This window comes from Paenibacillus sp. FSL H7-0331, assembly GCF_001956045.1.
This window is the reverse complement of the sequence record NZ_MRTH01000032.1, coordinates 1-57,237: the sequence shown is the minus strand read 5'-3', so window position 1 is coordinate 57,237 and position 57,237 is coordinate 1. Positions and strand designations below refer to the sequence as shown.

At 44.7% G+C, this 57,237-nt stretch carries 60 protein-coding genes and 6 pseudogenes (1 of these 66 only partly in view); 22 read left to right on the top strand and 44 right to left on the bottom strand.

Annotated elements, in window-relative coordinates; translation table 11 throughout:
* The 3 genes from BK127_RS31550 to BK127_RS31540 all read right to left on the bottom strand — a co-directional run.
* Positions 1-955, bottom strand: partial view of a helix-turn-helix domain-containing protein gene (locus BK127_RS31550; RefSeq protein WP_076236078.1) — the beginning only. The gene continues 1,271 nt to the left of window position 1, outside the view; 955 of the gene's 2,226 nt are visible here — the first part of the coding sequence; the start codon lies at positions 953-955; its stop codon lies off the left edge, out of view.
* Between the two features lie 153 nt (positions 956-1,108).
* Complete coding sequence (locus BK127_RS31545) at positions 1,109-1,351, bottom strand: response regulator (RefSeq protein ID WP_076236077.1); 243 nt, start codon at positions 1,349-1,351, stop codon at positions 1,109-1,111.
* A 234-nt stretch (positions 1,352-1,585) separates the two neighbouring features.
* Positions 1,586-2,626: a sensor histidine kinase gene (locus tag BK127_RS31540; protein ID WP_076236076.1), complete on the bottom strand. Its 1,041-nt coding sequence runs from the start codon at positions 2,624-2,626 to the stop codon at positions 1,586-1,588.
* Positions 2,627-2,685: 59 nt separating this feature from the next.
* Between BK127_RS31540 and BK127_RS31535 the strand changes: the two are divergent.
* Positions 2,686-3,259, top strand: a pseudogene (locus BK127_RS31535) (IS6 family transposase).
* A 3-nt stretch (positions 3,260-3,262) separates the two neighbouring features.
* Here BK127_RS31535 and BK127_RS31525 read toward each other — a convergent pair.
* Positions 3,263-3,844 (bottom strand): TetR/AcrR family transcriptional regulator, encoded by a 582-nt coding sequence (locus tag BK127_RS31525; protein ID WP_256711533.1) that lies wholly within the window; start codon positions 3,842-3,844, stop codon positions 3,263-3,265.
* 109 nt (positions 3,845-3,953) lie between these two features.
* Here BK127_RS31525 and BK127_RS31520 point away from each other — a divergent pair, with 109 nt between their 5' ends.
* On the top strand, positions 3,954-4,496 hold the full coding sequence (locus tag BK127_RS31520; protein ID WP_076236073.1) for a hypothetical protein: 543 nt from the start codon (positions 3,954-3,956) through the stop codon (positions 4,494-4,496).
* A gap of 537 nt (positions 4,497-5,033) precedes the next feature.
* Here BK127_RS31520 and BK127_RS31515 read toward each other — a convergent pair.
* The 5 genes from BK127_RS31515 to BK127_RS31495 form a co-directional block, all read right to left on the bottom strand.
* Positions 5,034-6,569, bottom strand: coding sequence for a type 2 periplasmic-binding domain-containing protein (locus tag BK127_RS31515; protein ID WP_076236072.1), 1,536 nt, complete (start codon positions 6,567-6,569; stop codon positions 5,034-5,036).
* 88 nt (positions 6,570-6,657) lie between these two features.
* Complete coding sequence (locus tag BK127_RS31510) at positions 6,658-7,545, bottom strand: carbohydrate ABC transporter permease (protein WP_076236071.1); 888 nt, start codon at positions 7,543-7,545, stop codon at positions 6,658-6,660.
* Positions 7,546-7,559: 14 nt separating this feature from the next.
* Positions 7,560-8,516, bottom strand: coding sequence for an ABC transporter permease (locus BK127_RS31505; RefSeq protein ID WP_076236070.1), 957 nt, complete (start codon positions 8,514-8,516; stop codon positions 7,560-7,562).
* 145 nt (positions 8,517-8,661) lie between these two features.
* Positions 8,662-10,272, bottom strand: coding sequence for a response regulator transcription factor (locus BK127_RS31500; RefSeq protein WP_076236069.1), 1,611 nt, complete (start codon positions 10,270-10,272; stop codon positions 8,662-8,664).
* Positions 10,273-10,290: 18 nt separating this feature from the next.
* The gene (locus BK127_RS31495) at positions 10,291-12,015 is read right to left on the bottom strand and encodes a cache domain-containing sensor histidine kinase (RefSeq protein WP_076236068.1); all 1,725 of its coding nucleotides are present in this window, start codon (positions 12,013-12,015) and stop codon (positions 10,291-10,293) included.
* 317 nt (positions 12,016-12,332) lie between these two features.
* On the opposite strand from BK127_RS31495, the gene BK127_RS31490 reads away from it, so the two are divergent.
* Positions 12,333-14,144: a C1q-like domain-containing protein gene (locus BK127_RS31490; RefSeq protein ID WP_076236067.1), complete on the top strand. Its 1,812-nt coding sequence runs from the start codon at positions 12,333-12,335 to the stop codon at positions 14,142-14,144.
* 524 nt (positions 14,145-14,668) lie between these two features.
* Here BK127_RS31490 and BK127_RS31485 read toward each other — a convergent pair.
* The gene (locus tag BK127_RS31485; protein ID WP_076236066.1) at positions 14,669-14,863 is read right to left on the bottom strand and encodes a transcription initiation factor TFIIIB; all 195 of its coding nucleotides are present in this window, start codon (positions 14,861-14,863) and stop codon (positions 14,669-14,671) included.
* Between the two features lie 354 nt (positions 14,864-15,217).
* A complete protein-coding gene (locus BK127_RS31480) occupies positions 15,218-15,820 on the bottom strand; it encodes a TetR/AcrR family transcriptional regulator (RefSeq protein WP_076236065.1) in 603 nt (200 codons plus the stop codon).
* Positions 15,821-15,977: 157 nt separating this feature from the next.
* On the opposite strand from BK127_RS31480, the gene BK127_RS45090 reads away from it, so the two are divergent.
* Together BK127_RS45090 and BK127_RS45085 are read left to right on the top strand one after the other, a co-directional pair.
* A complete protein-coding gene (locus BK127_RS45090) occupies positions 15,978-16,646 on the top strand; it encodes an alpha/beta fold hydrolase (protein ID WP_256711532.1) in 669 nt (222 codons plus the stop codon).
* The gene (locus BK127_RS45085) at positions 16,612-16,947 is read left to right on the top strand and encodes an alpha/beta hydrolase (RefSeq protein ID WP_256711531.1); all 336 of its coding nucleotides are present in this window, start codon (positions 16,612-16,614) and stop codon (positions 16,945-16,947) included. Before BK127_RS45090 ends, BK127_RS45085 begins: the two co-directional genes overlap by 35 nt.
* A 311-nt stretch (positions 16,948-17,258) precedes the next feature.
* Here BK127_RS45085 and BK127_RS31470 read toward each other — a convergent pair whose 3' ends face one another.
* The 5 genes and pseudogenes from BK127_RS31470 to BK127_RS45850 all read right to left on the bottom strand — a co-directional run.
* A complete protein-coding gene (locus BK127_RS31470) occupies positions 17,259-17,495 on the bottom strand; it encodes a hypothetical protein (protein WP_076236064.1) in 237 nt (78 codons plus the stop codon).
* 85 nt (positions 17,496-17,580) lie between these two features.
* Positions 17,581-18,540 carry a DUF4179 domain-containing protein gene (locus tag BK127_RS31465; RefSeq protein ID WP_076236063.1) on the bottom strand — a complete coding sequence of 320 codons (960 nt, stop codon included), beginning with the start codon at positions 18,538-18,540 and terminating at the stop codon, positions 17,581-17,583.
* Positions 18,527-19,072, bottom strand: coding sequence for a sigma-70 family RNA polymerase sigma factor (locus BK127_RS31460; RefSeq protein ID WP_076236062.1), 546 nt, complete (start codon positions 19,070-19,072; stop codon positions 18,527-18,529). Before BK127_RS31460 ends, BK127_RS31465 begins: the two co-directional genes overlap by 14 nt.
* A gap of 89 nt (positions 19,073-19,161) precedes the next feature.
* The gene (locus tag BK127_RS31455) at positions 19,162-19,347 is read right to left on the bottom strand and encodes a sensor histidine kinase (RefSeq protein ID WP_076236061.1); all 186 of its coding nucleotides are present in this window, start codon (positions 19,345-19,347) and stop codon (positions 19,162-19,164) included.
* A 9-nt stretch (positions 19,348-19,356) separates the two neighbouring features.
* A pseudogene (locus BK127_RS45850) lies at positions 19,357-19,449 on the bottom strand (hypothetical protein); the annotation flags it as partial.
* A gap of 632 nt (positions 19,450-20,081) precedes the next feature.
* Here BK127_RS45850 and BK127_RS31445 point away from each other — a divergent pair.
* Positions 20,082-20,291 (top strand): hypothetical protein, encoded by a 210-nt coding sequence (locus BK127_RS31445; protein ID WP_076236059.1) that lies wholly within the window; start codon positions 20,082-20,084, stop codon positions 20,289-20,291.
* A 325-nt stretch (positions 20,292-20,616) separates the two neighbouring features.
* On the opposite strand, the gene BK127_RS44065 is transcribed toward BK127_RS31445, so the two are convergent.
* From BK127_RS44065 to BK127_RS31420, 6 genes are all read right to left on the bottom strand, one after another.
* Positions 20,617-20,757 (bottom strand): hypothetical protein, encoded by a 141-nt coding sequence (locus BK127_RS44065; RefSeq protein WP_179097676.1) that lies wholly within the window; start codon positions 20,755-20,757, stop codon positions 20,617-20,619.
* Between the two features lie 101 nt (positions 20,758-20,858).
* On the bottom strand, positions 20,859-21,635 hold the full coding sequence (locus BK127_RS31440; RefSeq protein ID WP_218639058.1) for an ABC transporter permease: 777 nt from the start codon (positions 21,633-21,635) through the stop codon (positions 20,859-20,861).
* A gap of 13 nt (positions 21,636-21,648) precedes the next feature.
* Positions 21,649-22,416, bottom strand: a complete 768-nt coding sequence (locus BK127_RS31435; RefSeq protein ID WP_256711535.1) for an ABC transporter permease — start codon at positions 22,414-22,416, stop codon at positions 21,649-21,651.
* Between the two features lie 4 nt (positions 22,417-22,420).
* Positions 22,421-23,344, bottom strand: coding sequence for an ABC transporter ATP-binding protein (locus BK127_RS31430; RefSeq protein WP_076236056.1), 924 nt, complete (start codon positions 23,342-23,344; stop codon positions 22,421-22,423).
* Positions 23,345-23,494: 150 nt separating this feature from the next.
* Positions 23,495-24,442: a sensor histidine kinase gene (locus BK127_RS31425; RefSeq protein WP_144026624.1), complete on the bottom strand. Its 948-nt coding sequence runs from the start codon at positions 24,440-24,442 to the stop codon at positions 23,495-23,497.
* A gap of 2 nt (positions 24,443-24,444) precedes the next feature.
* Entirely contained in the window at positions 24,445-25,143 is a 699-nt protein-coding gene (locus tag BK127_RS31420) for a response regulator transcription factor (protein WP_076236055.1), read from the bottom strand.
* Positions 25,144-25,528: 385 nt separating this feature from the next.
* Between BK127_RS31420 and BK127_RS44060 the strand changes: the two genes are divergently transcribed.
* Positions 25,529-26,128 (top strand): hypothetical protein, encoded by a 600-nt coding sequence (locus BK127_RS44060; protein ID WP_076236054.1) that lies wholly within the window; start codon positions 25,529-25,531, stop codon positions 26,126-26,128.
* A gap of 85 nt (positions 26,129-26,213) precedes the next feature.
* Here BK127_RS44060 and BK127_RS45845 read toward each other — a convergent pair whose 3' ends face one another.
* Entirely contained in the window at positions 26,214-26,387 is a 174-nt protein-coding gene (locus BK127_RS45845; RefSeq protein ID WP_083689738.1) for an IS3 family transposase, read from the bottom strand.
* Between the two features lie 37 nt (positions 26,388-26,424).
* Complete coding sequence (locus tag BK127_RS44055) at positions 26,425-26,643, bottom strand: DDE-type integrase/transposase/recombinase (RefSeq protein ID WP_076236053.1); 219 nt, start codon at positions 26,641-26,643, stop codon at positions 26,425-26,427.
* A 119-nt stretch (positions 26,644-26,762) separates the two neighbouring features.
* On the opposite strand from BK127_RS44055, the gene BK127_RS31400 reads away from it, so the two are divergent.
* Entirely contained in the window at positions 26,763-27,002 is a 240-nt protein-coding gene (locus tag BK127_RS31400) for a DDE-type integrase/transposase/recombinase (RefSeq protein WP_372237389.1), read from the top strand.
* Positions 27,003-27,177: 175 nt separating this feature from the next.
* On the opposite strand, the gene BK127_RS31395 is transcribed toward BK127_RS31400, so the two are convergent.
* Together BK127_RS31395 and BK127_RS31390 are read right to left on the bottom strand one after the other, a co-directional pair.
* Positions 27,178-27,456 (bottom strand): DUF2651 family protein, encoded by a 279-nt coding sequence (locus BK127_RS31395; protein ID WP_076236051.1) that lies wholly within the window; start codon positions 27,454-27,456, stop codon positions 27,178-27,180.
* A 113-nt stretch (positions 27,457-27,569) separates the two neighbouring features.
* Positions 27,570-27,827, bottom strand: coding sequence for a hypothetical protein (locus BK127_RS31390; RefSeq protein ID WP_076236050.1), 258 nt, complete (start codon positions 27,825-27,827; stop codon positions 27,570-27,572).
* Positions 27,828-27,979: 152 nt separating this feature from the next.
* On the opposite strand from BK127_RS31390, the gene BK127_RS31385 reads away from it, so the two are divergent.
* The 5 genes from BK127_RS31385 to BK127_RS31365 all read left to right on the top strand — a co-directional run bounded on the left by BK127_RS31385 (position 27,980) and on the right by BK127_RS31365 (position 32,267).
* The gene (locus tag BK127_RS31385) at positions 27,980-28,696 is read left to right on the top strand and encodes a response regulator transcription factor (RefSeq protein ID WP_256711530.1); all 717 of its coding nucleotides are present in this window, start codon (positions 27,980-27,982) and stop codon (positions 28,694-28,696) included.
* Positions 28,693-29,781, top strand: a complete 1,089-nt coding sequence (locus BK127_RS31380) for a sensor histidine kinase (RefSeq protein ID WP_076236048.1) — start codon at positions 28,693-28,695, stop codon at positions 29,779-29,781. The genes BK127_RS31385 and BK127_RS31380 overlap by 4 nt, the downstream gene beginning before the upstream one ends.
* Before the next feature lie 128 nt (positions 29,782-29,909).
* Positions 29,910-30,815: an ABC transporter ATP-binding protein gene (locus tag BK127_RS31375; RefSeq protein ID WP_076236047.1), complete on the top strand. Its 906-nt coding sequence runs from the start codon at positions 29,910-29,912 to the stop codon at positions 30,813-30,815.
* Entirely contained in the window at positions 30,812-31,519 is a 708-nt protein-coding gene (locus BK127_RS31370; RefSeq protein ID WP_076236046.1) for an ABC transporter permease, read from the top strand. The genes BK127_RS31375 and BK127_RS31370 overlap by 4 nt, the downstream gene beginning before the upstream one ends.
* Before the next feature lie 13 nt (positions 31,520-31,532).
* Positions 31,533-32,267, top strand: coding sequence for an ABC transporter permease (locus tag BK127_RS31365; protein ID WP_076236097.1), 735 nt, complete (start codon positions 31,533-31,535; stop codon positions 32,265-32,267).
* 269 nt (positions 32,268-32,536) lie between these two features.
* On the opposite strand, the gene BK127_RS44050 is transcribed toward BK127_RS31365, so the two are convergent.
* From BK127_RS44050 to BK127_RS31355, 3 genes are all read right to left on the bottom strand, one after another.
* Complete coding sequence (locus tag BK127_RS44050; RefSeq protein ID WP_179097673.1) at positions 32,537-32,674, bottom strand: hypothetical protein; 138 nt, start codon at positions 32,672-32,674, stop codon at positions 32,537-32,539.
* Complete coding sequence (locus BK127_RS31360) at positions 32,671-32,940, bottom strand: hypothetical protein (RefSeq protein ID WP_076236045.1); 270 nt, start codon at positions 32,938-32,940, stop codon at positions 32,671-32,673. The genes BK127_RS44050 and BK127_RS31360 overlap by 4 nt, the downstream gene beginning before the upstream one ends.
* Positions 32,941-33,011: 71 nt before the next feature.
* On the bottom strand, positions 33,012-33,236 hold the full coding sequence (locus BK127_RS31355; RefSeq protein WP_076236044.1) for a hypothetical protein: 225 nt from the start codon (positions 33,234-33,236) through the stop codon (positions 33,012-33,014).
* Between the two features lie 135 nt (positions 33,237-33,371).
* Between BK127_RS31355 and BK127_RS31350 the strand changes: the two genes are divergently transcribed.
* The 6 genes from BK127_RS31350 to BK127_RS31325 all read left to right on the top strand — a co-directional run bounded on the left by BK127_RS31350 (position 33,372) and on the right by BK127_RS31325 (position 40,699).
* Entirely contained in the window at positions 33,372-34,085 is a 714-nt protein-coding gene (locus BK127_RS31350; RefSeq protein WP_076236043.1) for a response regulator transcription factor, read from the top strand.
* Entirely contained in the window at positions 34,082-35,149 is a 1,068-nt protein-coding gene (locus BK127_RS31345) for a sensor histidine kinase (RefSeq protein ID WP_076236042.1), read from the top strand. Before BK127_RS31350 ends, BK127_RS31345 begins: the two co-directional genes overlap by 4 nt.
* A gap of 135 nt (positions 35,150-35,284) precedes the next feature.
* The gene (locus tag BK127_RS31340; RefSeq protein WP_076236041.1) at positions 35,285-36,070 is read left to right on the top strand and encodes an ABC transporter ATP-binding protein; all 786 of its coding nucleotides are present in this window, start codon (positions 35,285-35,287) and stop codon (positions 36,068-36,070) included.
* Positions 36,045-37,955, top strand: coding sequence for an FtsX-like permease family protein (locus BK127_RS31335; protein WP_076236040.1), 1,911 nt, complete (start codon positions 36,045-36,047; stop codon positions 37,953-37,955). The genes BK127_RS31340 and BK127_RS31335 overlap by 26 nt, the downstream gene beginning before the upstream one ends.
* A 29-nt stretch (positions 37,956-37,984) precedes the next feature.
* The gene (locus BK127_RS31330; RefSeq protein WP_076236039.1) at positions 37,985-39,154 is read left to right on the top strand and encodes a DUF418 domain-containing protein; all 1,170 of its coding nucleotides are present in this window, start codon (positions 37,985-37,987) and stop codon (positions 39,152-39,154) included.
* A 744-nt stretch (positions 39,155-39,898) separates the two neighbouring features.
* Positions 39,899-40,699 carry a M48 family metallopeptidase gene (locus BK127_RS31325; RefSeq protein ID WP_076236038.1) on the top strand — a complete coding sequence of 267 codons (801 nt, stop codon included), beginning with the start codon at positions 39,899-39,901 and terminating at the stop codon, positions 40,697-40,699.
* A 236-nt stretch (positions 40,700-40,935) separates the two neighbouring features.
* Here the strand turns inward: BK127_RS31325 and BK127_RS31320 are convergent.
* Positions 40,936-41,133 (bottom strand): annotated as a pseudogene (locus BK127_RS31320) (MerR family transcriptional regulator); the annotation flags it as partial.
* A 334-nt stretch (positions 41,134-41,467) separates the two neighbouring features.
* Here BK127_RS31320 and BK127_RS45840 point away from each other — a divergent pair.
* Positions 41,468-41,743, top strand: a complete 276-nt coding sequence (locus tag BK127_RS45840) for a hypothetical protein (RefSeq protein ID WP_076236037.1) — start codon at positions 41,468-41,470, stop codon at positions 41,741-41,743.
* Positions 41,740-42,649, top strand: a pseudogene (locus BK127_RS31310) (transposase). Before BK127_RS45840 ends, BK127_RS31310 begins: the two are co-directional and overlap by 4 nt.
* Before the next feature lie 158 nt (positions 42,650-42,807).
* Here the strand turns inward: BK127_RS31310 and BK127_RS31305 are convergent.
* The 5 genes and pseudogenes from BK127_RS31305 to BK127_RS31285 all read right to left on the bottom strand — a co-directional run bounded on the left by BK127_RS31305 (position 42,808) and on the right by BK127_RS31285 (position 46,541).
* Entirely contained in the window at positions 42,808-43,854 is a 1,047-nt protein-coding gene (locus BK127_RS31305) for a DUF1835 domain-containing protein (RefSeq protein WP_179097672.1), read from the bottom strand.
* A gap of 422 nt (positions 43,855-44,276) precedes the next feature.
* Positions 44,277-44,695 (bottom strand): annotated as a pseudogene (locus BK127_RS46105) (transposase); the annotation flags it as partial.
* Between the two features lie 75 nt (positions 44,696-44,770).
* On the bottom strand, positions 44,771-45,097 hold the full coding sequence (locus BK127_RS31295; RefSeq protein WP_076236035.1) for an ATP-binding protein: 327 nt from the start codon (positions 45,095-45,097) through the stop codon (positions 44,771-44,773).
* Positions 45,098-45,130: 33 nt separating this feature from the next.
* Positions 45,131-45,784, bottom strand: a complete 654-nt coding sequence (locus tag BK127_RS31290; protein ID WP_076236034.1) for a histidine kinase dimerization/phospho-acceptor domain-containing protein — start codon at positions 45,782-45,784, stop codon at positions 45,131-45,133.
* Positions 45,785-45,800: 16 nt separating this feature from the next.
* A pseudogene (locus BK127_RS31285) lies at positions 45,801-46,541 on the bottom strand (response regulator transcription factor).
* A gap of 197 nt (positions 46,542-46,738) precedes the next feature.
* Between BK127_RS31285 and BK127_RS44045 the strand changes: the two are divergent.
* Positions 46,739-47,083 carry a M48 family metalloprotease gene (locus BK127_RS44045; RefSeq protein ID WP_179097671.1) on the top strand — a complete coding sequence of 115 codons (345 nt, stop codon included), beginning with the start codon at positions 46,739-46,741 and terminating at the stop codon, positions 47,081-47,083.
* Here the strand turns inward: BK127_RS44045 and BK127_RS31280 are convergent.
* The 9 genes from BK127_RS31280 to BK127_RS31235 form a co-directional block, all read right to left on the bottom strand.
* Positions 47,040-47,297: a BlaI/MecI/CopY family transcriptional regulator gene (locus BK127_RS31280; RefSeq protein WP_076236033.1), complete on the bottom strand. Its 258-nt coding sequence runs from the start codon at positions 47,295-47,297 to the stop codon at positions 47,040-47,042. The two genes, BK127_RS44045 and BK127_RS31280, sit on opposite strands and share 44 nt — an antisense overlap.
* 233 nt (positions 47,298-47,530) lie before the next feature.
* Positions 47,531-48,448, bottom strand: coding sequence for a hypothetical protein (locus BK127_RS31275; protein WP_076236032.1), 918 nt, complete (start codon positions 48,446-48,448; stop codon positions 47,531-47,533).
* A gap of 1,064 nt (positions 48,449-49,512) precedes the next feature.
* On the bottom strand, positions 49,513-50,085 hold the full coding sequence (locus BK127_RS31265; protein ID WP_076236030.1) for a hypothetical protein: 573 nt from the start codon (positions 50,083-50,085) through the stop codon (positions 49,513-49,515).
* Between the two features lie 10 nt (positions 50,086-50,095).
* Positions 50,096-50,500, bottom strand: coding sequence for a hypothetical protein (locus tag BK127_RS31260; protein ID WP_076236029.1), 405 nt, complete (start codon positions 50,498-50,500; stop codon positions 50,096-50,098).
* 428 nt (positions 50,501-50,928) lie between these two features.
* Positions 50,929-53,205: a preprotein translocase subunit SecA gene (locus BK127_RS31255; protein WP_076236028.1), complete on the bottom strand. Its 2,277-nt coding sequence runs from the start codon at positions 53,203-53,205 to the stop codon at positions 50,929-50,931.
* Positions 53,206-53,303: 98 nt separating this feature from the next.
* Positions 53,304-54,014 (bottom strand): ABC transporter permease, encoded by a 711-nt coding sequence (locus BK127_RS31250; RefSeq protein WP_076236027.1) that lies wholly within the window; start codon positions 54,012-54,014, stop codon positions 53,304-53,306.
* Complete coding sequence (locus BK127_RS31245) at positions 54,011-54,856, bottom strand: ABC transporter ATP-binding protein (RefSeq protein ID WP_076236026.1); 846 nt, start codon at positions 54,854-54,856, stop codon at positions 54,011-54,013. Before BK127_RS31245 ends, BK127_RS31250 begins: the two co-directional genes overlap by 4 nt.
* A 133-nt stretch (positions 54,857-54,989) precedes the next feature.
* Positions 54,990-55,925 (bottom strand): LytTR family transcriptional regulator DNA-binding domain-containing protein, encoded by a 936-nt coding sequence (locus BK127_RS31240; protein ID WP_076236025.1) that lies wholly within the window; start codon positions 55,923-55,925, stop codon positions 54,990-54,992.
* 510 nt (positions 55,926-56,435) lie between these two features.
* Positions 56,436-56,789 (bottom strand): hypothetical protein, encoded by a 354-nt coding sequence (locus BK127_RS31235; protein ID WP_076236024.1) that lies wholly within the window; start codon positions 56,787-56,789, stop codon positions 56,436-56,438.
* Between the last annotated feature and the right edge of the window lie 448 nt (positions 56,790-57,237).

Genomic DNA, 57,237 nt, shown 5'->3' with positions numbered 1-57,237 from the left:
GGGCAGATTCAATAAAGTGATAGTCATTGGACGATTTTTTGACCGAGAAGCGACCAATCCGCTCCACAATATGAGCGATGGGGCGATAGTTTCTGCGCGTGATAGCAATTAAGCTCAGGGTTCCAAACACGAAGGTCAATAGTGCGAGTGAAACCCAAATATACGAGAATGTGCTCGTTTTACGTATCAGATTGCCGTTACTTAAGCCGGTTTTGATAGACCAGCCGGTTAATGGCGACGGAACCAGAGCTTCCGTCTCATGGATACGAATAGCATTCTCCATATGTACAGAATTTGATGTAATGACCTTGCCATTGCCGTCTAACAGATGGACATAGCCATTCTCAGACTCATATTTCTTAAGCATCTGCTCCAGCCAATAGACACTAATATTGACAACGATAATCCCCCGGTCACCTGCCAGTATAGGATAAGGTTTCACCAAGGACACCACCTGACGCTCTTCCCCTTGGCTCGAAAACTCCCTGTAGGTGCGTTCATTCGTCCAAGCTACGGGTTGATCGGTATCCAGCCACTGATCAATAAAGGCTTTGTCACCAAAGTCCTCGACATTCTCATAACGGTTGAGACTAAGCACTTTCTTGTCTTTCTTGAGATATACATACATGGAATCAATAAGAGAATTCGATGTAATCGCGTTAAATCGTTGGGATAGCTTGAATAAAGATAAGGAATCCTTCTCCTGCTGATCCGGTATGAAAAACAATTGTGCAATATCTTCCTTCATCATCTCCATTAATACCATCTGCTCGATTCCCCTTAATACATCCTCCATAGCCGTCATCACATATCGGGCAAAGGTATCGTTTACTTGCGCTGCTTGCTTGCGGGATTGCTCTGCGGTTGCAAGGAGAAAGATGGCTACAAGAATGAAGGTAATCATGAAAAATAATGGCAAGTAAGAAAATAACATACGATAAAAACCGTTTTTCATATTCAACCCCCTGGATATCTATATAATCCCTTTATATTAACGGTGAACCCCGGCGACGGCGGCGACGCGGTTCATGACTCTACTATACCTTTCCATGATACCCATTCATTTAGGACATTCGGAGAAAAAACCATGTCAATCGACCGATTTTTTTCATTGATTATTCCTTTTTTTGTAATTTCTGTATTCACTAGGTGTTAACTCTGTCCAGCGCTTGAATATTTTGATGATATCCGATATGACGATATCGGGCTGCTGCTTACCCATAAATTCCAGAGCCTCCAAACCATGTGAAGCCTCGCCAATAATAGTGAATCCGGCTTCTTCCCAATGAATCGCACTGCGAATCGATCTTCGGACAAAGGGCTCGTCCTCAACTAATAGTATGGTCCACATGGGGTTCCTCCTTGTCATAGGGCGTAGACATCAGAAGCGGAATTTGGATTTGAACCTGCATGCCCTGTTCCAGAGGATGAAGCTTGAGTTCTGCCTCTCCCTTATATAGAAGCAGCAATCTTTCCATTAAATTGCCCAGACCGATCCCTTTTCTTTTACGTTCGGAGGAAGTGCCGTTATTCCCCTGACCCTACCCATTATCCTGTACAATCAAATTAAGCTTCCCGCCCTCTCTTACTGCACATATCTTGATTTTTCCCCAGCCTTCATATGCACCAAACCATGATAAATCGCATTCTCTACAAGCGGCTGCAAGCTTAGCTTCGGAACCAGGGCATATGCCAAAACCTCCTCCATCTCATATTCCGTCACAAAGGTATGATCATAACGGAAGGACTGAATATGCACGTAAACCTTGACAAGATCAATCTCATCCTTCAAATGCACCAAATCTACAACAATATTGAGGCTGCATTCCAATAATCTCCCAAGATTTTGGCATAATTCAAAGGTGCCCGTATCGTCATGACTTCTTGCATTCCATTTTACAGTGTTAAGTGTGTTCAGCAAAAAATGCGGATTCATCTGAGACATCAACATCTGGAAGCGAATGGCTTCCTTCTGTCGTTCCTCTACTCTCAAGCGGGAAATCAGGCGACCTATATCATCAATCATCTGATTAAAGGCTTGGGCCAGCAGAAGAATTTCACCTTTATAAGTGCTCTCGGGAATACGAACATCCAGATTGCGTTCAACAAGCTCAGTCATTTTGTTTTGCAATTTACGTAAGGGACGCAAAAGCGTGGAAACGATCGCAAAAGTAATACCGATAAAAATAACTACCGTAATCGACAGAGAAATCATCACCTGATTTTTCATCGAGCGGATATTTCCTGACAAGGCCTCTAGTGGAAACCTATTGACCAAGTACCAATCTGTATTTGGCAAATAAATTCCATTATAAATAAACAAATTCCGAGAATCCCCTACATAAGCCAACGGGTTCATTCTAAACAAAGACAACATCTCTTGAGGCTGAGTATCCGCCCATTGGTCCTGGGTCTTCAGAATCGAATTACCATCCCCGTCCATGATGTAATAGGTTTGTTTAACCTGAAACCCATTTGTAATGGAGGTTAACCAGCCCATGATATCCAAGCTGATGCGTAGATAGGCAAAGGTTTCTCCATCCAAGGTTTGTAATTTAGAGAAATATGAGTATAACCTGGGATGGCGAGTATTATTTTCCAATCCATCAGGCGTATCATGAACCAACCAGACAAAGGAGTCCCCCGATTCAATGAAGCGTTGGAACTGTATGGAAACCAAATTGGATTTATTTAAGATGGTATCTAAAATATAGTTTAAGCTACCGAGACATTGTAGAAATGATGAGCGAGCGGGATTTAAAGATATCCCATACAACGATCATGAGATGGGTCCATGAGTTTGGACCCGAAATAGATAAAGGAACCCGTAGCTATTTGAAACTCTCAAACGATTCGTGGTGCACGGACGAAACCTACATCAAAGTCAAAGGTCAATGGAAGTATTTAAATCGGGCCGTTGATTCTATGGGGAAAACCCGGCATATCCACCTGCCATACAAGAATTAATAAATGAAAAAGCCTTACCAAAAGAAACCTTGATTAGACTGACAAAGGTTCTAAACAACATTGTGGAGCAAGATCATTGATTCATAAAAAAATCACAAAACCGATACTTGGTTTCATATCACTTCTAACTGCAGAACAGACGTTAAAGGGAATCGAGGCCATGCATATGATTAGGAAAGGGCAGGCCGAAAATAATTCGTCTGTCCTCTCTGCTGTTGCCCCCTTCGCCATACGACGAACAGGCGTTTTTTTCCTAATTTTCAGTAGCATAGTATCGCATCGATCCTACTAAAAGCTACTTCATAACGAAGCTATCCAAATGACTAGCGATCACGCGCGATATGTCCTCTCTGGTTAATCTTTCAGGGAAAGCAGTGTGATGTAAAACAAGTCCGTCGACAAGCGCATGCAACCGCTTCGCTTCGAACTCGGCATCAATACTGCTTCTCATCAAATTATGTGTGACGAGCAAATCGATCATCCGACGAAACCCAGCATAAAGCTGGTCATGGGCTTCTTGGCCTAGGGCTTGGATAACGGGGTCGGCAATGGCTTTCCCAGCAAAGGCTAACCATACTTCAGCTTCGACACGCCGTTCTTCATTGAATGGCATAAGTTCTGCAATAACAAGCTCCATATCGTGACGCGGTTCCCCTTTAAAAGTCAGTCGCTGAATACGCATATGGACTCGTTCTGATACAAGCTGCATTGAAAATGTAAGCAGCTCGGCTTGCGTCTCAAAATAATGCCGTAGCGAGCCCAGTGACAACCCCGCCTCGTCCGCGACACGGCGAACCGATAGCCCATCTATCCCTTCCCGCCGTATGACACGCCAAGCTGCTTCCGCTAATGCTTCTTTCCTTTGATTGTGATCCACGATTTTTGGCATAAATTTATTTTAACACACTTGTATTTTAATACAACAGTGCTATAATAACCTTATCTTTTTATAATACATTTGTGCTAAAAAGGAAGTGGATTTTCGCATGATTCTTGCCATTATTATCGGTTGCGAGATTGCGTTCTGGCTCTTCGTGATTGCCGGCTTAGCATGCCGCTATCTGTTAGGACGCAAGAAGATGAGTGTTATTCTATTGTATTGCACCCCCGTAATCGACTGTATACTTCTGATTTCCGCAGTTGTTGATTTAAAAGGGGGCGCACAGGCAAGTTTTTCGCATGGACTTGCAGCGATCTACATTGGTGCTTCAATTGCATTCGGTCATCGTATGATTCGTTGGTTGGACGTCCACTTTGCTCATTGGTTCGCCGGGGGGCCTGCTCCGTTGAAAAAGGTCAAATTTGGCGATAAGCATGCAAGAGAGGAACGAAGCAGTTTTCTGCTTCATTTGTTCGCTTGGGCAATCGGATGCGTCATTTTATATGGGATGATTATCATGGTAAATGAAGGGAGCCGAACGGCCGCTCTGCTTCAAGTGATGCAGATCTGGTCGCTTGTTCTGGCTATAGACTTTCTTATCAGCTTCAGTTACACTCTTTGGCCTCGTAAAAAGAAAGGCACGTCCTAAGTCGTACATAGTCTGCTGTGCCCACGAATTGATGAAGATCAACAGGAGCATACTTTTCGGCGTATGACCAAAGCGATATCTCTATGCACACGTAATAATGAATGAAAATTAATAAACAGAGGTGGGATACAATGATACCAAGTTATACTCTAATAAAAAAGACAATGGAGGGATTCTATGGTATACGAAATATTTGTTGAATGAACCAAGGGCGTGAAGTTTACTGATTTTGAAAAACAAAAGATAATATTTCAAATCGTTAAAAATATTCCAAACATCCAAGTCCTTAATACTGGCGAGTCAGACTCATTCGCATTTCATAAAGTGATACAACCCACCATAAATGGAACGACACTTTCCATATCGTTATCAATCTTGGCGCTGGGGATTACAACGAGTATGGTTCTGCAAGATTTAACGAACTTTTTATTAATTTGTAAGTCTCTTAATTAAATAAAGCCGCTCTTCCTTAGCGTACAGGAAAATCGGCTTTATTTGCTTAACGTACGTTTTTAGCGTTTTGCTGGCGGGCCCCCTTTATGAACGATTTTTGGCGTACTGTTCCTTGAATTCTTTCAGAATTTGCCGGTATGTTTCCGAAGAAGTAACCCCCTGTACGTATTTATCCCATTCCTCGATGGACATCTTGCCCATGACCACCTTATCCCGATTATCGTCCAGATCCTTGATGACTGCGTTCCACTTGCTCATGAAAGTCGGTGACGAAAGATTCCACTGGGGAATTCCCGGTCCTTGCTTCGCAACGGTCTCCTCAGCGAATGTGGAAACGGCCTTCATCTGCTTGTAATTTTCATCGGATAGGCCTGCCAGACGGGCTTCCTCCAGGAAATCTCGGTACACGGCATTCAGCATGCTGCTAAATTGGCCGCGACCGTCGTCCGGAATGTCCGGAATCAGCACCTTCTTGCCGTCCACCACGTTATGATGAACGCCTTCTAGTCCATATTGCACAAAATCCTGAAACTCCTGCGAAGCGAAGTAATCGTAAACCTTGAGCAGTTGCGGCATCTTGGCTTTGTCAAATTTGGTATTTATAACAACCGGATTATTAAAGCCCGGCTGTACAGCTATTGCATAGGCCCGGGGGCCTTGAACCGGCATAATACGCATGACTTCCGCTTCCGCAGGCGCCTCCTTCGCGAACCAGTGATTCATGCTGGTCTGTGCAGCATTCCACCAGACATGGATCATCATGGCCGAGTTGCCTTTACTGAAATTCGAAGCGTTCTGGCCGAGCGAAAATTCTTGTTCGATCACCCTCGCGTCGTACAACTTCTTAACCCAGTTCAGAAAGCCCTTATATTCCGGCATGAACGCTTGGAACATGAAATTACCCTGTTCATCTACACCCCAATCCTGGACACCTGTGTAAGCGACCGCGATCGGCTTCAGGTTGCTGGTATCCAACGTCTTTCCGGTAAATTGAAGACCATACAATTTAGGAGGATCGGACAGTTCGATCAGCGTATCTGCTAATTCATCAACAGTAATCGGCACCTTCAGGCCAGATTTGTCGAACAAGTCTTTTCGCATGATAAACCCGGATAGATTGGCCCGGGGAGTCACTCCCCAGGGAAGACTGTAGATTTTGCCTTTGAATTCCGAATGATCCCATATTTCCTTCGGGTATTTGCCCAGATTAGGATACTTGGCGGCAAAATCGTCCGCTCTCACATATTCTGTAAGGTCCATTAACTGTCCGTTCTCGATTGCTTGGGCAACCGTAGAGGAGAAAAGCTGCCCGGGAATCGTCTTGGTTACGATAAGATCAGGAAGATTGTTCGCGGCAATGGCGACATTAAGCCGCTTCTCCCAATCGCTGACAGGAACCCATGTAATATTCAGCTTCGTGTTGCTGCGCATCTCGACTTCCATCTGGATCTGGCCGCCAGTATCCGGCAGCGCCCCCCCATAGGTCGGGGCAAAGATAGACAGATTAAGCGGCTGGCCTGATACCGGCGGCTCGGTCTCCGATGAACAGCCGATCATTGCGATGACGGTCAGTATGACTGCCGCCGACAAAGCCCATTTTTTTCTTTTCACAATCTTCATTTTGGGGATCTCCTTGTTATATCTTTTTTCATGAGACTTTCTTTTAATCTTAGATCGGCAGCTTGCAACCCTTCGTGATCGAAGAAATTCAACCTTTAACCGAACCAATCAGCACACCTTTGGCAAAATGTTTTTGAAGAAACGGATATACGATCAAAATCGGTAGTGTCACGACGATTACAGCCGCCATCTTGACAACCTCAGGCGGTACGGGACTTTTATTCTGAGTGAGGTTGGCTAGCGTTGCCGGGTCTGCGAACAGTTCCAAGCTTGCGGAGTTGATTACCTGCTGGAGAAACAGCTGAAGCGGCCATTTCTCTACATCGTTGAGATACAGTACCGCATTGAAATACGTATTCCAATAGCCGACCGCGAAAAATAAGGTGAACGCGGCCAAAGGAGCCTTGGAAAGTGGAAGAATAATGTGGAAATAGGTTTGAAGAGGGTTGCATCCGTCCATAATCGCTGCTTCCTCAAGCTCGCCCGGAAGCGATTCGAAGAAGCTCTTCATCACCAGCAGCGTCCAGGCATTCGTAACGCCGGGCAGAATAATCGACCACCAGGTGTCCAGAATGTGAAGTTCCTTGATGAGCAGATAACCCGGTATCAAACCTGGTGAGAATAGAAGTGTAAATACTATCAGATTGAGCATCGTTTTGCGGCCGGGCAAGGATCGCTTGGAAAGCATGTAGGCGAATGAGCTACTGACCGTTACGGCCATTGGCGTTCCAATCAGTGTTATGAACAGCGAAGCCTTCAGCGCGCTTACAATGCCGTGTCCGGAAAGGACAAGCTCGTAAGCCGCAAAAGACCAGCGTTCAGGCCAGAGAATGAAGGTATTGCTGCGATAAACCTCCGGGTCGGTGAAGGAAATCGCAAAAATGTACAGGAACGGTACAAGCATCGTCGCCGCCACAAGAAGCAAGAGTGTACCGATGGACGCCTGATAAAGAGCGGATGACCTGGATATTGGCATGAGAGCCTCCTATTTTACCAAATTCCTTCCCGGCCGAACCGGTTAGCCAATTTATTGGCACCCAACACGAGTACCAGCCCGATAACCGATTTAAACAAGCCTACGGCCGTGCTAAAGCTGAACTGTCCCTGTTGTACGCCCACTTTGAACACATAAGTATCGTATACTTCGGACAAGTGCGTATTGATTGGATTTTGCATGAGATACATCTGCTCGAAATTCACATCCAGCATATTCCCGAGTGACAGGATAAACAGGATGACGACCGTAGCCATGATCGCTGGAATCGTAATGTGCCGGATCTGGTCAAGCTTGCCCGCTCCATCGATCTTGGCTGCTTCATACAGCGATGGATTAACTCCTGCTATAGCCGCAAGGTAGATGATGGTCCCCCAGCCGACGTCCTTCCATAATCCCTGAGAAACAATGAGAGGATAGAAGTAGGAAGTATCGAACAGAAAAGCGATTTTCTCACCGTCCAGAGCCAGGATGAGCTTGTTAATCAAGCCTTGCTCGGAGGAGAAAAACAGATAAGTAAGGCTCATGACGATAACCCAGGATATAAAGTGAGGCAAATAAATGACTGTCTGTATTGCCCTCTTGTAAGCAGCCGAGCGCAGTTCGTTCATAAGCAGGGCGAGAAGAATCGGAGCCGGGAACAGGAAGACCAAGCCAAGGAGGCTGATCAGTACCGTATTGCCGGTAATCATCCAGAAATCGTTTTCCATAAAAAGTCGTTTGAAATGTTCCAAGCCAACCCAATTGCTGCCCCAAACACCTTTAAAAGCATTGTAATCCTGGAAAGCGATCAATACGCCGTACATCGGAATATATTTGAACACAAGAAAAAAAATCATACCCGGAAGACCTAGAAGATACAAATACTTATGCTTTCGGACATTCCGCAGCAAGGTGTTCTCTTTACGACCACGAATGGAAGCGGAAAATGCGGCATCCGGATTTGAGTTCATATTGCTATGCCACCTCCTTTCTGCTTTCATCATAAACAATCAGGAGGTGGGAAAATACGAACAACAGGCACTTTTGTATAACGATTCGTACCCAGACAGACAATGCGGGACGCCCGCCTCCTTACTGGAAACGAACGTCCCGCTGTTAATTGCTCCGATACTGTCTTCGGTACTCTTGCGGTGTTATACCGACTTCCTTTTTGAACATTTTGGTGAAATAAGAGCCGTTCTGAAAACCGACTTGATCAATGATGGCTGTAATTTTCTCGCTGGATTGAGCCAAAAGCTTACGGGCTTTCTCCATGCGCCTTTTCAGAATATAATCCGAAAGAGACATGCCCGATTCTTTCTTAAACAGACGCGCCATATAAGCCGGATTTAGATACACCTGGCTTGCGATCGACTCGCGCGATAGTTCCTCATGAAGGTTCTCTTCGATGTAACGCTTCACTTTGACGGTCTGCATCGTTAAGCAGCGGTCGCCCCGTGTAAGCAGATCAGCTGCGTCGGACAGGCGTTTATGCAGAAATTGGCGAAGATGCTCGACTGAACGCGTGGCACGATCAGCTTCTTCACCGCTTCCGTTCATACCGATCTGCTCTAGTGAGTACCCTTTCCGATTGACCGTGTAATATAGCAAATATACAAAACCATTGTAGAGAGCGATCAAGGTCTCCACCGACACATGTGCATCCTTCCTCAACGAACCGAACAACTCGTCAAACCGTCTCATAACCTCGCCCTTCTCGCCCGTGTCTAGGAGGATGAGCCAATCCGGCAGCCAAGGCATTCCAACCGGTCCCGCAGGCGTGGCGACACTGTCGCGTTCCAGTACGATAGCGTTCGTAAGCGATACGTTTTCTTTCTCCAGCGTCTGAAGACTCCGATGTGCCGAAGTCACACGGTCGATCGGACGATGTTCGGCAATGTAGCAGGATACAAGGCAATGCAAATAGTCCCTGCAACTGATCATGAACGCCTCGCAATCGCACTGAAGTTCCCGCAGCTGTTCGTTATCAAGCGGTTTGCCGTAAATCAAAGCCAGTGTTGTCCCGCTTCGCTCATGAACAATCGTGCCCGGCATTCGATTTAGCAGAAGTTCGCCCGCTGCGTTCCGCAACGCAAACTCTAAAATTTCCTCATCCCGTGAGTTGAATTCGCCCAGCCAATCCTCCGTACTGATTAACACGACCGTGACACCATCACGGGCTTCTTCCGGCAAACGATAAAGAGAGAAAGCCATCTCCAGCTGCTCCGGCGTCATCAATTGCCGTTCGGACAATATATCCTGCCAAAACCTTTCCAGGAGCACAGGTACCTGACGCTCCCATTCCATCGCATAAATCTGGTATCGCTCGCTTATTATCACATGCTCCATCTCTTCCTGATGCTCGATTGCCATAGCAGTGACCGTTTCTTTGAGGTGATTGTAGCGGAACGGTTTCAAAACATATTCATAACACCCAAGCTGAACGGCCCGTCGTGCATACTCGAAATCGGCATGTCCCGTCAGAATGACGGTCTTGACGGCAGGACGGTTATCATTCACCCATTCGAGCAATTCAATGCCGTTTTTGTCCGGCATTTCAATATCGGTAACTAGCAAATCGACAGATTCCCGCTCCATCATATCGATGGCAGACAGCGTATCGTACGCTTCCAGCACCCGGGTCACCGGCGTCTCGCTCCAGTCAATGCCGCGAACGATCCCTTTGACAGCCACCCTCTCATCGTCGACTACAAGCAGCGTACACATCCCGAATTCATCTCCTTGTCATTCTGCTAGGAACGGTAGACGTAGAATAACAACCGCCCCTCCGTGTTCTCCGTTCCCGTAAGTAATGGTTCCTTTGCCTCCATACTTCACCTTGGTCCTCTGGGAAACGTTCCATATGCCCAAGTGAGTACTCGAATCGGCCTCTAGGCGTCCTTCCCGAATGCTATGCAACACATCCTTTTTAAAGCCTGGCCCGTTATCGCGGACGGTGAGCTCAATCAGCTTTTTTTCTCCATCCATTTGAATGGCTGAGGTAACCCGGATATCAAGCGCGTGGGAACCGCCTTTGAAACCGTGAATAATGGCATTTTCAACAAATGGCTGCACGGTTAGGGGTAAAATAGGGAAGTTCAGGGTTTCTTCGTCGGCATCGATCGAAAACGTCAGTTTTGCTTCAAATCGCATTTTCTGAATATGTAAATAGTTCCTTATATGGTTCAACTCCGAGCACAAAGAGATCGGATCAAGATTGGCACGCATCGTGAAGCGGCAATAATCCGCGAGCAGCATGGCGAGCTCTTCAATCGGCTCATACTCCCGTAAAGCGGCATAGCTATTAATGATATTTAATGTGTTCATATAAAAATGAGGATTAATCTGCATCTGCAGTTGCTTAAGCTCCGCTTGATTCGTCCTCAGCTGTTCCTCGTATAGATCGATCTTCAAATTTTCGATTTGAGAAACCATTTTATTGAAATTATACGTCAGAAATATGAGTTCTCCGCTACCCTTCTCCTCGACCTTGACATTAAAGTTTCCCTTCAGCATATCTCGAATGCCACGAACCAGAGATAGAATCGGCTTGAATAGGAGCCGTCTCATCATCAAGATATACAGCAAGAGCACAATAATCGCGGCAAAAGGGATGATATATAGCGCCTGCTGCAGCTCATGGAGGGGTTTCAGGAAATTAGCTTCCGCCATGACAATCCCTAACCGAAGGCCTGCTTTTTCGATGGGCTCCACTACAGCAAGCATGCCTTCGTCTCCATGATCGCCCGCTAGCTCGAACGAGCCCCGCTGCAAACCAACCAGCAGCTCCCGAAGCTCCCCTTCCTGAGGGGATGTAAGTGTAGAGGGCGTAACCGGCACTCCGGTATCATCCATAATATAAGCGCTGCCGCTCACTCCCAAATCAAGCAGATGAAGCGGAACCATCATATTGCGTACGGGAAGAGACATGCCTATCAAGATATCGGGATCGAACTGATTGATTTTCACCAGCATGAGCTCCCCGTTCATTCTGTGAAGCTGCCAGTTCCGCTCATGAATGTTGAGCCTCCAGTGCTTCGCAAGAGATTTATACTCTTCTTCCAGCGTAGAATCTCTGGTATCTTTGTCAATCAGCAGGAAATCCCCATTTGTACGATTGTACATAAACATATATCGCACGATACCCATAAAGGCCATATCATTGCGGATCGTCTCCTGAAGCGAGGCTTTGGCAAGTTTGTAATCGACATGCTCGAAAGGGATGATGCTCAGCGTCAGCAAGTCTGAATTGGTTGCGACAATGTTAATCAAGTAATCTTCCGCCTCGGTCAAGTAGCGGCTGATCTGTTCCGTATAAAGTGTCAGTAAATTCTGAGTGGATTGCGCAGTCTGCAATCGTGTCGCCTTCATCCCACTGAAATTGATATAAAACGTGAGAAAAATTAATGGTGCAATTACGATCAGAAATGACAAAATCGACTTTGTTTGCAAAGATTTGTGATACGGCATGCCTTCATCCTTTCCATGCGGCCGGTTCTGACCGCACATCGTGTTGGATCTGATGCGGATCGTTATACAAATGTACCGATTGTTCGTATCTACTGCTCTTCCGAATGCTTATGATTAAAGCATGTAGGAGGTGGTCGAGAAAAGAGGTTTCCTATCCGATAGCAAAACAATAGCATGATAATACTGAAATATCCAGAAATAGATATTTTTATGATGTCGGTATTATAACGGAGGACAGCTTGTTCACTCATTTTGTAAAGCATTTACATGCAAGGTAGATCTCGCATCTGAAATGATAGGGAAAAGGAGCGAACGCAATGGGAGACGATACTCGTAATGTCAATAATAGCGATAAGCCTGTCGAGAAAGCACCAATCACTCGCAGAAAGTTGCTGATGACCATCGGAGCAGCCGGAACCGCCTTACTGGCTGGAGGCCTGTTGGAGAACAAAGCCTTGGGCATGAGTGTAACAGAGGCGGTATATGATACGGAGAAAAAGAAGAAGCACAAGAATTACGAGACTGAACTGGGCATTGTGGAACGAAAGCTGAACCATGTCTGGATCGATTTGGAGGAGGACTTCCCAATTATTCCTCCTGAGACAGACGATACGGAGCGGTTCAAGCGGGTTATTAAACACATTAACGACAGCGGCACGAATAACAGGAAAATTTATTTGGCCAAAGCGGAGTATACGATCGCCTCGACCATACAAATCGGACAACGCGGGATTCAAATTATAGGGATCCGGCAAGGACGGCCAAATGACCCTTCCGGGAAAACCGAAGGCGGCACTCGTATTAATTTTACGGGTACGGGACCATTGTTCGAGCTCGGCACATCTGGCAACGGGTTCTCCGATGCCGTCCAAGGATTCACGCTTTCACACTTGAATTTAACGTCGGTCGGAGGTATCAGAGCCACGCTGAACAACCCCATGGCAGTGGCCAGTAATCGAGGAACTTACGGTTTGGGTACCTATGCCATTAAGGATAACGGCAACGGTAATGTTGAATTAAGTCATGTTCAAATCGAACGGTTTGAATACGGATTTTGGGGAATGTATAGCGATGTTAACAGCTTCGACACGGTTAATTTGTTTTATAACAAAATCGCTGTTTTTCTTGGTATCGGTTCCAGTCAGAATACCTTGAAGGAGCTGTACTCAATCGGCAACGACACGGTCCTGAAGGTTAAGGGGGGATCAGGTCTGCGGGTAATGGACTCCCAATTTGTCAAGGACGGGAGTGCGACGGACGCGCCTATTATCGTTGAAGATCACCATTCGCCGTATGATTCCGCCTTTTTCCATCGCTGCTGGTTTGAGGTAGGATCGTCTCATAGATTGGATGCTTTCGTAAAGATCTCCTGCGGGGACAATGCGGAGCCCTCCAAAAGCATTATATTTAGAGATTCCTGTCTGGCAATAGGGCAGAAAGTAAACGGGGAGCCGCTGTGCAAGTATTTTGTACGCGTAGGGAACGCCAGCCAGATCCTTATCGACGAAGTAACGGCATTCCCTCATAGTCTCAAGAAGCTTGTCGCCTTCGAAGGCAATTACAGCAGGCAGCGTGTCGTCTTCAAAGGAAGCGTTGACTGGGATTATGGCGACGGGACGCTGCACGATCAACTCGGCACGGGCGAAGGAAAACTGATTGCCCAGAAATATACGAAAGACGGCTTTGAATTCAGCGGCAGTCCGTCTATTTTGCAGCCTAGCTTTATACGCGCCTATGCAGGCGCCCAACAGGCTGTGCCTGCAGCCAGTTGGACCAAGGTTAGCTTTACCGTCGAGGCGACGGATATTACAGGCCAGTACGATCCGGTTAGCTCCGTATTTACAGCCAAGACTGCCGGAATTTATCTGGTGTCCACCTATGTGCAATGGAACCAGCAGACCGATGCCAACCGCACAAGAATGTCGGTCAACCTTAATGGAGATGCGGGGGCTTTCGCATATATAGATGACCGGGTAGTAGGCGGGGCAAATCATTCAATGTCGACCGGTTCTGTTCCGGTTAAATTGAACGCGGGGCAAACGGTCGACATTCGGGTGTGGTCGGAGAATGCGGCATCTCTAAGTCCGGGAGGAGCGAGTACATACTTGACGATACTGAAGCTGGCTTGAGGTCGATTTTAAGTCTGACTACATTTAATTAAGGAGGATGCTCGAAAATGCCATTTGGAAATACCAGTAGCCGACATGGACCAAGCTGGTTATGAGGGCAAGTGTACTGAATGCCTTGGTTTTTATCGTTATCCTCCTCTCTCCTTTCACGTTTAAGTCCATCCCGTCAAATCAATTTAGCCAAATTCATCAAGATGCTGGGAGCCCCTGCTGCAAGAATGATGAGAACATATGCTGAAAGAATTGCCAACGCGAGATAAGTGGATAAGAGAGTGGACCCATGCTTCGTAATCCGGTTCCAATGGCGGTAAACTTACCAATTGAGAACACACTTGGATTTATACCTGCGAAAGCTACAACCAATTCGACATCTTCTGGGGTCAAAATGGATTGAGGATTAGACAAGATCGTAGTGGACTTTTTCATGGAGTCGCCACATTTCGGGAGTTTGTAGGAGTACAAACATTTTACCGATTTAGCGGCTCTTTTTCTACCATTTAGTGGTTATTCCAGAGGTCAGGTAGTTAATTCTCTTCGAATTTTTCAGGATCAATGACAAAGCTCTTGACAATAAATCCACACTTAGTACAAATAACATAAATAATTTCTGATCCCATGGTGAAGAATTTTTTAATGGGATATATTCTGCCATCGCCGTTGGGTCTACCTTTGCCATAACTAAATCCACCACATTCAGGGCATTTTATTTCGTTTCTCATCTCGAACCTCCAACTTATAATATAATGATTCGTACGTATTACCATTTTAAATATTCATATTAGTTACTCAACTATCGAAGAGCAAAAATCGACTTGAATCTTTGTAGCTACTGGATTCCCTAGCGATCAAATAGGCCTCTTGCAAAATAGAAAAACACCGCTTCGTTTGGTAAAGTGAGAGTGACGAGCCAACTACCAAAAGAATTAAAGGTTGCTTTTCAAGAACTGAACGTCATGAAGCATCTGCAGCGAGCCTTATCGCGGTTCCATAGCTAGTTTCAGCATCAGTCAGGGGAAGGCGATACAGTATACAGTCCAGTATCCTATATCCACCGTCTGGGCTATTCGCTTAATTTACTTTTCCGTAAAGGTACATAACGCGGTCAAATGAGATTCAACGATGTATTCCAGCCTTTCAACTGATAGCCGTTTCGGTTGCATAAGTCTGTGCACAGCTAATCCGTCGATGAGCGCGTACAGTTTCTCCGTCTCCAGCTCGATGTCCATGCCGGGTCTGGACAACTTATTCTTGATAAGCTCCTCCACAACGAAACGCGAAGCTTTATATAATCCATCCTGAACAGTCGAGCCTATCCTTCGCAATTCCGTATAGATCAGTGTTTTTGAATGAAAGGCAAACCATACCTCCATTTCTAAAGTTCTCTCGTCATCGACGGGCAAAAACTGCAGCAACAGCCGCTTTAAATCCCACAGCAAAGGCCCTTCAAACTCGAAAGCTTCCAGCCTTTTCTCGACTCGTTCGATAAACAAATTCATACAAAAGGAAAACAGCTCCACCTGCGTAGAGAAATAGTGGCGCATGGAACCGGGGGACAATCCTGCCTCTTCAGCAATTCTGCGCACGGTGGCCTGCTCCAGGCCCGATTGCCGGATCACCCTTAATGCAGCTTCTGCGACTATACGTCTTTGAGTATCATGGTTCACGATTTTAGGCATGGTTATATTATATGTTCTTTTCTTTTTTAATACAACGTGCTAAAATGATTTTTATAATACGTTGTACTAAATAAATGCAAGCGAGAGAGGAACTCTACATGAACACAACCGAAAAGCGAAAGAAGAAGGCTAAATGAAGAAAGCTGAAATATGATCTTTGATCGCATTAGCTAGCATGACCATTGCCATCGGCTCTGGTTTCGCTTATGAAGCCATCGCTTCCAATCAAGGGGCGAGGGATTACCCTCCACCTGGCAAACTGGTGGATGCGGGCGGATATGAACTTCATCTCGTAAAATCCGGAGGCGGCTCCCCCACGATTGTTCTCGAATCGGGAAGCGGAGAAACAAGCTTGTCCTGGCGCGATATCCCAACCGATCTCGCCCCATACGCTACCGTTGTCACTTACGACCGGGCCGGATATGCATGGAGCGAGATGGCGAGCAGCGAACGTACCGGAGAAAACATTGTCCGCGAACTTTATACAGCATTGAAAAAGGAAGGCATACAAGGGCCTTACCTTATGGTCGGCCACTCTTTGGGTGGAATGTATGCCCGGCTATTCGCCCAAACCTACCGGGATGAGGTTATGGGTCTAGTGCTTGTGGATGCCAGACCTGAGAATGAAGCTCAAGATACCAAAACGATTCTGGAGGAGGAGAAATTCGCTGGAAATCCGCCTGCATCCACCCTCAAACTACTCAAGCATTCGGGAATCTTGCGTCTGCTCCAGAACGATTTACTGAAGGGCTTGGTAGCGGAGGAAGACAGAGGGCAATTTATCAATATCATTGCTACCCCAAATTGCTACCCCAAGCTACTTTAATGCGAAGGAAGAAGAGGCAAGATTTGCTTATTCCACCGAAGATGCCATTCGCAGACAAAGTTTAGGCTCGTTGCCAGTACGAATTATTGCGCGAGGCGTTACGCAGGATTACGCCCAAGCGGGAATTTCGGTAGCAGGCGGACGGAAGATCGAGGAGATTTGGCAGTCCGGACAGCAAAAAATGCTCGATATTTCAACCGACAGCCATTTAATCGTTGCCGAAAAAAGCGGCCATATGGTCATTCATGACCAGCCGGAGCTGGTGGTTGATACGATACTCGGTTTATTGCCGGGACGTTAGTCCGTTTAAACCGCCCAGTGATAACACGGTTAATTACACTTATAAATAAAATTAGTCTACCCGTATAGTAATTCCTTTACCTGTTTGTTTATTCTTAAACGGTCTATTAAACTCACTGAAAATGAATTCAATGTTTCTGATAAATAATGTAAGTTGGAGATATGATGTAGTTAAATGATGAATGTCCGAAGGTACAACACCTATTCCGCATCTTCGGTAGGTGTTGTATTTTTTGCTTGGCTATGCTCTTGGTGCCTACCTGAGCAAAGTTCGCCTCGCTTACTTCCTGCTGCCGTAAATGCCCAAGTAAATCATTTATGCTTTGTCGCTATTGATGTATTCATGCTGGTTCTTTTCAAAATTTGTTGCTGAACAATTAGAGGTTTGCTAAAAAACTCATCATCCATACTGAGCTCGATCAGCGCCGTCCTCGTAGCTTCAATGGCAAGATTCTCATTTTGAAGTATATAAAAAGCAATTTGATAAAAATATGTTACAAGCTTCTTTAATGTTTCGACCCTCTCGGCCAAGCCAATCACTGGATTCATATCGCTTATCTCACCTAAAAAAAAGTGTAGCTGCTTTCCCTGAATTTATCTTAATTTCACGCTAACTACTAAGTCGAAGAATTTTTTATTTAACCGGTATCTGCACCGTATCACCCGTTTTCTTTAGGATAAGCTGTAAAGATTGAAGATTTTCCGGGAGGGCATCATACGCCAATGAAAAAGCTCCGGTCTGGGGATGCCATGAGCTGCTGAATAAAGATACCGAATCTCCATTGGCGATCAGATTCATTCCATTCAGAACGGTTTGATTCAGTTGTTCATTTTCCGCTTGAAGTGTGCCTTTAATCAAAGTCATCGTCGGAGTTGCGGTAATTGTGCCGATGGTTATCGTTTGGCCATTAACGGTAACATTTACGGATTGTTTGATCTTGGTAGGCATCGCTTCATCCGGCCGGTAAGGGAACGTAATTTCCCCCTCCCGTAGTTGATAGCTTTCCGGCAGCTTATACCAATACGAAAGCGTTAATTTCTTGGCAAGCGGGCTGACAGGATCGAAAGCCACGTATCCTTTGGTCTCGGTAACCCCTCCGGTTGGCCCAGATGTTGCCCCACCTAGTATATTCTGGGAATCCGTTTGAAAACCTCTAATCCCAATAGGATCAAAACCGTCGCGACTCCGAAGCCCATTCGGGTTGCTCAAGGTATAGTACAAGATAAATTGATTTTCATCCGACATAAGGCCGTTGATGGTAAGCATAGTTCCGTCCTCAAGTTGGAACCGCTCGTTAAGAGCCTGCCCCTTCCCCTGATTGTCTAATTCGCTAAGAGTGTCGTATACGGCTTCTTCAAAGCCGAGCAGCATCTTGCCGTAATAGGCTAACGCATGGTATTGATTACCCGCGAACAGCATAACCGCAAGGACGACTGCCGCGCTTGTCCAACTTCTTTTTACATTCCATTTCGCATTTCTTCTGGGGACTGCGGTGTTTAACGCCTTTCTTAATCTTGCTTCCAACTCTTCTGGGGCGGATAGTTCACTTAACCGCACTTTCTCTTCCAACAACCGATCTTCAATGTTGTTCATCTGTATTCCTCCCGTATAACGCTCTCAGTTTCTGAAGCCCTTGATAAATTCTTGATTTGACCGTTCCCGTCGAAACGCGGGTCATCGCAGCAATCGAACCATAATCCAGATCATGATAATATTTGAGTTGAATGGCTTCGCGTTGGTCAGCGTTTAGATGGGTCAGTAACGCTTGCAGATCCATCTGCTCTTCCACTTGGCGGTAATCGGATATTCCGATAGAGCTGATGTGCCCCTTATTCACATCTGGGTCTCCTAGTGGGATTACCTTATTGTTTCTTTTCAACGAGCGTTTGCATTGATTGACCAGGATGGTCTTGCTCCAGGTGTAAAAGGACTCTTCTTTCTTCAATTGGCCGATCCGCTCATAAAGCCTCACGATCATTTCCTCCAAGACATCCATGGCATCCGCTTCATTCCTCATGTAGGAAAAAGCTAGCCGATAATACGCTTCTTTTTCTGCTAATATCAATTGAAGTAAGGCTTCCTTGTCCCCCTTTTTGGCTTTCTTAACTGCATTAACTACATCCATGTCTTCACCTCTATTACTAAGAGTCTCGAGCAGCTCAAAAGGTTCATTCCATCACAAAAAAATAAAAACCGCTATGCTCGCGGTTTACTTTACTTGATTTTGGGGGTCCATGAACGACTCTGCTTATTTTCGATTGCCAAATAATTAATAATGTTGAGTCTGTTATAAAGAAAATGCGGGTTGAATTGAAAATTCAACGCCTTCAATTCAGCCTCCATCTCCTTCAAATACGTCTCGTAATTTTCCTCGAACAATACTTGGATCTTATCGTTCATCTGATTAAATTTATGAATAATTAGGTTAATTTCGCTAGTTCCGTAAGTTTCAATCCTCGTATTAAAAGTCCCTTCTCCAATCTGTTTAATCCCCCACGTCAGTTTCTTAAGAGCATTGTAATTTTGCTTGAAAAGAAAGAGGCAAGAAAAATGGATAAGACAAGGATCAATACGGTGGAATAGAGCGTGTAGCTGAACATATTTGGCATCGTTTTCAATAGATTATCATATGGAATGAATACCGCGGACAACCAGCCTGTCGTAGCAATCACATCAAAGCAGACGACCAGCTTACAGGTCGGGAACCGGAACGATTAGAAGTTGAAACGACCTCATTGTCCTTCGTCAAAACGTAGTAATAAGATTCCTCAACAACAAGGCTCTCCTTGAAAGCCCAGCTAACCATGGATTCCTGGAAATTAACGAGGAGAATCGGCCTTTCAGCATCTTTATCCATAGATCTCAACAAGTTATTGGAGACAAGCGATAAGTTAATCAACCTGGTAGCTGTAAATACATACTGGTCCTTAGTGCTGGATACCTCAGAAGAGGCGGGAAATCCTAATTTCTGGATCCCGAAAAAGGACTTCTCCGCTTTAGAAGGACCATCATAGGAAACCGAATAGGGAATCGCCAAATTGACCAAAAGAAATATCTGGATTATGAAAACGACAGAAAAATAACTCGGGTCCTACAGAAATATTTTCCTACCTCTGAGGATGGATATCACAAGAATGTCGGTCAACCTTAATGGAGATGCGGGGGCTTACGCATATATAGATGACCGGGTAGTAGGCGGGGCAAATCATTCAATGTCGACCGGCTCTGTTCCGGTTAAATTGAACGCGGGGCAAACGGTTGACATCCGGGTGTGGTCGGAGAATGCGGCATCTCTAAGTCCGGGAGGAGCGAGTACATACTTGACGATACTGAAGCTGGCTTGAGGCCGACTTTAAGTCTGACTACATTTTATTAAGGGGATGATCGAGAATGCCATTTGGAAATATCGGTAGCGGACATGGACCAAGCTGGTTATGAGGGCCAGTGTACTGAATGCCTTGGTTTTTATTGTTATCCTCCTCTCTCCTTGCACGTTTATAAGTCCATCCCGTCAAATCAATTTAGCCAAATTCATCAACATGCTGGGAACACCTGATGCAAGAATGATGAGGACATAAACTGAATGAATTACCAACGCGATGTAGGAAACAGGGTTCTTGCTCTCCTGTTTTTTACTGCATAAAGAGAAAGGCAGAATCCTGCAATTGCCTAGGCCGCATAGACAACCATAAGGGCTTCTGCTAACGGTGATTCCAGCGTGGCGCGAATGAATTTTCTTATAATAAAAATAGTCGGTGTTACAAAACACATCAACAGAGCCGCCAGGCTTTGGTATTTAGGTTGTTTCATAATAGTCATTGCCATCACTTCTCTCTAATCGCTTTTAAAATATCACATGGCCAAGCCCCAGAAATCGAAAAAATTCCTTTCAAGGCACGGGATTCCAGGTGTTACCTGCCCCTTCCCTTATGTTTCTGCCGGGCTGTTCTCTTCTTTGCCTTAGGCTCTTTTATACGATTCCCCATTACCGCGATTAAAGCGACTGAAACTAGGAATACAAGGAACATTGTCAGATAGCACAATGGCAAATTGTATGTGGAGCCCCCTACTTCCTGATAATTAATAATGCCAAGTCCTGCTACAATAGGGTAAACATTTGTAAGGTTGTGCCCTGAAGCGAAAATCCCTACAAAACCATAGAAAAAGGCAAAGCCCACGCCAGCCATAAACCCGTTGGTGCTGCGGCTTGTAAAAACAATGATGGGCAACACCGCCAAATATATACATAAATTCATTCCAATCATCTGGAACAAGGATTGTACCATCACCGCTGCACTCAACCCCGGAAAACCACTCATCAAAAAGACAATAAGGGTCAGAACAAAGCTCACGGCTCCAAATAAAATGGCCAGCATCCCTACAGTTATCAATTTACCGACCAGCAGCCGGCGGAATGTAACAGGGATCGTTAAAATGTTTTTTAGTGTATCGTCCGTTTGCTCGCGGTTGATGATATAACCTGCTATTAATGTAATCGTAGCGGGGAATATCAAGGTAAAGCTGTTCCAGATGGCCGCATTTGAAAAATCCTGAAAAGTATACGTTACTCCGTTATTGGCAGTGGCCTCGAATCGCGTTAGTAGCACTACAAGCAGCATTGCTGCAAATCCAACCCATACCATGGAATAACGCTTTAATTTTGTGATTTCAGATTTAATGATTCTCACCATTTTGCTCACCTCAATCTTCTCGCTTTTTATAAATCTGAACTATTGCCGCATAAGAAACAACCGCGATAACCAGAATGGTCATGACAACCTGAAGTAACGGTAAAATATGAGGCTCTATAATTACATAATAAGATTTCGCTGGAGATACGGACACACCTAAATACCAACGGTATATAAGAGGTACGGGTAAAATGTTGGTCAATAACCTCATGATTGGAACTGTCGATTGAAGCCCTATAGTAACCATTGAAAAGTTGAATATTGCATAAAAGACAGTAAGCAAAACGGAAAAAACATAAGACCGATTAAAGAAAACAATTGCAACAACAACCGGCAATATTCCGGCTGTTAATAACACTCCAATGAGCGAACTTATGCCTAATTTGCTAAAAATGCCATGGATATTCCCAACCCATGCACCGCCAAGCATGGAAGCGACTACTGAGGTCAAAGCGAAAACCAAACCAAGTATAAACAGGACGATTAGCTTCGCGTTAACAATTTGTATGGCCGAAACAGGAATCGTCCGCAAGTTTTTAAGAGTGTCATTGTCTCGTTCCATAAAAAATAACATAGAAGCCACAATGCCCAATATACAGGGAAGCAATAGGGGCTGCCCATAGCTTACTATCAGCCCAAAAAGGCCATCGTAGGCATCAATCGATCCAAGGCTACCCTTTAGAACAAGCATGGTAAAAGGGATTGGGAAAAGAAAGGCCGCCAAAATTACGAACATCACAAATTTTTTCCGTTTCAACTTCGCGAACTCACACTTCACAAGTTTAAGCAATGCCTACACCACCCGTGACCTTTTTGAAATAATCTTCCAATGTATCTTCGCAAATATGTGCTTCTGATACTTCAATGCCATTTTCTATAAACATGCGTATGATGGCGGCAATCGGCAGAGTCGTGTCATGCAGACGCAGACTGTAATTATTTTCCACATAGAAATTTGAGGTGTTGAAATTCTTTTCCAAAAGGCGGACAGCCTGTGCGGTATCAGATACCATAAAGTGAATGTACTTGCTGTTCTTCTGCTCCAGCTCCTTCAAGCTTCCCTCTTCCAGCAGCACGCCCTTATCAATGATGCCAATATCATCGGCCAGCAGAGCAATCTCCGAGAGGATATGGCTGGAAATCAAGATCGTTTTTCCTCTTTCGGTGCAAAGATCGCGAATGAAGCTTCTTACTTCCGCAATACCGATAGGATCGAGTCCGTTAATCGGCTCGTCCAGGATCAGCAGCTCCGGGTCATGCATCACGGCCAGAGCAATCGCCAGGCGCTGTTTCATGCCGAGGGAATATTGAACAAACAGCTTTTTGTCCCGATAGGGAAGCCCTACCAGTTCCAGCGTGTTCTTGATTGCATCCCGACTGGGAATCCCGCGCAAGTCTGCAAAGAGCTTCAGATTTTCTGTTCCTGTCAAATTGGGGTAGAAGCCCGGCGATTCGATTAGACTTCCGATACGGGGAAGTATCTTTTTCTCATTCTTACGAATATCCTTGCCAAAAATACGCACCTCGCCGGACGTAGGCTGGGTAAGGTTCAACAGCATTCTCATGGTGGTGGTTTTACCCGCACCGTTGCGGCCCAGCAGTCCGTAGATACGTCCTTTCTTTACATGGAGATTCAGGTTCGCCACACTTTTCTGTTCACCATATTGTTTGGTCAGATTGTTGGTTTCAATGATATACTCACTCATCATTCATAGCCTCCATTGTTGTTATGTACTTGATCATATCACCCTAACCTAGAGCTAACCTAGAGCCGTCCTAGTGTTAACCTAGAATTTTGGACGAGTAAAAGCCCTTGCACCGGCAAGGACTTTGTGGGGAACGAACAGTTATTAATGTTATTGTTCCAGCAGCGGCAGCCGGAGGCAAAATTCGGTTTTCTTATCCGGTTCGCTGTGGGCGGTAATGCTCCCCTTCATCTTTTTAACAAGCCGCTGTACAATGGACAGCCCCAGTCCGCTTCCTTTCTCCGAACGACTTTTATCGCATTTATAGAGCCGGTCAAAAATGTGGGGCAAATCTTGTTTGGAAATCCCCTTTCCATTATCCGCGACCCTTACATCCACAAGTGTACGTTGGGCAACAACACTGATTTCAATACGGCTTGCGCCGCTATGAGATATGACGTTCTGAATCAGGTTGTTCAGGATCCGGGAGTAAGCATCGATGTCAAACTGAATCATAATTTGCGTCTCCGGAATCGTAATGTCATACTCTATAAGGGAATCCTCGAATACAAACAGCCAATCCTGCAAAATACTGCGGGTCAGCTCTGCCAGCTCCACTTTCTGAATGACAAAGGTTTCCTCATCCGAATTCAGCTTGAACCACTCAAACAGCTTGTTGATATAATCTTTCATGTCGTGAGATTTCAGGCACGCCGTTTCAATATATTCTTCCCTTTCTTTACCGGAAACAATCCCCTTGTTCACCGCATCCAAATAGCCGATAAGAGTAGTCAAGGGAGTGCGTACATCATGGGATAGGCTTGTCATCAACTGCTTGTTCATTTTTTCCGCCCGTTTCAATTCAATTAATTGGTCACGAAAGTCATGGACAATCTCATTGATTTGATAACAGATCGCAGCAGTCACATCATCCGGAGCGGCAAGGATCTTACGGTCGTCCTCGCCCTGCGCAATTTCAGTCAGTGTCTCGGACACCTCATTCAATCTGCATTTGATACGGCGGAGTTTGGCATACAACAGCAAGGCCATCGCAGAAGAAACCGCCGTAACAATAAGCGGCAGAAGGAGCACATATAACTCAATGGTTATAGTTCCCATCCTCACACCCCACGATTAAAGCGGTAGCCCATACCCTTTACCGTCTGGATATAGGTTGGATTATTGGCGTCCGGCTCAATTTTCTTCCGTAACCGACTGATATAGCCCATAATGTTGGCATCATCATAAGCGTATGGCTCCTGCCATACCCGTTCATAAATTTGCTGCTTGGTAAGCACCCTGCCCTGATTCTCGGCAAGATAGCGCAGAACTTCAAATTCTTTGGCCGGAAGGTCTACCTTCTGCCCATTCACCGTTAAGATACAAGTATCCAGTTCAATGGTAAGTCCCTGAAAAGACAGCTTCTGCCCCCCCTCGGAGGAAAATGCATTCAGTGTAGTGTATCGGCGGATCAGCGACTGCACACGGGCGATGAACTCATCCACATCAAAGGGCTTGGTCAGGTAGTCGTCAGCGCCGGCGCGCAGCCCGCGCACCTTATCGCTGCTTTCCGTTCTGGAGGTCAGCATTAATACGGGAACCGGGCTGATTTCCCGAATTTTTGCGAGGGTATCAAATCCATCCATTCCCGGCATCATCACATCCAGCACAATCAATTGAACCTCCGTCCTGGACAGCGCCTCCAATCCGTCTTTGCCGGAATGATAAACAACAGCATCTATATTTTCATTGCTGACACATTTTTGCAGCAGTTGGCATAGCTGCTTGTCATCGTCAATAATCAAGATTGTACTCTTCATTGACCCGCCTGCCCTTCCATTTTTAATCACCATAGGTTGAACTTGAGGTGACTTTAATCAGGTATCGTTTTTCAAGTTCATCTTATATAGTAAACTACATAGCGTATCATTGTTGTCAATAAAGAATTTTATTAACCCGGGCATTTTGTATAAATCCACGCAAATAATGGAATAAGGTGGTATCTTTCTATTAATAAAAACTATAAGAGGGTGTCACATAAAATGAAAATCGCCAATAAATTTTTCCTTTTACTAGGATTAATCCTTTGTTTGTATCCAGCCTCAATATATGCTGAGGACGCATCTATGAAGGTGCAAATTCCAAGTTATCAAATCTCAGTTAAAATACCCACATGTTAATTACAAAGATATAACATATTTCCCTTTGACATGGAAATACACTCAGGCATTAAGTCTAAGAACGAATTGGGATGAACAGAATGGATTTTTCGTTAAGAGAAGTGATGATTACGCTAAAGATCTTGTACAGGATATGGGTTCCAAAAATGATTTAAAAGCAAGCTATAATGCGATGATACCTGATCATAGTATAAAAGTGAATAATAAATTAATTGATAATTCCAAAGAAGAGTACCCCCTTCTTGTATTCCGAGATGTAACATATTTTCCTTTGACTTGGCGTTTTGCTGTTACTGAGTTTGGATTGGAAACTAGATGGGATTATAAGCGGGGGCTTGGATTTGGGAAAGTTGATAAAATAAAATTACCTGCCGCAGGAAAAATTGCCACGACAGGTAAATTAAAAGGGACCATTACTTTGCAATCCGATAAATCCGTCGGTACCAGTCCTGATAAAGACGCACAAGTGTTTTTAATTCCTGTTGATTTTAACAAGGACAGTACTACTGAACGTGAAGCTGATTCACATGTCTTCTCCGGTACTGCACCTGAAGGTTCCGGTTTATTCCATACTTGGGCAAACGAAAATGGATACTATGAAGTTGAACTTCCGGCTGGACATTAAGCTCCGCTTCTTGCTCTCCACAGGAGCCGCTACCGCGTACAGTTCTTTCAGCGACAGCTTCAAAGCCACGGTGACACCCATTAGTCTACTGCTTACAGTTCTTCCCCGACCTTGAATGGCGGTACATAATTGTTGGAGGAATGCGTTCTCCGACGGTTATGAATAGCTCGATATATTCAAATACAGTCTTTCTAACTTCAGCACGCGTCTTAAATGTATAGTCATTCAGCCATTCCATTTTGAGGTTGCCCCAAAGCATTCCATCGGTGTATTATCATAGCAATTACCTTTGCGACTCATGCTGCAGACAAATTCATGCTTTTTGAGGAGCTGTCGGAAGCACTTACTAGCATATTATAACCCTGCTCGGAATGGACGATGAGTCCCTTAGAAGCGCCTGTCCGTCCAATCACCTGCTTTAACGCAGCGCAAATAAGTTCCGTTTTCATTCGACTGTCCATGACCCAACCCACAAGTTTAGAGCCATGTAAATCTAACACACCAGCAAGATACAACCAGCCGACGCCCCTGCAGCTATAAGATTTTTCAAGAAAGCATTAGCTTCACCACACAATCTATCGCTGCGCGTGATCACCGTTGATAATAACCCAGCTTACCCAACAGCGGTTCAGCAATTGAGGATGAGAAGTTTATGAAACAAGAAACAATGATACGACAACAGAAATATCTAAACAATATTATTGAACAAGATCATCGATTCATAAAGAAAATCATCAAACCGATGTTGGGATTTAGGTCTCTCGCAACAGCCGAGAAAACAATTGCCGGAATCGAAGCCCTGCACTTGATAAGGAAAGGTCAGGTCGAATGCAATCATTCGTCTGCCCTCTCAGCAATTGAATTAAAGCAATAAATAGTGTGGTTTGACAGCATAGTCAAACCACAATATGCCGCTATCTTTGATCAGTTTTCATAGTTGCACCAAAACCTAAAAATCTCTGTTTTGTTAACCAGTAATTTCCACGACATCCTTTGGTATTGATTTCGAGCTATCGTTTCCCTTTTAGCTAAACAATATAGTTAAGTTCCTAAATTATGCGTTTCATTTTAATCCAATAGATAACCCATCCAGAGATGTATGCTATTAAGGCATATATAACTCCCCACAAGAACCAAGCTTCCAAATTTGCTTTAAAAGTACTCAAGTCAACAGTAGTGAAAAGAAGTGGAAGTAGACAAGCTATTATTGGTGCAATTACTTTATTCTGTTGCATAATAGCAAAAACAATCCCCAAAATTATCGATATTAAAGGGCAAATCACAAATACCAGTTGAAATGGATTTACATCAATAAATCGATAAATCATAAAACATCATCTCCTACTCAGTGTTATAAACTTATAAAACGAAATATACATTACTTCGAATAATTTAAATAGTACTATCTTATTCTAGTACCTGAACCTTGATGATCCGGAGTTCACTTTAGTTCAATAAAGAAGAGGCTGCCGCGTTGGAAAATTAAGATGCTTTTCTCACATTTTAGCTGCTCTGACGTTGATTCAAAGCGCCGGTTATAATCATTTGCTAAAGTAATGTCTGGCTGCAGCAATCCAACCAGCACAATGAGCCACAGCACATGTCGGACACTTTGCTGCTTCTCCTGGAGAATTCTTTGAAGCTGCTTAATATCCTTTTCGGACAAATCAACCTCCTCCAGAAAGTTCGTCACCAGCATATTGGCCGCATCCAGATGACCTTCATAAACTTCCCGCTCGGATTCTGAAATTTTCGAGAATGCTTCACTGCTCTCTGATTAGAATTGTGCACGGCTTTATAGTAAACTGGTATATAAATCATGGCAGAATGGACCAAATCGGAGGACTTCAGATGGAAACAATTCTTATCATAGATGACGAAGCTGGCCTGCTTGAAATGCTCAATATTCTTTTAGTCAAGGAAGGCTTTACACAGATAAAGCTTGCACAAACAGGTCAGACCGCCTTGAACATCGTGAAGGAAACAAAAATTGACCTGATTATTCTCGACGTCATGCTTCCTGATATGAACGGCTTCGAGCTCTGTCTGAAGTTCCGTGCGCTGACTGCCTGTCCGATTTTATTCCTAACGGCCAGAACCTCGGATTATGACTTGCTTCAAGGCTTTGGCATGGGTGGAGACGATTATGTGACAAAGCCTTTCAATGCGCTTGAGTTAGTGGCACGGGTCAACGCACAGCTTCGCCGTAAAAGAGCTTACATACAAGAGAGCACAAGCCTTCATGAAACTGTATCCTTTCAGCATTTCACTGTAAATAGGATGGATTGCCAAGTATACCGGAACGGTTTACCAATCGAGCTAACGGCTAAAGAGTATCATTTAATCCAATTTCTAATTCAGCACCCAAACCGTATTTTCAGTATCGAACACCTTTACGAGCAGGTTTGGGATCAACCGTTTTACGGCGACGAAAAAACGGTCGTGATTTATATCTCCAAGCTCCGACACAAGCTGGAGCCAGACCCTAAAAAACCGATTTATTTAATCAATGTCAGAGGATTAGGGTATAAATTCGTGCCTCATGCGGTCAAGGAACAGAGAATATGAGAAATCTCATCCCTATCCTCCTCCGTTTGTTAGCTCTACTCGCAGCAATTGCCGCTCTTTTGCTTATAGCTTTTTTGGTGCTGACAGTATTCATATTGCTAATTCACAATACAATCCCTTTTTTCAGTCAACTGGATTCCCGCCTCATTCCGATAGTTATTTTTTCATTATTGTGCCTTAGTGCATTACTATTGTTTTTGTATATTGTCATTCAACCGCTCATGTACCTGATCCGCTGGTTGAAACAGATGTCGAGGGGTTCTTTGGAAGCACCCGCTGGAAAAAAAGAGTTTTCAGTTAAATTCACATCTCGTGTGTTATACAAGGAATTATTTGAGCATATGACTGCCTTAACTGAAATCTTGAAAGAAAATGAGTATCAGCGGGAGCTGCTGGACCAGCAGCGGCATGACTGGATTGCAGGAATTTCTCACGACCTCAAAACTCCTCTCTCCTATATTCGGGGATATGCCTCCATGATCGCAACGGACTCCTATTCCTGGTCAGCCGAGGAACTGACGCGCTTTGGTCATTTGATTGAACAGAAGACCGTATATGTCGAAGAGCTGATACAGGATCTCCACTCATCTCTTTCCTTGGATAAGCGCGTGCTAGAGCCTGTATTAGAGAGTACGGATCTGGTTCAACTGGTCAGGGATTGTGTGATCGATATGGCGAATTCTCCAGATGCGCAGGCGTATCATTTTTCCTTTACGCCCTCTGCAGAATGTCTAATGGCACAGTTGGACTCTCCGCTCATCCGCAGAGCGCTACATAATATACTGGTGAACGCTGTAATCCATAATCCGTCGGGGACCAGAATCAATACCTATCTATCATACACTCCGGCGTTCATAACGATTGCTGTGCAGGACGACGGAATCGGAATGGACGAACAAACCGCACAGCTATGGTTTAAACGGTATTACAGAGGAACAACCACAAACAAGAATCCGGCAGGAACAGGCCTTGGTCTAACTCTTGCCAAACAGTTTATTGAAATCCATCGAGGTACGATCACGGTACAAAGTAAACCTCACAACGGGTGCACAATCACGATTCAGCTCCCTTCTACAGCTGATTAAGACTCTCCTCCTTCAAAACTCCCGCCCGGGAGTTTTTTTACTTTATTTTTACTTTTCCCCACTTGAAATTAATTAACGGTCGGTATACTCATATACGGAAGCAAAACTAATGCTGGAGGAAATTCAATATGGACGATGTCATCATAACCCATCAATTAACCCGGAAATATGGGAAACAGTTTTCTGTGAATGGACTCCATTTAAAAGTGCCAAAAGGGAGTATTTACGGTTTTCTAGGGCCAAATGGCGCCGGGAAAACAACAACCATTCGAATGCTAACAGGATTAATTCGTCCCGACATGGGAGAAATCCACATGTTCGGTCAAGCATTTCCCAAGCATCGAATCAGCATCCTGCAACGAATCGGTGCTTTAGTCGAATCCCCTTCTTACTATGGGCATTTATCCGGACGGCAAAATTTGAAGCTCATCTGTACCCTTCTTAATATTCCGCAGAAAAAAATAACGGAGGTGCTGCAAATCGTCCGTCTGCTTCCTTATGCGGATAAGGCAGTAAAGAAATACTCACTTGGCATGAAACAGCGACTTGCCATAGCCTCCGCACTAATCAGAGAGCCTGATCTGCTCATTTTGGACGAGCCGACCAATGGTCTGGACCCCGCTGGAATCGAGGAAATCCGGGGGCTAATGCTCAATCTTGTCAAAGAGAAGGAAATGACAATTCTGTTATCCAGTCACATCTTGAGTGAAGTAGAGGCTGTTGTCAGTCATGTGGGTATCATCAATCAAGGCTCGCTGCTGTTCCAGGGAACCATCGGCGAGCTAAGATCTTTAAGCCAGCAGCATCTTCTAGTGGAGGTAGCGTTCCCCGATGCCGCCTACCACAGTCTGACGGACAAGGGGTATCCAGTTGTGCTTCACGGCACTACCTTACAAATCCCGATCAAGCACGAGAACGAGCAACGGGAGATTTTCCACTTGCTTGAAGACTATCAAATCCGTCAGGTAAAAATAGAATCCCACTCCTTGGAGCAGATTTTTCTGGATATGACCGGAAGGGGAAGCAGTGTATGACGTATTGGCGCATTCTGCAAACCGAAATGATGAAGTGTAAAAAAATGACCCATTTCATCCCGCCCCTTGCTGCTGTTACGTTTATTGCCTTCAGCTGTCTGGAATGGGTGTTGTATTTTCGTCAAGGCCCGACTGGCATTTATGCTGCATTCAATGTCATTTACTTGTTTCTTTCTTTCGTTATGCTGCTGACTATTACCCTGCTCACAAGCGTCATCGTGAGCAGCGAGTATGAAACAAATGGCTGGAACTTCATCCGTTCCATGCCTATTCCCCTATCCCGTTTTTTTACTGTAAAAGCGGGACTCGTTGTACTCTTTATGCTGGAATGTTCTTTCCTGATGATTGCAGGAATTTCCGCCGTTTGGCTGCTGTATACGGACGATCCGCTCCCTTTTGTCTTCCTGGTCCAGCAAATTATGTATTGCCTTGCCGCATCCCTACCCGCATTAGTCATTCAACTGTATGTTTCCGTACGGTATCACAACCCTTCCGTCGGACTGGTGGTTGGTGTGACAGGCGCAATCATCAGCCTGTTTATCGGGCGTTCATCGGTTGGTTACATTCACTACTTGCCTTGGGCGTATCCCGGCCTTGCTACTCCGTTTGCCCCTGACCATATGCAGTGGATCGCATTGGCCTTGGTTACCGGTGGGCTGATTTTCTGTTGGAGTGCATGGAGATTTACCAAAATTGAATTTTAAAGGTGTGATCATCATGTTTAGAATCATTCGGAGCGAATGGCTGAAGTATCAGTGGGGATTATTCTTCCTGTTCGTCATTGTCGATGCAGGGGTCAATGCAGGATTGGGTGCGCTGTCCACAAGGGACTATAAAGAGGTTTTTGAAACGGGATGGGATACCTTTTTTATGCATTCCGTCACCTTTCATACACTGTTTTTTTATCCGTTTTATACAGGATTGTTTGCCTCCATGCTTTGCTACTATGAGTATAAAGACGGCGGGTGGAAGCATCTATTTACACTGCCTATTCCGCGCATACAGATTTACAGTTCAAAGTTGGTTCTCCTGCTCACACTCATGGGCTTCACCCAGCTATTCTTCCTTTCAGCCTATTTGCTGTCTGGATACATGCTGAAGCTCCCAGGTGAAATACCGGTAGCAATGATGTTGAAGCACACCTTGGCCGGCTGGCTGGCCGTTTTCCCGCTCGCTTCCTTTCAGCTCTGGATGGCCCAAAAAATACGAACGTTCGGCTTATCCATCATGTTTAATATTCTTTGTGTTGTGCCAAATCTCGTATTAACCGGGCTTCATTCCAGCATTGGGGCATGGTTTCCGTTTACTTTGCCTTACTATGCCATGTTTCCTCAGCATACATCCTTGTCGCCTCGGCTGGATCTACTTCCCTTCCTGTTCATTGCAGCCTTCACGTTTATTCTTTATCTGTTTATAGGCAGCCGTCAGTTCATCCGGCATGAAATACACTAAAAACGGGGACACGACGGTCGATTTTTGGATATACTCCGGTTTGAAAATCCATACGTAAACATACCCTCCATCTCCACATCGAACGTGGAATTGGAGGGTATGTGTTTTCATGCAGAACCGGACCATTTCTGTATCTTTCTGTACCCTTGTTGGCACGGCCCATGCTCCATGAAAGGTTACTAGAACGACAGTTGAAACCACTTTACAGATTCTGTAAAGTGGTTTGGAAGTTAGTCAACGTTTGCCTTCAGCTCCCAGGATTTAGCTTCTCAGTTCAGGGTCAATTGACTATCGATTTTTTCAAGCTGTGCATCAAGCTCGTCCAATTCCATTTGTATCACTTCCGGACTTGTACCCTTCTCCATAGCTTGGGTTACGTATTGCTGGCGTCTTTCGTCTATTTTCATAAAAGAAGTCCTCCTCTGGTCGAAATCAAGTTTGGTGCATAGTACCGCTGAAGTGCTCTGGCTTCAGTGAGCTTTTGCAGCAAAGCCAGATTGGTATTCGAATTCATATCCAGTGAAGACCAGGCATTACCGGGAATAGCGCTTGTAAGAAACGGCGTTTGCACGGTCATGCCCAGCCATGAGATGCCATCACGCATCGCTTCCAGCTGACGTTCAACGGCTCTCTTCTTCAGCTTCTCTGCCTCGACCTTCCTTCCTTTCTCCATTTTCTCGGGAGAAGATACAACTGTACTTCAAATGGTCCATGTGCCATCCTCATGAATAATCAGGATAGAATCTATGATTTAGATTCCGTACAGCTGATCTTTTTTGTGAAATCCGGCCGTTCCACATAGACATAATGATGGATAGAGCCCTCCGCCTTAGCCCGAAACGCCGGATCGCTTCGTATTTTCTCCGCAACGATTGGCGAAATCATGACATCCTTTAATCCTCCTCTCCTGCCTCTGTTCGCAATTTCCCGCTCAACCTTGGGAATAGACTCAAATATCCAGTGCTCCATATTGTCATTTCCTGCCGAAGTGCTGCGGACATTGACGGTGATCGTGCCGAGTTGTTCCCCTATATAACCGATGGTGTATAATAGAGTGGCATTATGCGCCCACGCATTACGCAGTAGAAAGGGGTCCTCAGTACAATGGGTTATCGCGTTATGATCATTGAAGATGATGACAAAATTGCTGATATTCTATCGGATTACATACGACGCTATGGATATGAAGCTTTACGTGCCTTCGATTTTTCCAAGATTAAAGAACAATTTATCGAGCAACAGCCCGACCTAGTGCTGTTAGATATCAATCTTCCCCGCTTCGATGGCTTTTATTCGTGCAGGCAAATCCGCCTCATCTCCAATGTGCCGGTCCTGTTTATCTCGGCGCGGACAGGTGAGATGGATCAAGTCATGGCCATTGAGAACGGCGGCGATGATTATATAGCCAAGCCCTTTCACCTTGAAGTGGTGCTCGCCAAAATCAAAAGCGCATTGCGCCGAGCCTACGGCGAGTATTCGATTCCCGCAGAGAGCAGAGACCTGCTCGAGCTTCAGGGCCTGACCCTTGATCGGACTCGAAATACGCTGAGCTGGCAAGGCTACCAGGTGGAGCTTACTCATAAGGAATGCTTGTTATACGATACCCTCGCTCGAAAAATAGGAAATATTGTCTCTCGGGAGCAGCTTCTTGAAGCCATATGGGATGATATTCACTTCGTCGATGATAATTCGCTCACCGTGAATGTAACACGGCTGCGCAAAAAGCTGGAGCAGCTTGGTATTGAGAAAGCTGTGCAAACAGTAAGGGGAAGCGGTTATAGGTTGAATCCGTCCTGGAAAGGCGGACTCTCAAAATGAACAAGCCAACCTATCACTTTGGACGTTTCGTCAAAGATCGTCTTGTGTATGTGCTCACCTCCCTCGCCTGCTCGGTCTGTGTCGTTACTATTGCACTGCTTGGCATCACCTCTCATAAAGAAAGCTACCGAGATAGCAGCATCGTTTATTTATTTTTACTAACAGTCTGCTTTATTCTGACGGCGCTCCTTATTGATTATCTGCGTCAAGCTTCTTTCTACCGTATGATCGAAAGACGGCTGGGAGCAAATTCTCTAGATGCTCTTTCTGTCATTGCGCCCGGAGCCACACGTGAACAGCAGCTTTTGGCACAAGCGCTGGAGCTGCAATACAACAAATATAAAGACCTGCTTGAGCAGTATCAGGCGGCAGAGGACGAACGGCGCTTGTTTACCGACCAATGGGTGCATCAAATCAAAACCCCCGTGTCTATTATTGATTTGTTAACTCAGGAAACCAGTCTTCCGCCCGAGGATGAACACCTCTCTAAACGCCTGCAGAGCATAAATGAAGAGAACGAGCGGATTAAGAGCTGTTTGGAGCTTGTGCTGCATGATGCCAGATTAGTACAATTCGAGAATGACGTTCATGTGCAGCGCGTGGCTTTAATTCCTCTGCTGCGAAATGTGATTAACAGCTATAAAACTTCTTTTATCCGCTCTCATATTTACCCCTCCATTACAGGCAAGGAGGTTGTCATTGCCACGGATGAGAAATGGCTGATGTTCGTCATGAACCAGGTTCTCTCCAATGCGATCAAGTATTCCAGACCGTGCGAAGGAGGCAAGCAGCTCCTCATCCATATTTCCTGCAGCATCCAAGGAACGCTGGTCTCCATCTCGGATGAGGGTATCGGAATTCCACGGCAGGATCTGCCACGTGTATTGGAGCCCTTCTTCACTGGAGAGAATGGCAGAAAGACGAGAGAGTCTACTGGCATGGGATTGTATCTCGCTCATAAGGTTTGCCGCAAGCTGGGACATCCTCTGACCATTCAATCTGAAGTCGGTGTCGGCACCAAAGTTACGATTCATTTTGCAGAGCAAAGCATTCACAGCCTGTGAGAATGCTTTGCTTTTTTTCAAGATGACAATTTTGTAAGGTAAATCACATCCAATGAAAGGTAAATCGATCAACCATCCCTTCCTTTATCGGTTACAATGGTGCATAGGATCAATACACACAATGGAGGGATGGCAATGAACAAGGAAACTGTATTGAAGGCGGAAAACATAACGAAAATATACGGCGCGAATAAGAACCTGCTGTACAAAGCACTCGACGGTATTGGACTGCACATCGAAAGGGGGGAATTCGTTGGCATTATGGGACCTTCAGGAAGCGGCAAAACGTCTCTTTTGAACATTCTCGCCACGATTGATAAACCTACCTCCGGAAAACTCGAAATCAATGGATCTCAACCTAATTCCCTCTCAGATCAGCAGCTGGCATTGTTTCGAAGACGAGAGCTTGGATTTATTTTTCAGGATTTCAACCTGCTGGATACGTTGTCTATACGAGAGAATATCCTGCTCCCCCTTGTACTTGAGAATATGTCAATTCAAGAGATGGAAGAGCGACTCAGGGACAGCGCAACACTACTCGGCCTCACTGAGCTTCTGAACAAACGCACCTATGAGATATCCGGCGGACAGAAACAACGGACCGCCATTGCCAGAGCGATGATTCACCGCCCATCGATTCTGCTAGCCGATGAGCTGACTGGCAGCCTTGACTCCAAGTCGGCCAGGGATGTTATGGAATCCTTGGAGCAGCTCAACGAAGAGCGCGGTTCAACCATTCTGATGGTAACCCACGATCCGTTCGCAGCCAGCTATTGCAGGCGAATCATCTTTATCCGGGATGGCAAGCTGTTCTCGGAGATTCGAAAGGGAGCTAATCGGCAAGCCTTCTTCCAGGAAATTTTGGACGCGCTCAGTGTGTTGGGAGGGAATTTCAATGAAGTTTCGCCAACTCGCCATTAGCAATATGCTGGGTAACCGGCATCAGTACAGCGCCTTCTTCTTTAGCAGTGTATTTGCTGTTATGGTGTTCTTTATGTATGCGTCCTTTATCTTTCACCCCGACGTTCGTGGTGGCAAAATCCTTGGCGGCAAGTTGGTTTCCATTGGTATGATCGCCTGTGAAGCCATTATTGTGATCTTTTCTTTTTTCTTTGTGCTGTACTCCTGCTCCGCCTTTCTTACATCAAGGAAAAAGGAATTCGGCCTCTTCACACTGTTTGGATTTACGAAGCTGCAGCTTCGCCGTCTGGTGCTGTATGAGAATATGCTGATTTGCCTACTATCCATTGCGGCCGGCATTGGGCTGGGGATGCTCTTTAACAACCTGTTTTTCATGATGATCTCTGACATGCTCAACATGGAGCTACCACTGCGCTTTTATTTCCCGCGAGCAGCTATGCTCCTTACAGCCGGAGGGTATATCCTCCTTTTCCTTCTCATTACGCTGATATCTATGCGTTATGCCAGCAATCAGCAAATTAGCGAGCTTCTGGTGGCATCCAGAAAACCGAAGCAACCCCCTCGCTTCTCCTTATGGCTGGTGCTGCTCTCGGCTCTATGCCTAGGAAGCGCCTATGTATTGGCATATACGATGAATACCGGCACGATGATCCGATTGATGCTGCCTATTATTGGTTTAGTTATGCTGGGAACGTATTTTGTGTTCACCCAATCGAGCGTAGCACTGCTCAAGAGCCTGCAATCGAGCAAACCGATTCATTACAGGAACACCAACATGATTATCATCTCACAGATGATGTTCAAGCTGAAAGATAATGCACGAGTGCTGTTTCTTGTATCTGTGCTGTGTGCAGTCATCCTCACCGCATCCGGTTTTTTTAATACGTTTCTTTATGGGATAAAGGAGCAGCTCATCGAACGCAACCCGCAGACCATTGGCTTTACGGAGACGGGAATCGATACCCACAGCATCGTCCACCCAGACGATGTCCGCCATATTCTCAAGGAGGATGGCATAGAGCTGGACTACGAGGTCAAGTTGATCGGCCTTCCGATTGAGGCGGTAATTCCCGGTATGCAGCGCACGGTTCAGACTATGGGCGTATCCCAAAGCGATTACAACGAGCTTGCTAGCCGCTTACATATGAGCCTTGTTGAGGCCGCCTATGGCCATTCCTGGTTCGTCTATCCCTACATTGAAATTAAAAAGGATTTTGTCCAGCCTGGCGAGCAGCTTAGCATGACAGTCAACGGACAACCCCTGCAGATGACCATGCATGGACAAAAGACAGGAAAGATTGCCAATGCTCCCTATTTATTGGTCCTGAACGACAAGCAGTACCAAGAGCTTGCCTCGATGGTTCCAGACGAGCTCAAGCTGGTCTCCTACGGCTTTGAGCTGAAGGAGTGGGAAAAAGCTGGCCCGACGATTGAGCGGATCAACAAGCTTGTTTCGAGTGAGCAGCTATACAGCTTTGTATCCCGAACAACCGAATATACGGCATTTAGGCAGGTTGGCTCCCTAGTATTTTTTATTGCCATCTTTGTCAGCATATTGTTCTTTATCGCTTCAGGTAGCCTGCTCTTCTTCAAGCTGTTCACTGAACTGGAGGAGGACAAGGCGCAGCTATACTCGCTTCGCCGCATAGGCTTAACCCATAGTGAAGTTAACCGGATCATCACCGTACAAATTGCCGTTTTATTTTATTTGCCGTGCCTCGTCGGAGGAGTTCATGCCGCTTTTGCCATGAAGGCGCTCAGCAATATGCTGCATGCCAATGTATGGCTGTATTTCGGAATTGTGCTGCTCGTCTACATGGCTTTGCAAACCGTTTATTTCTGGATTGCCAAAAATTCTTATTTCAAAAAAATGCTTTACCAGTAACACCCATTATTCTTTCAAGGAGCAAAATAATGAATTCGACGCTTGGAAAGGAACGTATCGAAATTATCGATGTCATTCGAGGAATCGCCCTGCTCGGAGTGTTAATCGTCAATATGAGATTTTTCAACACCTCTCTTCTTGCTATATCACTGCACGTGGACCATTGGACAGGCTTCTGGGATCGGCTTGTAAACATCTTTGAGGACACATTCATCGTTGGAAAATTCATCTCCATCTTCTCCTTCCTGTTTGGTTTCGGAATGATAATGATCCGAGATAACGCACTGGCAAACGGAAGAAACTTCGTACCGCAGTTTACGAGAAGATTACTTACCCTGATGGTGTTCGGCCTTATTCATGGCTTGCTAATCTGGTTTGGAGATATCTTATTTCATTATGCGCTGCTCGGTCTGCTGTTGATGCTATTTGCCCGATGCAAGTCGAAGACATTGCTTACTTGGTCGATTATCTTGCTTTCCTTGCTGCCAGTTTTTATTTTATTGACCAATTCCCAAGGCTCATTCCCGGTTTCCGCTGAGCTTGAGCAGATTATTGCGATACACAATTCTACCTATGGAGAAGGTCCCTACTCGCTTCTGGCCGTACAAAGGATCAATGATTGGATAGGCAGTGTGCTCAACCAAATTGTATTCTATCCTCAGCTACTGGGCATGTTCCTGTTGGGAGGCTATTTTGCGAAGCGTAAACTTTTTCATAATATTCCTGGTAATAAGCCCTTGATTCTCAAGCTATGCGGCTGGACTTTCATTCTCTTTACTGGACTTACTGCACTCACTTTCCTGCCGCATAAGAAATGGGCGGATCTGGCCATGATTACGAGCTGGCCTATCGGAGCTGTTTTTTACATGACCTTGATTGCGCTGCTGTTTGAATTAAAGCGTTGTAAAAGCTGGCTGCGTCCGTTTGCCTATATCGGAAAAATGGCGTTCACTAACTATATCATGCAGTCCGTGATAGGCACACTTATATTCTACAGCTATGGCCTTGGCCTTTTCGGCAAGGTCGGGCATGCGGCAGGCCTGTTGATTTCCCTGGTAATATTCGCCACCCAGATCGTATGCAGCCAGCTGTGGCTGAAGAAATTTAGAATGGGTCCGCTTGAATGGATTTGGAGAGCACTGACCTATTTGAAGTTCCTTCCTTTCAAAAAGCAAGAAACAAAGACGCTTGGGGTGTGACGATAGCTTCTCATCATGGATCTAGTCTCCTCAACAGGCTTGATAACTAAAGCCAGCTTTTGTATGGAAGCTTAAGTGGACCGTTCTCAATAGATTGGACACATAGAATCGAGAGAATTACGCTGCAGGTTGCAATTTTCGCCTGTGGATGAGGACGGAATACTGGAGATGGAGGTGTGGTTTTCATTTAACGCTAAAGTAAAGATTTATCTGGAATTGAAAAAATAAGTGACGAAATATTACATGCCTAATTCTCGTTGAAATCCTTTAGAAAGCATATCGGCAGTAATATCATGCAACCCATCCCGTTGATTAATTTGAGCGTGCAAGAACAATTTTAGGTAGACATAGGTGTGAACCTTTTGACTTATTTATCTATAATAGTTCACCCTAGAGCAACACGTTCTGTGAACGTCTTCGCACAAATGAGAGAAATCCATTTACCAAATGAAGAAAATAGGGTATTTTAGTCCATATGCTTAATCCTTTTCGATAGATTCCAGACAGGTACTACCTGCCATTTGAAGCGAAAGGAAAACGTATAGTGTCTCATCCACACCGTCGATTTATGGTATGCAATGAATGCGATATACAGCCGAAAGAAGCTTGGTGCCGCAGAAACTGCAATCAGAGAAACTATTTTTATGATCATAATTAAATGATTCCCTTTCATTTCCATTATGATGCATTTGTGGTAAATTAATGGGAGCCAATATAATGTGAATGAGAGGATGAACTTATGAAATGAATAGTCGGTTGGTGCATGAACATGAGACAACTTGGTATGTCTTATCGTTAGTCATTAGTTTGATATGTTACATAGTATTGATCGTTTCGCTGGTAGGGATTATTTACATTGTCATAGGGGTAATCGTCACACTCATCCTACACGGTTTGATGATTGCGGAGATTCGCAGTTCGGGTGTGAAACTGACAGAAAGGCAGTTTCCGGAGGTATACTGGCAAGTTCAAGAACTAAGCAAACAGATGGGAATCGTTCAGGTGCCGGATGTATTCATTATTCAATCTGGTGGTGTGTTAAATGCTTTTGCCACGCGTTTTTTTGGTCGTAATTTTGTCGTGCTGTATTCTGAAATATTCGAATTAATCGAACAGGGAAACGAAGAAGAACTTTCATTTGTTCTAGCTCATGAGCTAGCTCATATTCAGCGAAAGCATATGACAAAGCATCTGTTAATTCTGCCCGCACTATGGATTCCCTTTCTTGGGAATGCATACTACAGATCGTGCGAATTTACGTGCGACCGTATTGCAACGGCTTATATCGGGGATGCACAAACGGCAATCCGTGGGCTTATGATCCTTGCTGTGGGGAAGAAGCTGTTTCCCCTCATAAACATCCCTGATTATCTGGAGCAAAGTAGTAAAGAGCGCGGCTTTTTCATATGGTGGCATCGTTTGCTTTCAACGCACCCTCCACTGCCCAATCGTATAGACGAAATATTGCGGTTCCAGGCGCATCCCAAATTATTCGGGTATGATTCGATTCGATTTGAGGCGGGAGATACGAAACTATCTTCTTAAAGTCTGTGTAAACAGATGTTCAAGCACTTGGGTAGCGATATCGAGAAATTCGGATAAAAATGAAGACCGGCCTATTCGCACGATGCGAACTGCGCCGGTTTTTTGCCATTACTCCATGTAAGACCTACAATTTCATTGTAAAGGATTTTTTGGCTTCTGCAATTTCTGAAGACAAAAGATTATGAACATACAGAGAAAGTTAATACAACGCTAGTGATATAATCTAATAAGTTTATTATGGTTTCATCACCCTGTTGAAACAACCCAACATACTCAATCAAAATTTCAACTGGAAGACCTACGCCTCGCATACATTTGATAAATTCAATCTACCTGCAGTCTTCTTCCGTATAATCCCTGATTCCGCTATTATTGCAGTTTACCCGTGGAATAAGTCCAATTCGTTCATAATAGCAAAGTGTATCCTGTGACAAATCATATTTTCATCTTACTTCTGCTATCAACATGCAGATTTTACCCCCCAATTTGAGATCAAGAACGCCAGGTTGGGGTGTACTTGTCGTTTCTTTTATCAAACTGCAACAATTACCATTACCGGATGGGGAACATACGGCTCTTCCAGCGAGTTAACGCAATCGAAAGAGCAGCTACCGCATCTTCGAGCTACTGCTCAAAAAGCGTGCCCCAAGACGCCGTAACTGCACTATCGGAGTGGGGACAATCGGTTTCGTCGGACTAATCAAGAAGATGAGCAGCTCCAGAATCAAGAACGCTTGGATTGGCCTTCCCAATTGAGCAGATGGACTGATGAATCCCCAATTGGTAAGCACAGCGAATCAAGTCGGCTATCTCATCGCCCCTTACGCTTTCTATCATTCCATAAAGCAAAAAGCGGACATCTCTTGGCAGCGTTCTTCCCTGACGCTTCTCTATATGAGAATGAAACGACCACACGTAAGGACAGAACTAAAACCTTGGTTGAGACGTAAATCTCGCATCACTTGCGATGTTGTGAAACTGCAAACAGATGTCATAGGGGTTACTGGCAAACATACAAAATCAGAGAGGATGAGAATAGGATGAATCCGGTCATTGGTATGGATATCTCAAAAGGTCAAAGTGAAGGTCAACCCTTCTTAAATGAAGAGCAGCCTTATGGTAAAAGCTTCTGCTTTCTTCATACTCAGCAAGGGCTTGAGGAGTTATTCAACATCGTGAATACCCTCCATACGACAAAGGGGGTCTCTCCCCTTGTCATTTTAGAATCAACAGTACATTATCTTGAAGCTGTCATTCAGTTCCTTGGAGAACAAGGCATTCCATTCATTGTTGTAAACCCACTCATCTCTCATTAAGTGAAGAAATTTATTCTACACAAGACTGGAGAAGCCAAACTCTCAGATCGAATTGCATATCTTTGCCCAAGCCGTTCTGATCGTTGGGCAGAAGAAAAGGCGAAGCTCATCATGGTTGCAGCGATTAGCAATTCCTTTCAGAAAATGGCGTAACAGAGCCATCTCATAAGCCTGAATTTATATGTTGGATTACTTCTTCAATATCAAGAGCATCTAGCCCATTTGGAAGAACAGATTGATGCCCTTGCTGCTAAAGTAGAAGAATATCCGATTATCCAATCCATTTCCGGTATTGGCAATAAAATCGCTGCAACGGTTTTATCTGAAATCGGGGAAATTCATCGGTTTAATCAGGTAAAGAAGCTAGTCGCGTTTGCAGGCATTGATCTCAGTGTTTACGGTAACGACTAATCGAATAACAAAACGTAGCTCCAAACGACTACGACACACCTTGTATCTTGCTGTTTTGTGCGGGCTTAGACGTTCTGGAAGCAAGAGGTTAAGAGCATTTTACGATAAGAAACGCAGCGATGGAAAACCCTACCGAGTGGCAGTGGTCGCTTGCATAAATAAGCTTCTCCATTGGATTTATTCCGTTTCAACACGTAAAGAATCCTTTATAGATATTGTCTAGAATCCAGGACTACCATCTAGAAGAAAACCTTCCAGCAAGTATAGGAAGGTTATTATGCATGCTCATTTTTAGTATAAGCCGTTTAAAGAATTTAAGAGAAAGATATTGACAAGATATTAGCTGGTTTTAGCGTAACGAAGTATTGAAGATATTTTATCTCATTTACGCCTTACACTGTAGAATCTCATCGATCGTGGTACACCTTTGATTTCCAAGGATCCATTGTAAATAAGCTGCCTCAGTCGGTATTCAAAATAGCTATCACTGATGTATTGATCACAGTATCCGATTGCTTCGCCTATTACCCTTGCAGCCTTAATAAAGTCATTATTTGACCTGTAGGTATGTAGTTTCTCTACAGCCTCCAGCAAATAGGAATCGAAAAAATGTTCATCGACGCTCAGGATCCGTTCTCCATCCCATATATGCAACACCTCGTGATGTGTTGCAAGCGATAACCATTCACGCTCCAGTAACTGTCTTGTTTCGCATGCTATAGACCCGCTTTCCTCGGCTTCTCCAAAAACAGTCTGAAGCTTCTCAGGGGGGATTTCACCTGCATGTAAATAGTCGATTTGTCGATCAGAAGTATTGAACCTCCTCTCGCAAGCTTCCTCAGCATTAAAAACAAATATACTATTCTGACTGTTCCTTAGCAAATAAACTGCATACCGTAACCCCACCTGTTCGTGAGCATTTTTTCCGCTCCATATGACAATGGAAGCTTCAGCTGGAATATGGGCGATTTGCTCGGTTAGTCTTTGATGATAGGTATCATAATCATAATCAGCCTCATCGTTCCCATTGTTAATGTGGTCTATGAACCACTCACCTCTATGTGCTTGTCCAGTTTCCTCATGAAGCTGCCATAGAGGACCCATAGAAAACTGATCGCGAAAACATATCACCTTGTTCGTATCCGCATATCCCAGTTGCTTAATGGCAAATTTCAAACTTCCGGCAATAGAATCACCGAACACAATATGTACCTTCGTGGTGGCAGCATTCGGTTCCCATTTCGATATTCGATTATCAGGAACTAGAAGTTTCTCGAAGAGTTCCTTCAAGCTTTTATATAGATCTATTTTTGCATCGTTGCTCGCTTCATCTATATCCAGTTGAAGCTTGATGATCGTGAGGAACTGCTTTGCTTCTTGCGAGGAAAGTCCATTGATTGCCTTCCGTATTTCAAATCGTTTGTTCAATAGCTTTAACCTGCCTCTCACTTAAGTATATTTCGCAAATCAAATTCTCATTTTCATCTCACATAAAACCTTAATTCTTGTACCAGACGAACGGTCCTCGTTAAATAAATCTGTCTGTTAGCGTAATCGCAACTTGGTTAGGTTGGTTAGGATGTTAAGAGTCTCCTCAGAGAACTCTCGAAATTAGAGCGATCTCACATTTACATCCATACGTTTGCGAGTGGTGTCAGCTACGCTGGTACTACCCCATTTAATGGACTTGACGCTTTCTAACACCATGATCTGCATTGGATCAATGACTCCAGTCTATCCTGAAAATATCACCACCGAAAGTAGCGAAAATGGCAATAGGAAAGCGACCCTCAAACAGAGTGAGAACGGCTCGGGTTGCTGATAAAGTCTTTAACTAAATGATCAAATAATTAGGAGACAGCGGTGTCAATCGTTATTGAAACGCCTAAAGATTCAAGCTTCCGAATCGATTGTTTGATGATCACGTCACGTTTTCTTTTTTCGTAGTAGGTGGGGCTACGCTCAATATAAGGTTGCCTTCGTTTGAGAATATAGTAGACCATCGATAATATACTATGAGCTACGGCAACGGTTGCACGATTGGCACCACCGCGTGTTGCAATGCGGTGATATTGGCTGGATAAGTACGTTCTCTTCGTTCTTGCAGGAGCTTTTTGTTTCCTTTACGTGTTTTTCCAGAGATTCGTTTCCCTGCAACTTCGTTCTGCCCCGGACAAAACCCTTCCCAAGAGCACATCTGGGCGGCAGAGGGATACTGCTCCATATTCACGTCAATTTCAGCCGCAATGGTCTCTGCCGTTCGTCTTGCGGCTTGTCGTCATAAGTCTCCAACAGGAGCCATGCTGTTCCGTTTTGGTTCCTGGTTCCTCTCTCCCGATTTTTCTCAAGCCGGCATCTTCCTATACAGAACAAGCTCAAACGCCGGCCGGCCGTTGCTTGTGTCAAGGTTCAGCTCACCACCATGCAGCTCCAGCGTTTGCTTTGCAATTGCCAGCCCAAGCCCAGTCCCTCCATCCCCCTGCCGAGCGGTGTCTCCCCGCACAAAAGGATCAAAGATCAATTCCTTTAACCGATCCGAAATGCCGATGCCGTTATCAATCACAGCAAGACGTACAGCAGCAGCAGTGTCCTCAAGGCGGATAACAACCTCCGTGCCGGGCGGGTTATGCAGCAGCGCATTGGCCAGCAGATTGGATATCGCCCTCTGCATCAGATTGGCGTCATTAGGCCGCTATTATTACCTCTACTGACGGGTTGCTTTGTCCTCAAATTGATCATAGTAATCATCGGCGATCTCTCTGAGCAATTCAGTCATATCCCCTGGTTCAGCCGACAGTGGATAATCTGCGCGCTCCAGTTTGGACAGATTGAAGATATCATCAATCATCGAGGTAACAAGTGTGGCCTTGTTATAGATCAGTTGCAAATACCGCTCCTTCTTCCCTTCGCTGTCAACCATCCCCAGTTGCAGCGCCTTGGCGTAGCCCTTTATCGTTGTCATCGGCGTCATCAGATCATGTGACAGGTCGGCAAGCATCTGTTGCTTGCTGTCTTGCAGCCTGTGGTTTTCAAGCTCTGTCCGGCCCAGCGTCTCCGCCATATCATTGAAGTGCTGCTGTATGACTCCAAATTCATAGCCGGCCGTAATATTGAGGCGCTCGGCATACTGCCCTTTCTCCATTCGCTGAATCGCATCCGCAATATGCTCCAGCGGCCGGGTAATTCGCTTGGCTGTCCACAAGCTGTAGACATACACATTGACGCCAAACAGCAGCAGCAGCAAGAACACCCCCGGCATCGAGATCTCGATGGTCTGGCTGTCCGTATCCAGCACCAAGGACATGAAGGCCAGGTTGACCACCCCGAGCGTAATCGCGAAGAAGAGATAGGATTTCATTAATCAGTAAAACAGCTTATCCCTCCTCAAAGGATTTCCCATCAAAACCATCCTTCTTGGCAAATTTGTAGCCAAGCCCGCGAATCGTGCGAATATAGACGGGTTGCTTGGGCGAGTCCTCCATTTTCTCGCGCAATCTGGAGATGTGCACCATAACCGTATTGGCATCCTCATAATAATGTTCAGACCAGGCCTTCTCAAACAATTGCTTCTTCGTATATATGCGTCCGGGCGACTTCATAAATATCGTCAGCAGCTTATATTCGATTGCTGTCAGCGGGATCTTCCGGCCCACCTTGTACAATACACAGGTTTGATGATCAAGCGTCAGCTCCCCGACGACACTTTGCCCAGCTTGATCAAGCTCATCATACGGGACGGGCTCATTAAACTCATAGGTCCGCCGCAGGACAGCCTGAATACGGGCCACCGCCTCCTGCGGATTAAACGGCTTCGCGATAAAATCGTCTGCACCGAGCTTCAAACCCATAATTTTATCGTTGTCCTGCTTTTTGGCGGACAGCAGAATAACGGGTAGCTTGTACTCTGTGCGAAGCATTTGCAGTAATTGAATGCCATCCAGTCGGTGCATCATAATATCAAGCACAACCATATCTATCTTTTCCTGACGAATACAGGTCCACGCCTCCATGCCATTATAAGCTTCTAAAATGCGCAAGCCCTCCTTTTCCAGAAAAAGCTTCTACAACTCCACAATATCGTGGTCATCATTGACGAGCAGCACCGTTCTTTGCACACGCTCGACCTCCTCGTCATTCCTGATATCGTACATACAGTTTATCATACAGTTTATCATTCTCCGCCACTGTTGTTAACGATTTAAGATTGATTTAAGATTGGTGAAATAGATATGAAAGCTATCTCCCTTAATCTGAGTCAAGAAGCTGTTGGCATGCAAACCAAGCCTTATAGGTTATATAAATGAATATGAAATTGTCAGCCAAGACTCTGCTTGTCCTCTGGATATGCACACTCGGATGGACAACTGAAGACATTGAGATGTGCTGCGATGCGCAAGTTTTGCGCTTGCTGAGCAAAGAAGAAGGCGTTCGTTATGGCTTGCTTCTTATCCAACAAGGGGAGTGGAACAGTAGTCTGTTCATCCGTCATAGAGCAGGAGTCCATTGGTTTGCAGGACAATCACAGTTGACGGTGCGGGTGCGGCAAATTGCCAGGCAAGTTGCAGGTAAGCCAAAAAGATCTCGCTTTACCGCCCGTTTCTCCATCGACGCTGCTATTCAGCAGGCGCCTCGGCTTCTGTTATTTGGCTATCCTTGAGAAAGTACACCCGGCTATCGTGCTCGTCCACCGTGAAACCGACCATCTTTTTATTCACCAGGTTGCGAAGCAATGCTTTGATCGTTCGAAAATGCCACACGGATCGTAGGGAAATATTCTCAACGATTACGGCTGCAGTACATCTCAGTTCTTTCCAAATTTCTTTCATGACGATCAATTCGGAAAGCGAGATGCGATTATCTTTGTTGATCATCAAATTTCTCTCCTATTCAGCTTTTCCAATACAATATTGTCTATGATCAATACGACATCAAAGTAGGGAAGGCTTAATGCTCTAAATGCCTGGAATAAAGAGAAGCATACCCAGATGTCGGAGTCATGAAGGTGCGGACCAAGCCGACTCCTCGCACTCGTCATCCATTATCCAATTACGAATATCATAAAAACTTTTTCGTGTGCGATATCTTTCGTTATGATCTCAGCAGGTTAGATCTTTTGATCTACCGTATTCCCTCTGATTATTTCCTTGTTATTGCTAATCACCGAGTAGGTTATTAATTCCTGTACATGAGTTGGATTCCCACCACCTAGCACTTTTGTCTTGCTTGAGGGCTCTTGTTCTTCTTCTGGAGTGTCAAAAACTTGGTCAACATTAACAGCTTCGGTGAAGTCGACTCCCTCGCTTTCAATTTGGTGATGGTGTAAACTTTCCTTTTTATCCTTTTCGATAGCATGTGCGATCTCGTTACTTGCATTCCCTGAAATTTCTATCATTTTTCCATCTAAATCCTCTGCTTTGCTTTTAAGCGCCTTAGAACGAGCAGGGTCGCTAAATTCCCAAGCTTTGGATTCCCTATTCAATGTAATTTGCGCCATCTTCACACTGCTGGTTTGTTTCATTTCGTTGCTCACCGATATCAGTGCTTTCATCGTGTTCGATGCAAGAGGATCTTCTACCTGTCTAGGATTTATTGAACCGTGACTCTGGACTTCATCATCATCGTTATTGCCCTCTTCTTTTTTGCTTTCTTTATCCATACCTATCGCTTTGTGTTGTTCCTCAAGCTGGAGCTTTCGGATTTGATTCTCGATCTCTTCGATTTGAGTATCAAACTCCTCCAGCTCCAGTTTTATGACTTCCGGGTCCATATCTTTTTCCATGGCTTTTGATATGTATTGACTTCTGCGCTCCGCGATTTGTTGTTTTTGTTCCATTAAACGTTCCGTCATAGTTCTCTTCCCACCGTTTTGATTCCAAAGGTTATTGGCTCGCTTGCTTATCGATAACTCATCCTCCTTTATCATTTTGTGTTTCTCGCCGGATTGAGGGGAAATACCTTTCCACGTTCTGCCTTTTAAGCTTCTCGCAATCTGTTCGTTTCCTGAATGAATCGAAATTTTCATGGCAAACACTCCTCATACTATAAATTGTGCAAGGTAACCACCCTTTTTCTACCCCAATAAAAGCAAGGAAAGCACAATTACCAACACAAACGCATCCTACTCTTAACGGCAATACATTTGAGCATCTGGTCGATATACTGCTGTGCAGAAACCAAATCTAAACGCGTTGATGGTAGGTAAGTAACGCGTTTCTTGATAATTTATCGTTAGGCTCTTCATAGGGTAATACATTTACATAATAGACTATAACCATAGTCTATTATTTTAAAAAAAAGCCCTTACTTGTCATTATCGGAAAAATAATTGATTAATGTTATAGTCTATAAAATATTATTTGGTTTTAACTGTCAACCTAACTCTTTGATTGCTCTCTTCAAAATAATAATAAGGGAAATATTAAAAATTTGTGATATGGAAGAGTTAATCCTGAATTACGAAAGCCCATAGTAATGGGATTGTGGAAAGAGAATGGACTAATACGAATGGGATTATATCTGTGATAGGGTTTAGCAAATAGTAGTCGTCGTAATCATCTAGTTCCTCACTGAAATTTTTAGTGAAAATATAAGGAATTCCTTGATATTCTGCTACACCTGCTTTTAGCCCGTCCCACCAGTCATGCATTGTGTGCACTTTCTCGTAAATCACTTTGTTGTCACCCTATTTCTATGAAATCACCATTAGCCTGCGCCCGAGATCTATATTAAACAAACGGTTGCAATAGGTAAGCATTTGAAGTGATCTCCAGCTTTTCCCCTGCTCCACACGGAGCGTGCTAGTTTCCCAGCACACCGCGTTCCCTCTAACTGAATGTACTATATAGAATGAACTTGTGTTTTAAACAACCGGCCAATTCGGGTGATGATTTAGAAAAGACCGAAAAGGATGGGATCAAAGATGAAACAGGAGAACGAACTAGAGATACTAGTAACTGCAATGAAAGAAACCAATAGCACTCGGATTTATGAATTTGTTGTTCTTTATTGAGCTATCGTTTTTATTAAGCTTAACTGGACCCCCAGTCCTGCATTAATCAGACTAGCGTTAGCTTGCCTTCACGGTTGCTAGCTTTCTTCTTTTACCGGTGTGGACCAATCCACGTTGGTATAAAGCCGATCCACTACCGTCCGAGTTAGCTGAAGCCGGTCCGGTATCTCTGTAAGCCCCGGAGCGCGGAATTCAAATAGACCACCTAAATTTGGTCCGCCGAGCCGAATATAACCGTCTTTCCATCCAGAAGACCCTTCCGTTGTCGAAGCGCCGCGCATTGTGATCGTATACTCTTTACCATTGGGTACTTTTAACCTCCATTCGCTTTGCAAATACTCATTCCACAGCGTACCGTCTAGATGCAAGGATCCCTCCACTTCTTCTCCATTCGTATTCGGTGGGGATTCCACAGTGAAATCTCTTAACATAAGATCGTCACCCTCAAAACGGAAAGGAAACGGTTGAACTTTTAGCTTGGACGGCTCAAACTGCACCGAAGCATCGTCGCGCTCCGAGACGAAATAACCATCAAATATGAAGGTGTACGGGCTGTCCAGTGGCAAATCTTGAAACGTATAGCTCCATTGCATCATACCAGGCTTGTCCCCGGGGTTACGGGACTGAGTCATCACAAAACCCGGTGCCACTTTTCTCGAATTAACGCTTTGGATCCCCCCCCCCTTGCATATCCTCCAAATGAAACTTCAAACCTTGTTGCTTCCATAATTCTTGTGGTGAACGTGCCAAGGCTTCCTCACTGAGTTCGGTGTCGTGTTCCAAGCGAACTCCCTGCACCATCCGGGTCAACCGCTTCAATCGAACCGTCATTCCGTCCGGAGTGGTATAGCTTCCCTTCAGCGGAGTAATGGTTGTCTTTTTATTAGCTTTCTTCATATCGATGGAAAAATCGAAATTCCATTGCCCTTGGCGAATGGGGATATTCCCCATTTTGTTGCCCAGCTGAGTAAGACCGCCTTCTATCGTAATTCGGTCGGTTTGAAGAGGTTCGGGGAAGAAGGCGACGAGATAGTAAAAATCGTTCGTTGCCCCCATATCGTACATATTTTCAAGCCCTCTGTCTCTTTGGCTCGAAGGAAGAGGCCGAAGTAATAATCGAGTGGATGATGCAAGGAGGTCACAGAGGAAGTCAGTCGTTCACGTGTTGCTGTTGCATTCGGCATATAAATCCCCCTCTCAAAATGAGTGCAAAAAAGCCGCCATAGCTTTGACGGCAGTGGTATGTTTATATCGATTATAAAATTGTGGAATCCAAGCGGACAAGATATATAATCAGATTCTAGGAAAACAGATTTAATTCAACGCACTTCAACTTTGAATACATCACCATGGGGCAAGTACGCCCTTGCGATGTATATTTTATTGTCCGAAGTCAACACGGAGTCAACGCTTCGCTTCAACATTTTCAGCACAGGATGAATCGAACGTTCGCTCGTATTCGTCCCGTTCATCCTTGAACAAGCTACGCTGCATCAAAATTCTGACAGTTTGAATATCGGCCTCAAAATATTGCGAATCCCAAAAGCAAATACAGTCATTGCGGTCCATGAGCTGCGCTTATTCTGGATGTATTGATCGTTGATTATATAAGTCCGAGTGGAAGTAGGGCTCTTCAGACCGAACTCTTCCCACTTCGCCGGATCATTCGAACCTCCGAGCCTTACAAGCATATTCGCCGACTCGCTATTTATTTTAGTTGGAATTTGCTCGTATGCTTGGGTGATTTGTGCATGAAATTCGTCGATCGGATTGCCGCTGACAAGGCTCTCCAAGTGGATGCCTTCGCGAATGTAAGAAACGTATGCAAGATGGTCAGCCCAGAACTCGTCGATATAAAAAAGCCGTACCCGCTGCTCCGAAGGGCTCATCGGCTTCTCGCCATTCAAAATTCCGAGTCTCTCCGCGTATAAGATTCGCCTTTGATCCTCCACCATATCCGAATAACTGTTCAGTTCCTGGCGGATATGGAAGTTTTGGCCCATAATAACGCGCTGAATATGCGCGATTTTGCTGCGGAGCACCGACTCTTCGAGTGCCTCATCCTGCCTGGGAGCGCGAATCGCTTTATTGATGCCGAACCGAAGCAACAACTCGTCCTCCAAGCTTATGAAAAATACGGAAGCTCCAGGGTCGCCTTGGCGGCCAGAACGCCCGCGCAGTTGGTCGTCGATCCGCACGCTTTCATTCACATGCGTACCAATCACGTACAATCCTCCCAGCATGGCGACAACTTCTGCTTGCGTGGGGTTGCCGCCGCCGAGCCGAATGTCAACGCCGCGTCCCGCCATATTCGTAGACACCGTCACGGCGCCAATTTCTCCAGCTTTTGCGATGATATCGGCTTCTTCTGCGTCGTTTTTCGCATTCAGAACATGGCAAAGTACGCCGGCAACCGCTAGCGCCTCCGCCAGCATGTCAGACTCCTCGACGCTTGACGCACCAATGAGAATTGGACGTCCTTTCGCATGGACGGACGAGATTTCCTGTACAAGCGCCTTAAGCTTGGCTTCTTTATGGGTATAAATCCGGTGCGGATGGTCGATCCGTATGTTTGGCCGGTTCGGTGGAATTTGCACGACCTGCAGCGCATAAATATCTTTGAATTCCATTGCGGAAGCGTGCGCGGTAGCCGTCATTCCGCAAATCTTCGGATACAGGCTAATGAAGTGTTGAAGGGTGATCATCCCGAGAATTTTCCCGCCGGCTTTCGACTGCAGCCCTTCTTTGGCCGCAAGCGCGGCTTGCAGCCCGTCCGGCAAATACCTGTTCTCCGCCACGCGGCCGGTATATTCTTCGATCAGCTCGATTTTACCGTCCTTGACGATGTAATCGACGTCTTTTTTTAATAAAGATTCCACATGGAGCTCGCAATTTAATGACGTTAACAAATGACTATTATGGCTATCATACAAATTGCCGCATCCCAGCAGCGACTCCGCTTTCGCAGAGCCTGCTTCGTTCAAGTAAACGTTCCGCTGGAACTCGTCGAAGTCGTAATGCTCATCTTGCTCGAGCTGCCGAGCCACTTCTGCGAAACGAATGCCGTCGTCGCTGGAAGAGCCCGACTCGCCGGTGATGACTAGCGGCACCCGCGCTTCGTCGAGAAGCAGTGAATCCGCTTCGTCGACGATGACATAGTGGAAAGGACGATGCACGGTATCGGCTTCGTTAAGTGCGATCGTGTCGCGCAAATAATCGAATCCCGCCTCTTTAGCCGTAACATAAGTTATATCCTTGGCGTACGCTTCCCGTTTCTCAAACAGGCTCATACCCGCTTGAACCGAGTTTACTGTTAACCCAAGGAAACGATAGATCGGGCCCATCCACTCCGCATCCCGATTTGCCAAATAATCGTTAAAAGTCAGCACATGAACGCCTTCGCCGGTCAGCGCATTTAGATAAGCAGGCATAACAGCAGAGAGCGTTTTTCCTTCACCGGTATGCTGCTCGATCACAAATCTCTCGTGCAGAGCCATGGCAGCCATGATCTGGACATCGTAAGGCTGTAATCCGAGCTTTCTCTTCGCTGCCTCGCAGACTAATGCATAAGCATCGACAAGCAGATCATCCAAAGGCGTACCCGATTTTGCTTCTTCTTGCAGCCGGAGGGATTCCGCTTGAAGCTGTTGATCGTCCCATGCTTCCAAATTCCGTTTCCTGATGAGCTCCACTTTGTCCTGATAGACTTTCAGCTTATTCTGGGTATCTCGGTCTTTGAATTTTTGCATCAACTTGACGACTAAATTCATCGGAATTTGGTCCCTCCTCTGTGGAAATACGCGATTCTATAGTGGCTAGAGTATAATCAAACTCTATAACAACAGCAAGATTTGGAATAAATTTTATCCTACTCATCCTTTAACCGTCTTTGATACAAAATAACAGATACAATCGTTAATACAACCGTCCATACCAAAATAATGAGGAGGGGTTTTATTAAGTCTCCCGTCGTAAAGCCTATATTGCGTATATTTAGCAATTGCACAAGTTGAACGCTTGGTGTATAATCCAGTACTTTGAAAATCGGAAAATCACCAAATAGTAACGTTGCAACTGGAGGCGCAGTAAATACTATCGCTGCAGGAATGATAGATAATGATGCTTCCAGCAACGTCTTGGAGAATAAACCACATATCGTCCCGGCTGCTGTATATAGAATAATCGAAAGAATGATTGCTGCGACAAACGCCCATATATTAGCTGGCTTATAGCCAAATATAAACGTAGCAATAGCCAGAACAACAGCAGACATGACAAAGACTAAAGTACTTTTACCGATTAGAACATCCATGGTCGTGGCCGGAGTCATCATTAATGACCGTAAAGTGTTACGCTCCTTTTCTTCCGCAATCAAGCATGCTTGTGCGAAACATGTTAGTAATACAAACGAAGTATTTAGAAGAAAACCGATAGCTCCAGGTAAAGACGAACCTGCCCCCCGAAAAAGAAGTGCGAGGATAATTGGAAAAATCAACATAATAGAGAGCGCATAATTACGTGAAAACTCTTTGTAATCCTTCACAAATATCGCCCGGGCACGTTTTAATGAGATACTCATAGTAACTCACTTCCTGTCATTTGAATAAAGATATCACCTAGACTTGGCTCTTTCGTTTCTAATCGATCAATTAACCCTCGTTTCATCCAATCAGCTATTTGATCAGCCGTTCCCTCATCTAACGGGAGCTCGTATGTTTCCCCATTTATTAAGTCAACACAAACTACGTTTTCCCGATGCTGTCGTTTAAGTTCCTTCGGTGAGCCGATGGTTTGGATTTGTCCCTGATACAAAATCGCTACACGATTACATATCAATTCTGCTTCAGCCATATCATGCGTAGTTAAAAAAATCGTTGTCCCTTTCTCATTTAAGTAGCGTAAGCCTTTATAAATATGTGATGAGTTTACTGGATCTAAAGCCGAAGTAGGTTCATCTAAAAATAATAATTCCGGCTCATGGATAATCGCGCATGCCAACATGACACGCTGACGCATCCCTTTCGATAGGAGATTGACTTTCTTTTTCCGCTCTCTGCTTAAGTTTACAAACTGCAGCACCTTATCGATTGAAGATCTGGGAAGATCATATAATTGGTGATACAGCTCTAGATTTTCCTCAATAGTTAATCTCTCATATAGACCACTGTTATCTGTCAAAATGCCAAAGCGCATCTTCTGTGAAGACTGATGCATCATCTCCGCTGGCTGGTTAAATACACTTGCCTGTCCACTTGTCGGATTTAACTGCGCAGTTAAAATTTTTATTAATGTCGTTTTTCCTGAACCACTCGGACCTAGGAAACCAAAAATTTCCCCTTGTGGAATTGAAAAAGACACATCGGCTAACGCATCCTTATTTCCAAATCTCTTTCGAATACGTTCTACTTGGATAACATCCATAAACACCACTTCCTTAGAGTTGATGACTTAAACATATACAAATTGCATGCTTCCAGCCATCAAAAACCGCCGAAATGTAGCTGTTATCGCCTGAATGGTACCACCCAATGCTTGATTGGTTCGACCCCGGAAGTTAAATGTTAAGAAGTGTTTTTAATTCATGCAATTTTGAACGAGATAACGGAACTATGGCGTCTTTACCTGTATTTAATCGCAAGCTGTAGCTATTCTTCGTCCATGTAATAATCTCTCTTACTTTTTGCAGATTAACGATGTAGGATCGATGACACCTGAAAAACCCGAAATTTAACAATTTCTGCTCGAGCTCGGTTAGCGTCAAAGCACAGTCATAATTTTCTCCACCCACATGAACAAGGATCGAACCATCTATACTTTCTATAAAATCGATTTCAGGCGGATTAAATAAAATCACTTTGTCTTTTCTTTTTGTAGATATCTTCTGCAAGGTTATATTGGCCTCATCTTGTTTCTGTACTTCCTGCTTATCCTCTTCTGAGTCCCGGATATCTAATTGATGAAATCCGAACTCGTTCAATCGATAAATGGCATCACAGGAAATAATGGCATCCTCTAAATTCGAAGTTAAAATTAAAATCCGCTTTTCTTTCGAAAGGTCATCCAGAATCCGTTTAAATTGACGACGATCTTGTTCTTCCAAGTAAAAATAGGGTTCCTCCAGTACAAGTGTAGGCTGATGCGCAAAAAAGACACGCAGTAATGTCACATACATCCTTTTCGATGAGCTTAAATCCTTGATTTTTATCTTCCGTTCTTCTTTTAAAGCAAAATAATCCAATAACAAAGCGACATGGTCATTCCTCTCCGTTACTTTGATTAGAAAATTGATTAGCTCTTCCACCGTTAAACGCATATACTCTTTTTGCTGAGCTCGAAATAAATAATATTGGGAATGATTCACTAATTGATTCATTAAAAGCTGTTTTCGCTTCAAGTCCGTTATAATGCCAATCGATTGGTTCGATGTCATATTTAATTCGATCTTCGGTAGAAATAATTCCCCATCATCATACATTGGTTGAAATTTCATGCCGTCCTCCTAGTCAGTGCCGCTATAGGATATATTAAACAATTATAATGTTGGGATACTTTTTTGTCAGTTTCTATTGAAAAATATAACGGCATGTCTTCTCTAAGCCATATCAGTATATATTTTGACCATAGAATAGATATCAAAATGCATAGGTCAGGAAAATACGACGATGAGAGGGGATTTTTCATGCAACAACGCATTCAAAATTTGGATCGGCTCATTCACTCGCGGTAGATCACAAACGTATTTTTGGGGAGGTTCTCCAAGTGGAATCAGGAGATGGACGACTGTCATGGAGCGGAGCTGCCGATAATATGAGCCCTGATTCTTTATCGCAACACCAATAAACTCTACGTAACCGCAGCCTTATTGAACCTAAGAGCGCTGAATAAAATCGCCTGCACACATATATTCAAACCCATGCCCCGATGCCAGCAGCCGCGTCTTAGTTGTTTATTGAGCTATAGTTTCCCGTTAGTACTTGTTACTGCAATTACCTTAATTGCCTTATATTAAATCATTCATAGCTAAATCGAAGGCTACTGCGATTTTAATCTGAAACGTTTTACTAAGTCCCTTCATCCAATTTTCAATTGGATACACATCGACTATCGGAACAAGTGTTTTATCATAACGGTCCAGTTCAATCTTAATAACTGAGTGAGTATCCACAAGAAAGCTAATGATATCCTCACCTTGTTCTGGTGTCCAAGATAAAACGTAGGCTGTCTTCACAGCGGGAAATGTCTCTCTAATTATGTTTAAAAACCTACACATGGATATCTCATTGAACAAATGAGATTTTGATGCTATTAATTCTTCTCGATATGACTGTTCTGTCATAGTTCCTTTGAGTTTCATGTGGTGCCTGCTTTCCTTAAAGATGCGACCCATTCGCGATTACAGCAAACAATTAGCTTTACCCTTATGTATTCAAGGTAGGCACCACACTATCCTGCCCGTTCGTATTATGAGGTCACCAGATCTTTCTGGTAGACCTTATTTTTGTGTGGACGTAAGATAGCGGTAGCCGGGGATCGAACGTTTCTGCCCGTGGGAGATGGATCCCGAGAGCTATACAGTTCATCCCCCCTACTTGCTAAACCATGATTAGGCTGGTTGGGACCATGATCCCGAATCACATGCCATAATGTGGACGACAAGAAGGTTAGGGGTTGCCGGTGAAAAATATAATTGGAGTGATTATGTGAACCCTGTCATTGGTTTGGATGTGTCCAAAGGGGAAAGTCACGCGCAAGCTTTTGCAGACAGAGGAACGCCCTATGGCAAGATTTTTCGTTTTAATCAT

What these genes read in the sequence shown, in the direction of transcription:
- BK127_RS31340 (WP_076236041.1), top strand. Translation starts at nt 35,285, where the DNA reads ATGAACAAGGAAACTGTATTGAAGGCGGAAAACATAACGAAAATATAC.
- BK127_RS44050 (WP_179097673.1), bottom strand. Translation starts at nt 32,674, where the DNA reads ATGAAAATAGACGAAAGACGCCAGCAATACGTAACCCAAGCTATGGAG.
- BK127_RS44065 (WP_179097676.1), bottom strand. Translation starts at nt 20,757, where the DNA reads ATGAAACAACCTAAATACCAAAGCCTGGCGGCTCTGTTGATGTGTTTT.
- BK127_RS31375 (WP_076236047.1), top strand. Translation starts at nt 29,910, where the DNA reads ATGGACGATGTCATCATAACCCATCAATTAACCCGGAAATATGGGAAA.
- BK127_RS31470 (WP_076236064.1), bottom strand. Translation starts at nt 17,495, where the DNA reads ATGAATCCAGTGATTGGCTTGGCCGAGAGGGTCGAAACATTAAAGAAG.
- BK127_RS31235 (WP_076236024.1), bottom strand. Translation starts at nt 56,789, where the DNA reads ATGAAACTCAAAGGAACTATGACAGAACAGTCATATCGAGAAGAATTA.
- BK127_RS31365 (WP_076236097.1), top strand. Translation starts at nt 31,533, where the DNA reads ATGTTTAGAATCATTCGGAGCGAATGGCTGAAGTATCAGTGGGGATTA.
- BK127_RS31505 (WP_076236070.1), bottom strand. Translation starts at nt 8,516, where the DNA reads ATGAACTCAAATCCGGATGCCGCATTTTCCGCTTCCATTCGTGGTCGT.
- BK127_RS31500 (WP_076236069.1), bottom strand. Translation starts at nt 10,272, where the DNA reads ATGTGTACGCTGCTTGTAGTCGACGATGAGAGGGTGGCTGTCAAAGGG.
- BK127_RS31425 (WP_144026624.1), bottom strand. Translation starts at nt 24,442, where the DNA reads ATGGGAACTATAACCATTGAGTTATATGTGCTCCTTCTGCCGCTTATT.
- BK127_RS31520 (WP_076236073.1), top strand. Translation starts at nt 3,954, where the DNA reads ATGATTCTTGCCATTATTATCGGTTGCGAGATTGCGTTCTGGCTCTTC.
- BK127_RS31355 (WP_076236044.1), bottom strand. Translation starts at nt 33,236, where the DNA reads ATGGAGCACTGGATATTTGAGTCTATTCCCAAGGTTGAGCGGGAAATT.
- BK127_RS31295 (WP_076236035.1), bottom strand. Translation starts at nt 45,097, where the DNA reads ATGCAGAGGGCGATATCCAATCTGCTGGCCAATGCGCTGCTGCATAAC.
- BK127_RS31360 (WP_076236045.1), bottom strand. Translation starts at nt 32,940, where the DNA reads ATGGAGAAAGGAAGGAAGGTCGAGGCAGAGAAGCTGAAGAAGAGAGCC.
- BK127_RS31485 (WP_076236066.1), bottom strand. Translation starts at nt 14,863, where the DNA reads ATGAGAAACGAAATAAAATGCCCTGAATGTGGTGGATTTAGTTATGGC.
- BK127_RS31420 (WP_076236055.1), bottom strand. Translation starts at nt 25,143, where the DNA reads ATGAAGAGTACAATCTTGATTATTGACGATGACAAGCAGCTATGCCAA.
- BK127_RS31495 (WP_076236068.1), bottom strand. Translation starts at nt 12,015, where the DNA reads ATGCCGTATCACAAATCTTTGCAAACAAAGTCGATTTTGTCATTTCTG.
- BK127_RS31395 (WP_076236051.1), bottom strand. Translation starts at nt 27,456, where the DNA reads ATGATTTATCGATTTATTGATGTAAATCCATTTCAACTGGTATTTGTG.
- BK127_RS31455 (WP_076236061.1), bottom strand. Translation starts at nt 19,347, where the DNA reads ATGAACGATAAGATCCAAGTATTGTTCGAGGAAAATTACGAGACGTAT.
- BK127_RS31545 (WP_076236077.1), bottom strand. Translation starts at nt 1,351, where the DNA reads ATGTGGACCATACTATTAGTTGAGGACGAGCCCTTTGTCCGAAGATCG.
- BK127_RS31275 (WP_076236032.1), bottom strand. Translation starts at nt 48,448, where the DNA reads ATGAAAATTTCGATTCATTCAGGAAACGAACAGATTGCGAGAAGCTTA.
- BK127_RS45845 (WP_083689738.1), bottom strand. Translation starts at nt 26,387, where the DNA reads ATGCTTTGGGGCAACCTCAAAATGGAATGGCTGAATGACTATACATTT.
- BK127_RS31510 (WP_076236071.1), bottom strand. Translation starts at nt 7,545, where the DNA reads ATGCCAATATCCAGGTCATCCGCTCTTTATCAGGCGTCCATCGGTACA.
- BK127_RS31240 (WP_076236025.1), bottom strand. Translation starts at nt 55,925, where the DNA reads ATGAAATTTCAACCAATGTATGATGATGGGGAATTATTTCTACCGAAG.
- BK127_RS31380 (WP_076236048.1), top strand. Translation starts at nt 28,693, where the DNA reads ATGAGAAATCTCATCCCTATCCTCCTCCGTTTGTTAGCTCTACTCGCA.
- BK127_RS31345 (WP_076236042.1), top strand. Translation starts at nt 34,082, where the DNA reads ATGAACAAGCCAACCTATCACTTTGGACGTTTCGTCAAAGATCGTCTT.
- BK127_RS31280 (WP_076236033.1), bottom strand. Translation starts at nt 47,297, where the DNA reads ATGATCAACAAAGATAATCGCATCTCGCTTTCCGAATTGATCGTCATG.
- BK127_RS31385 (WP_256711530.1), top strand. Translation starts at nt 27,980, where the DNA reads ATGGAAACAATTCTTATCATAGATGACGAAGCTGGCCTGCTTGAAATG.
- BK127_RS31390 (WP_076236050.1), bottom strand. Translation starts at nt 27,827, where the DNA reads ATGCTGGTGACGAACTTTCTGGAGGAGGTTGATTTGTCCGAAAAGGAT.
- BK127_RS31490 (WP_076236067.1), top strand. Translation starts at nt 12,333, where the DNA reads ATGGGAGACGATACTCGTAATGTCAATAATAGCGATAAGCCTGTCGAG.
- BK127_RS31515 (WP_076236072.1), bottom strand. Translation starts at nt 6,569, where the DNA reads ATGAAGATTGTGAAAAGAAAAAAATGGGCTTTGTCGGCGGCAGTCATA.
- BK127_RS31430 (WP_076236056.1), bottom strand. Translation starts at nt 23,344, where the DNA reads ATGAGTGAGTATATCATTGAAACCAACAATCTGACCAAACAATATGGT.
- BK127_RS31350 (WP_076236043.1), top strand. Translation starts at nt 33,372, where the DNA reads ATGGGTTATCGCGTTATGATCATTGAAGATGATGACAAAATTGCTGAT.
- BK127_RS31335 (WP_076236040.1), top strand. Translation starts at nt 36,045, where the DNA reads ATGAAGTTTCGCCAACTCGCCATTAGCAATATGCTGGGTAACCGGCAT.
- BK127_RS45840 (WP_076236037.1), top strand. Translation starts at nt 41,468, where the DNA reads ATGAATCCCCAATTGGTAAGCACAGCGAATCAAGTCGGCTATCTCATC.
- BK127_RS31480 (WP_076236065.1), bottom strand. Translation starts at nt 15,820, where the DNA reads ATGCCTAAAATCGTGAACCATGATACTCAAAGACGTATAGTCGCAGAA.
- BK127_RS31445 (WP_076236059.1), top strand. Translation starts at nt 20,082, where the DNA reads ATGTCGGTCAACCTTAATGGAGATGCGGGGGCTTACGCATATATAGAT.
- BK127_RS31460 (WP_076236062.1), bottom strand. Translation starts at nt 19,072, where the DNA reads ATGGATGTAGTTAATGCAGTTAAGAAAGCCAAAAAGGGGGACAAGGAA.
- BK127_RS31245 (WP_076236026.1), bottom strand. Translation starts at nt 54,856, where the DNA reads ATGGATGTTATCCAAGTAGAACGTATTCGAAAGAGATTTGGAAATAAG.
- BK127_RS31465 (WP_076236063.1), bottom strand. Translation starts at nt 18,540, where the DNA reads ATGAACAACATTGAAGATCGGTTGTTGGAAGAGAAAGTGCGGTTAAGT.
- BK127_RS31255 (WP_076236028.1), bottom strand. Translation starts at nt 53,205, where the DNA reads ATGAATTTAGTCGTCAAGTTGATGCAAAAATTCAAAGACCGAGATACC.
- BK127_RS31290 (WP_076236034.1), bottom strand. Translation starts at nt 45,784, where the DNA reads ATGAAATCCTATCTCTTCTTCGCGATTACGCTCGGGGTGGTCAACCTG.
- BK127_RS31325 (WP_076236038.1), top strand. Translation starts at nt 39,899, where the DNA reads ATGAATAGTCGGTTGGTGCATGAACATGAGACAACTTGGTATGTCTTA.
- BK127_RS31330 (WP_076236039.1), top strand. Translation starts at nt 37,985, where the DNA reads ATGAATTCGACGCTTGGAAAGGAACGTATCGAAATTATCGATGTCATT.
- BK127_RS31370 (WP_076236046.1), top strand. Translation starts at nt 30,812, where the DNA reads ATGACGTATTGGCGCATTCTGCAAACCGAAATGATGAAGTGTAAAAAA.
- BK127_RS31250 (WP_076236027.1), bottom strand. Translation starts at nt 54,014, where the DNA reads ATGAGTATCTCATTAAAACGTGCCCGGGCGATATTTGTGAAGGATTAC.
- BK127_RS31260 (WP_076236029.1), bottom strand. Translation starts at nt 50,500, where the DNA reads ATGTACGATATGGGGGCAACGAACGATTTTTACTATCTCGTCGCCTTC.